General features: G+C 66.7%; 39 protein-coding genes and 2 riboswitches. Of the genes, 22 read left to right on the top strand and 17 right to left on the bottom strand.

What is annotated here, in order from left to right:
* The first annotated feature begins 284 nt into the window (after nucleotides 1-284).
* The 4 genes from ASD82_RS04740 (at nucleotide 285) to ASD82_RS04755 (ending at nucleotide 4,446) form a co-directional block, all read left to right on the top strand.
* Nucleotides 285-1,949 carry an APC family permease gene (locus tag ASD82_RS04740; RefSeq protein WP_056716192.1) on the top strand — a complete coding sequence of 555 codons (1,665 nt, stop codon included), beginning with the start codon at nucleotides 285-287 and terminating at the stop codon, nucleotides 1,947-1,949.
* 146 nt (nucleotides 1,950-2,095) lie between these two features.
* Complete coding sequence (locus tag ASD82_RS04745; RefSeq protein WP_082585242.1) at nucleotides 2,096-2,704, top strand: YceI family protein; 609 nt, start codon at nucleotides 2,096-2,098, stop codon at nucleotides 2,702-2,704.
* 126 nt (nucleotides 2,705-2,830) lie between these two features.
* Nucleotides 2,831-4,162, top strand: a complete 1,332-nt coding sequence (locus ASD82_RS04750) for a HipA domain-containing protein (protein WP_056716195.1) — start codon at nucleotides 2,831-2,833, stop codon at nucleotides 4,160-4,162.
* The gene (locus ASD82_RS04755) at nucleotides 4,159-4,446 is read left to right on the top strand and encodes a helix-turn-helix transcriptional regulator (RefSeq protein WP_200950218.1); all 288 of its coding nucleotides are present in this window, start codon (nucleotides 4,159-4,161) and stop codon (nucleotides 4,444-4,446) included. The genes ASD82_RS04750 and ASD82_RS04755 overlap by 4 nt, the downstream gene beginning before the upstream one ends.
* 9 nt (nucleotides 4,447-4,455) lie before the next feature.
* Here ASD82_RS04755 and ASD82_RS04760 read toward each other — a convergent pair whose 3' ends face one another.
* From ASD82_RS04760 to ASD82_RS04770, 3 genes are all read right to left on the bottom strand, one after another.
* Nucleotides 4,456-5,538: a homoserine dehydrogenase gene (locus tag ASD82_RS04760; protein WP_056716200.1), complete on the bottom strand. Its 1,083-nt coding sequence runs from the start codon at nucleotides 5,536-5,538 to the stop codon at nucleotides 4,456-4,458.
* The gene (gene metB, locus ASD82_RS04765) at nucleotides 5,535-6,725 is read right to left on the bottom strand and encodes a cystathionine gamma-synthase (protein ID WP_056716202.1); all 1,191 of its coding nucleotides are present in this window, start codon (nucleotides 6,723-6,725) and stop codon (nucleotides 5,535-5,537) included. The genes ASD82_RS04760 and metB overlap by 4 nt, the downstream gene beginning before the upstream one ends.
* An 85-nt stretch (nucleotides 6,726-6,810) precedes the next feature.
* Complete coding sequence (locus tag ASD82_RS04770) at nucleotides 6,811-7,851, bottom strand: homoserine O-succinyltransferase (RefSeq protein ID WP_056716289.1); 1,041 nt, start codon at nucleotides 7,849-7,851, stop codon at nucleotides 6,811-6,813.
* Nucleotides 7,852-7,938: 87 nt separating this feature from the next.
* A riboswitch (SAM riboswitch) is annotated at nucleotides 7,939-8,054 on the bottom strand.
* A 198-nt stretch (nucleotides 8,055-8,252) separates the two neighbouring features.
* Between ASD82_RS04770 and ASD82_RS04775 the strand changes: the two genes are divergently transcribed.
* From ASD82_RS04775 to fusA, 4 genes are all read left to right on the top strand, one after another.
* Nucleotides 8,253-8,987: a 2OG-Fe dioxygenase family protein gene (locus ASD82_RS04775; RefSeq protein ID WP_056716292.1), complete on the top strand. Its 735-nt coding sequence runs from the start codon at nucleotides 8,253-8,255 to the stop codon at nucleotides 8,985-8,987.
* A gap of 77 nt (nucleotides 8,988-9,064) precedes the next feature.
* Complete coding sequence (locus ASD82_RS04780) at nucleotides 9,065-9,427, top strand: DUF1304 domain-containing protein (protein WP_056716205.1); 363 nt, start codon at nucleotides 9,065-9,067, stop codon at nucleotides 9,425-9,427.
* A gap of 13 nt (nucleotides 9,428-9,440) precedes the next feature.
* Nucleotides 9,441-10,103 (top strand): M24 family metallopeptidase, encoded by a 663-nt coding sequence (locus ASD82_RS04785; protein WP_056716208.1) that lies wholly within the window; start codon nucleotides 9,441-9,443, stop codon nucleotides 10,101-10,103.
* A 103-nt stretch (nucleotides 10,104-10,206) separates the two neighbouring features.
* Nucleotides 10,207-12,336, top strand: coding sequence for an elongation factor G (fusA, locus tag ASD82_RS04790; protein WP_056716211.1), 2,130 nt, complete (start codon nucleotides 10,207-10,209; stop codon nucleotides 12,334-12,336).
* A 193-nt stretch (nucleotides 12,337-12,529) separates the two neighbouring features.
* On the opposite strand, the gene ASD82_RS04795 is transcribed toward fusA, so the two are convergent.
* The 5 genes from ASD82_RS04795 to ASD82_RS04810 all read right to left on the bottom strand — a co-directional run bounded on the left by ASD82_RS04795 (nucleotide 12,530) and on the right by ASD82_RS04810 (nucleotide 19,800).
* Nucleotides 12,530-12,988 (bottom strand): hypothetical protein, encoded by a 459-nt coding sequence (locus ASD82_RS04795; protein WP_157599186.1) that lies wholly within the window; start codon nucleotides 12,986-12,988, stop codon nucleotides 12,530-12,532.
* Nucleotides 12,989-13,506: 518 nt separating this feature from the next.
* Nucleotides 13,507-14,667 (bottom strand): two-component system response regulator, encoded by a 1,161-nt coding sequence (locus ASD82_RS04800; RefSeq protein ID WP_056716218.1) that lies wholly within the window; start codon nucleotides 14,665-14,667, stop codon nucleotides 13,507-13,509.
* A 91-nt stretch (nucleotides 14,668-14,758) separates the two neighbouring features.
* Complete coding sequence (locus ASD82_RS04805; protein ID WP_056716222.1) at nucleotides 14,759-18,940, bottom strand: response regulator; 4,182 nt, start codon at nucleotides 18,938-18,940, stop codon at nucleotides 14,759-14,761.
* Nucleotides 18,937-19,101, bottom strand: a complete 165-nt coding sequence (locus ASD82_RS17645) for a hypothetical protein (RefSeq protein WP_157599005.1) — start codon at nucleotides 19,099-19,101, stop codon at nucleotides 18,937-18,939. Before ASD82_RS17645 ends, ASD82_RS04805 begins: the two co-directional genes overlap by 4 nt.
* A gap of 132 nt (nucleotides 19,102-19,233) precedes the next feature.
* Complete coding sequence (locus ASD82_RS04810) at nucleotides 19,234-19,800, bottom strand: manganese efflux pump MntP family protein (protein WP_056716225.1); 567 nt, start codon at nucleotides 19,798-19,800, stop codon at nucleotides 19,234-19,236.
* 2 nt (nucleotides 19,801-19,802) lie between these two features.
* Nucleotides 19,803-19,979, bottom strand: a riboswitch (yybP-ykoY riboswitch).
* Nucleotides 19,980-20,084: 105 nt separating this feature from the next.
* Here ASD82_RS04810 and ASD82_RS04815 point away from each other — a divergent pair.
* The 4 genes from ASD82_RS04815 to ASD82_RS04830 all read left to right on the top strand — a co-directional run bounded on the left by ASD82_RS04815 (nucleotide 20,085) and on the right by ASD82_RS04830 (nucleotide 27,596).
* A complete protein-coding gene (locus ASD82_RS04815; RefSeq protein WP_056716228.1) occupies nucleotides 20,085-21,686 on the top strand; it encodes a peptide chain release factor 3 in 1,602 nt (533 codons plus the stop codon).
* An 84-nt stretch (nucleotides 21,687-21,770) separates the two neighbouring features.
* The gene (locus ASD82_RS04820) at nucleotides 21,771-22,667 is read left to right on the top strand and encodes a type II CAAX endopeptidase family protein (protein ID WP_056716231.1); all 897 of its coding nucleotides are present in this window, start codon (nucleotides 21,771-21,773) and stop codon (nucleotides 22,665-22,667) included.
* Nucleotides 22,668-22,804: 137 nt separating this feature from the next.
* A complete protein-coding gene (locus ASD82_RS04825; RefSeq protein ID WP_056716233.1) occupies nucleotides 22,805-26,467 on the top strand; it encodes a response regulator in 3,663 nt (1,220 codons plus the stop codon).
* Between the two features lie 118 nt (nucleotides 26,468-26,585).
* Nucleotides 26,586-27,596 (top strand): diguanylate cyclase, encoded by a 1,011-nt coding sequence (locus ASD82_RS04830; protein WP_235580638.1) that lies wholly within the window; start codon nucleotides 26,586-26,588, stop codon nucleotides 27,594-27,596.
* 44 nt (nucleotides 27,597-27,640) lie between these two features.
* Here ASD82_RS04830 and ASD82_RS04835 read toward each other — a convergent pair whose 3' ends face one another.
* Both ASD82_RS04835 and ASD82_RS04840 read right to left on the bottom strand, forming a co-directional pair.
* Complete coding sequence (locus ASD82_RS04835; protein WP_056716236.1) at nucleotides 27,641-30,100, bottom strand: acyl-CoA dehydrogenase; 2,460 nt, start codon at nucleotides 30,098-30,100, stop codon at nucleotides 27,641-27,643.
* Between the two features lie 9 nt (nucleotides 30,101-30,109).
* Entirely contained in the window at nucleotides 30,110-31,015 is a 906-nt protein-coding gene (locus tag ASD82_RS04840; protein WP_056716240.1) for an alpha/beta hydrolase, read from the bottom strand.
* Nucleotides 31,016-31,141: 126 nt separating this feature from the next.
* Here ASD82_RS04840 and ASD82_RS04845 point away from each other — a divergent pair, with 126 nt between their 5' ends.
* The 5 genes from ASD82_RS04845 to ASD82_RS04865 all read left to right on the top strand — a co-directional run bounded on the left by ASD82_RS04845 (nucleotide 31,142) and on the right by ASD82_RS04865 (nucleotide 35,657).
* Nucleotides 31,142-31,720: a TetR/AcrR family transcriptional regulator gene (locus tag ASD82_RS04845; protein ID WP_056716244.1), complete on the top strand. Its 579-nt coding sequence runs from the start codon at nucleotides 31,142-31,144 to the stop codon at nucleotides 31,718-31,720.
* Between the two features lie 103 nt (nucleotides 31,721-31,823).
* A complete protein-coding gene (locus ASD82_RS04850) occupies nucleotides 31,824-33,632 on the top strand; it encodes a phosphoenolpyruvate carboxykinase (GTP) (protein ID WP_255357989.1) in 1,809 nt (602 codons plus the stop codon).
* 116 nt (nucleotides 33,633-33,748) lie between these two features.
* Nucleotides 33,749-34,294, top strand: a complete 546-nt coding sequence (locus tag ASD82_RS04855; protein ID WP_056716249.1) for an RNA polymerase sigma factor — start codon at nucleotides 33,749-33,751, stop codon at nucleotides 34,292-34,294.
* Nucleotides 34,291-34,734, top strand: a complete 444-nt coding sequence (locus ASD82_RS04860; RefSeq protein WP_056716252.1) for a hypothetical protein — start codon at nucleotides 34,291-34,293, stop codon at nucleotides 34,732-34,734. The genes ASD82_RS04855 and ASD82_RS04860 overlap by 4 nt, the downstream gene beginning before the upstream one ends.
* A 17-nt stretch (nucleotides 34,735-34,751) precedes the next feature.
* Nucleotides 34,752-35,657, top strand: a complete 906-nt coding sequence (locus ASD82_RS04865) for a DUF4097 family beta strand repeat-containing protein (RefSeq protein WP_056716255.1) — start codon at nucleotides 34,752-34,754, stop codon at nucleotides 35,655-35,657.
* Between the two features lie 99 nt (nucleotides 35,658-35,756).
* Here the strand turns inward: ASD82_RS04865 and ASD82_RS04870 are convergent, their stop codons facing one another.
* Nucleotides 35,757-36,668 carry a hypothetical protein gene (locus tag ASD82_RS04870; RefSeq protein WP_056716258.1) on the bottom strand — a complete coding sequence of 304 codons (912 nt, stop codon included), beginning with the start codon at nucleotides 36,666-36,668 and terminating at the stop codon, nucleotides 35,757-35,759.
* Nucleotides 36,669-36,910: 242 nt separating this feature from the next.
* Between ASD82_RS04870 and ASD82_RS04875 the strand changes: the two genes are divergently transcribed.
* Complete coding sequence (locus tag ASD82_RS04875) at nucleotides 36,911-39,811, top strand: EAL domain-containing protein (RefSeq protein WP_056716261.1); 2,901 nt, start codon at nucleotides 36,911-36,913, stop codon at nucleotides 39,809-39,811.
* A 6-nt stretch (nucleotides 39,812-39,817) separates the two neighbouring features.
* On the opposite strand, the gene ASD82_RS04880 is transcribed toward ASD82_RS04875, so the two are convergent.
* The gene (locus ASD82_RS04880) at nucleotides 39,818-40,717 is read right to left on the bottom strand and encodes an Hsp33 family molecular chaperone HslO (protein WP_082585243.1); all 900 of its coding nucleotides are present in this window, start codon (nucleotides 40,715-40,717) and stop codon (nucleotides 39,818-39,820) included.
* Nucleotides 40,718-40,797: 80 nt separating this feature from the next.
* On the opposite strand from ASD82_RS04880, the gene mtgA reads away from it, so the two are divergent.
* Nucleotides 40,798-41,547: a monofunctional biosynthetic peptidoglycan transglycosylase gene (gene mtgA, locus ASD82_RS04885; protein ID WP_056716266.1), complete on the top strand. Its 750-nt coding sequence runs from the start codon at nucleotides 40,798-40,800 to the stop codon at nucleotides 41,545-41,547.
* Nucleotides 41,548-41,671: 124 nt separating this feature from the next.
* Nucleotides 41,672-42,100 (top strand): CBS domain-containing protein, encoded by a 429-nt coding sequence (locus ASD82_RS04890; protein WP_056716269.1) that lies wholly within the window; start codon nucleotides 41,672-41,674, stop codon nucleotides 42,098-42,100.
* Nucleotides 42,101-42,119: 19 nt separating this feature from the next.
* Here the strand turns inward: ASD82_RS04890 and ASD82_RS04895 are convergent, their stop codons facing one another.
* Nucleotides 42,120-43,385, bottom strand: coding sequence for an MFS transporter (locus ASD82_RS04895; protein ID WP_056716272.1), 1,266 nt, complete (start codon nucleotides 43,383-43,385; stop codon nucleotides 42,120-42,122).
* A gap of 116 nt (nucleotides 43,386-43,501) precedes the next feature.
* Between ASD82_RS04895 and ASD82_RS04900 the strand changes: the two genes are divergently transcribed.
* Nucleotides 43,502-45,097, top strand: a complete 1,596-nt coding sequence (locus ASD82_RS04900; RefSeq protein WP_056716274.1) for a choline dehydrogenase — start codon at nucleotides 43,502-43,504, stop codon at nucleotides 45,095-45,097.
* Between the two features lie 65 nt (nucleotides 45,098-45,162).
* On the opposite strand, the gene ASD82_RS04905 is transcribed toward ASD82_RS04900, so the two are convergent.
* On the bottom strand, nucleotides 45,163-47,127 hold the full coding sequence (locus ASD82_RS04905; RefSeq protein ID WP_056716277.1) for a M48 family metallopeptidase: 1,965 nt from the start codon (nucleotides 47,125-47,127) through the stop codon (nucleotides 45,163-45,165).
* Between the two features lie 48 nt (nucleotides 47,128-47,175).
* Nucleotides 47,176-47,763, bottom strand: coding sequence for a LemA family protein (locus ASD82_RS04910; protein WP_056716280.1), 588 nt, complete (start codon nucleotides 47,761-47,763; stop codon nucleotides 47,176-47,178).
* Nucleotides 47,764-47,818: 55 nt separating this feature from the next.
* On the opposite strand from ASD82_RS04910, the gene ASD82_RS04915 reads away from it, so the two are divergent.
* Nucleotides 47,819-49,135 carry a serine hydrolase domain-containing protein gene (locus ASD82_RS04915; protein WP_056716281.1) on the top strand — a complete coding sequence of 439 codons (1,317 nt, stop codon included), beginning with the start codon at nucleotides 47,819-47,821 and terminating at the stop codon, nucleotides 49,133-49,135.
* 395 nt (nucleotides 49,136-49,530) lie between these two features.
* On the opposite strand, the gene ASD82_RS04920 is transcribed toward ASD82_RS04915, so the two are convergent.
* Nucleotides 49,531-50,574 (bottom strand): energy transducer TonB, encoded by a 1,044-nt coding sequence (locus ASD82_RS04920; RefSeq protein ID WP_056716284.1) that lies wholly within the window; start codon nucleotides 50,572-50,574, stop codon nucleotides 49,531-49,533.
* Nucleotides 50,575-50,932: 358 nt separating this feature from the next.
* Nucleotides 50,933-51,484: a met regulon transcriptional regulator MetJ gene (metJ, locus tag ASD82_RS18165; protein WP_082542781.1), complete on the bottom strand. Its 552-nt coding sequence runs from the start codon at nucleotides 51,482-51,484 to the stop codon at nucleotides 50,933-50,935.
* Nucleotides 51,485-51,562 lie beyond the last annotated feature (78 nt).

Below are 51,562 nucleotides of genomic sequence, written 5' to 3' on the forward strand. Positions count from 1 at the left end.
CGGAAGCGGGGTGGCCTCTCTTTGGGCCACGTTTCTCTGGCCACTCAGAGAAAGGTGGCTCGGGCGCCGCAGGCGCACGAAAGCTTTGGCTTTTGATTGTCTTGGCATTTCCAGCGGCGGCACGCTGCGTAGCGCTAGTCAAGAAACCAGATAGAGAACCAACCCTCTACCCCAAAGGGAGGCAGAGAAACGGGCTCCATGACCACCGACAGGTGACATCCGCCGCCCGATTCTGCAACCATCGACCCCTTTACGGCGTGCTCGGCGCCGCTACGGGAACCTCCATGACACAAGAACGCGCGATTCGCCGCGACGTCGGCCCGTTCGCCCTGATGCTTACCGGCCTGGGCTCCATCATCGGTTCGGGCTGGTTGTTCGGCGCCTGGCGCGCTGCGCAGATCGCCGGCCCCGGTGCGATCTGGGCCTGGGTGCTGGGCGCGGCGATCATCATGACGATTGCGCTGACCTATGCCGAGCTGGGCGCGATGTTCCCCGAGTCCGGCGGCATGGTGCGCTACGGCCATTACTCGCACGGTTCGCTGGTCGGCTTCATCGCGGCGTGGGCGAACTGGATCGCGATCGTCTCGGTGATCTCGGTGGAGGCGGAAGCGTCGGCGCAGTACATGTCGTCGTGGAAGTGGGACTGGGCGAAGGACCTGTACCACAAGGTGCCCGGCGGCCACGGCGAGCTGAGCACCAATGGGCTGCTGATTGCGGCGGTGCTGGTGGTCGCGTATTTCCTGTTCAACTTCTGGAGCGTGAAGCTGTTCGCGCGTTCGAATACGGCGATCACGTTGTTCAAGCTGGTCATCCCCGCGCTTACCGCGGTGCTGCTGATCATGACCGGCTTCCATCCGGAGAACTTCAGCGTCGGCATCCACGGCGAGCTGCACAAGACTGACTTCCCGTCGATCCTCACCGCGGTGGCGATCGCCGGCATCGTGTTCAGCTTCAACGGTTTCCAGAGCCCGGTGAACCTGGCTGGCGAAGCGCGCAACCCGGGTCGCAGCATTCCGTTCGCGATCGTCTGCTCGATCGCGCTGGCCACCGTGGTCTACGTGCTGCTGCAGGTCTCGTTCATCGGCGCAGTGCCGCGCGAGATGCTGGCCAACGTGGGCTGGCATGGCATCGACTTCTCGTCGCCGTTCGCGGATCTGGCGATCATCCTGGGCCTGCAGTGGCTGGCGACGTTGCTTTTCATCGATGCGGTGATCAGTCCCAGCGGCACCGGCATGACCTATACCGCCACCACCGCGCGCATGCTCTACGGCATGGAGCGCAACGGCACGCTGCCGAAGATCCTGGGTCGGGTGCATCCGAAGTGGGGCGTGCCGCGTCCGGCGATGTGGGTAAACCTGGCGGTGTCGTTCCTGTTCCTGTTCTTCTTCCGCGGCTGGGGTTCGCTGGCGGCGGTGATCTCGGTGGCCACGATCATCTCCTACCTCACCGGTCCGGTCAGCGTGATGACGCTGCGGCGCACCGCACCGGAACTGCACCGTCCGTTCCGGCTGTCCGGCCTGCCGATCCTGGCCGGCATCGCCTTCATCATGTCGACCGAGCTGCTGTACTGGGCGAAGTGGCCGCTGACCGGCGAGATCATCCTGCTGATGGTGGTCGCGCTGCCGGTGTACTTCTACTACCAGGCCAAGGCCGGCTGGCACGACTTCGGCCGCCAGATGAAGGGCGCCTGGTGGCTGGTCTGCTACCTGCCCGCGCTGGCCGTGGTGTCGTGGGCCGGCAGCACCACCTTCGGCGGCAAGGGTTACCTGCCGTACGGCTGGGACCTGCTGCTGGTCGCGGTGATCGGCCTGGCGTTCTACCTGTGGGGCGTGAAGTCCGGCTGGCGCACGCCGTCGGTGGAAGCGGCGCGGATGGAAGCGCATGACGATCCGGATGCGCCGCTGGTGCCACCGGACGAGGAAACCGCCGAGCGGGTCACCGGGCACTGAAACCGGCCCCTTCGTTCCACCACAGCGCGCGGCCATCGGCCGCGCGTTTTTGTTTGCGCAGCGCCCATGTCGAAAATGCGCGTGGCCATTCGTCGCCATGGCAGACTCGCGCAAACCGCCACGCCGCCCAACCCGAGGAATCACCCATGTCACCCAAGGCCTGTCGTTCGCTCAACACGCTGTGCTTCGCCGCCCTGCTCGCCTTCGGCTCGGCGGCCAGCGCCGCCACGGTCAAGTACAACATCGATCCCGATCACACCTATCCCAGCTTCGAGGCCGACCACATGGGCGGGCTGTCGGTGTGGCGCGGCAAGTTCAACCACAGCAGCGGCACGGTGATGCTGGACAAGGCCGCCGGCACCGGCACGGTGGACGTCACCGTCGACATGAAGAGCGCCGACTTCGGCCAGGACCAGCTCAACGCCGGCACCCAGGGCGAGGAACTGTTCGACACGGCGAAGTACCCGCAGGCGCACTACACCGGCAAGCTGGTCGACTTCGTCAACGGCGCGCCGACCCGGGTCAGCGGCCAGCTGACCCTGCACGGAGTCACCCATCCGCTGGACCTGAAGATCAACAGCTTCAAATGCATGCCGCACCCGATGTTCAAGCGCGAGGTCTGCGGTGCCGATGCGCTGGCCACGTTCAAGCGCGACGCGTACGGCATGGACGCAGGCAAGGCCTACGGTTTCGACATGACGGTGACCTTGCGCATCCAGGTCGAGGCGCTCGCCGAGGCGCACACCGGACACTGACCGGGGTGATCGAATAGTCTTTATAATGCTTTTTTTGGCTCAAAGACGACCTTGAAACATATTCTATTGTTTATTTAGGCCGTAATCGGGTAGGATGAACCTGTTTTATCAGGTATCGGAAACCCCGTGGAACCACTCATCGTGCAACTTCACCTGGACGGCCAGTGGCACGACGCCATGGAACTGACCTTCCTGCGACCGGCCGATGGCCACGCCAGTCCTTGCACGCTGGGCTATCTGGACGCTTACGTGTTGGCGCAACTGGATCGGCTCGGCGCCCCCACGGCGGCGGCGGTCAGCGCGACGCTGCCGCTGGACTGGAGCATCCACACCACGCCGCAGTGGCCCGCGTTCCTGTTCGACATCGAGCCGAGCGGCGCGGCGCGGCGCTTCCTGCTGCAACGCCTGGGCCTGCCAGCACGCAACGACGACGGGGCCACCGATCTGCAACTGCTGGCGCAATGCACGCCGGCACCGGTCGGGCACCTGCGCATCAAATCGGCGTTCGAGGCACTGGCCGGTCCGTCAATCGGCTTCCCGATGGCCGACGTGGTAGCCCGCGATACGCGTTTCCTGGAGTACGCCTACGAACAGGGCGCGGCGATCGGCGGCGCCACCGGCGCCGGCGGCGAAGCACCCAAGTTGCTGCTCACCGAGGACGCCGGCGGTCTGCTGCACCCGGATGCGACTCTGGACGACGCGCAGGCTCACCGGCACTGGTTCGTGAAGTTCCCGCGTGGCAACGGCGGGCCGGTCGACCAGACGATCCTGCGGGCGGAACACGACTACTATCGAGCACTGGCGAAGCTGGACATCGCCTCGGTTGGCGGTGACGCGATGCGACTGGAGGAGGCGACTCGCCCCAGCCTGTGGCTGCCGCGCTTCGACCGCAGCATTGCTGACGGCACCACCGTGCAGCGCACCGCCGTGGAATCGGTCTACGCGCTGGCCGGGGTGACTCGCCCCGGCAGCTACATGACCCATCCGCAGGCGGTCGCCGCGCTGGTCGCGGCCTGGCACGCCGCCGGCCAGGCCGGTGACGTGCCGACGTTGCTGCGCGAATACCTGCGCCGCGACCTGCTCAACCTGGCGCTGGGCAACAGCGACAACCACGGCCGCAACACCGCGGTGCTGCGCCACGCCGACTGGCTGGAACTGGCGCCGATCTATGACCTGGCGCCGATGGTGATGGACGAGGAAGGCATCACGCGCACCACCAAGTGGCCCGCGCCGGCGGAGGTCGCCGGCGAGGTGGACTGGCGGGCCGCCTGCTCGACGCTGCAACCATGGGGTGATCCGCAGCAGCTGTTCAGCGGACTGCGCGACGATGCCGCAACGCTGCGCGCACTGCCCGACCTGCTGCGCGATCTCGGCCTGCCGAATGCCGTGTTCGATCACCCGCGCATCGCGCTGGGCGCCCTTGACGCGCGCCTGCGCCGCTGGGAGTTGCTGGCATGAGCATGTCCGTCGCCGATCGCCAAGCCCTGCTGACCCAATTGCAGGCGGAACTGCTGGACGGCCGCACCGGCATCGGCACGGCCGTACGGCGGCTGCGCACCGAACTGGCCGGCCTGCGCCAGGACCAGTTCGCCCGCATGTGCCGGATCTCGCTCAACACCTTGCAACAACTCGAACACGACCAGGGCAACCCGACCGTGCGCACGCTCAACGCGGTGTTCGCACCGTTCGGCATGCGCGTGGGCATCGTGCCGCGTACACCGCCATCCGATACCGGCGCCTGACCCTGAGTTTCAGCCCAGCGCCAGCACGTCCCCCAGCAAGGCCTGCGCGGTCACTTCCGGGCCGGCGCCCGGGCCCTGGATCACCAGCGGCTGGGTGTTGTAGCGGGTGGTGGTGAGGGCGAACTGGTTGTCGGTGCCGTACAGGCGCGCGGCGGGGTGGTTGAGCGGTACTTCGGTCAGGCCGACGCGGGCCTGGCCGCGCTGGTTCAGGCGGGCGAGGAAGCGCAGCACGCAGCCGCGCGAGCTGGCCTCGGCACAGCGCGCGGCGAGTGCGGCGTCCAGTTCGTCCAAACGCGTCATGAACGCCTCGGTGTCCAGCGCGCGCAAGGACGGCGGCACCAGGCCTTCCACCTGCACCTCGTCGGTGCCCAGGGCGTAGCCCGCGTTGCGGGCGATGATCAGCAGCTTGCGCGCCACGTCCTCGCCGGAAAGGTCCGAGCGCGGGTCGGGTTCGGTATAGCCAAGCTGGCGCGCCTCGCGCAGCAGTTCGGAGAACGGGCGGCTGCCGTCGTACTGGTTGAACAGCCACGACAGCGAACCGGAGAAGACGCCTTCCAGGGTCAGCAAGGCGTCGCCGCAATGGCGCAGCCGGCGCAGGGTCGACAGCACCGGCAGGCCGGCGCCCACGGTGGCCGAGTCGCCGTAGCGCCCCCCTTGCGCCAGTGCGGCCTGCAGCGCGCGCCAGCCGGACAGCTCGCCGCCGGCCAGCGCCTTGTTGGCGGTGACCACGTGGTAGCCCTGCGCCAGCCACTCGGCATGGCGCGCGGCCAGGGTCGCGCTGGCGGTGGCGTCGATGATCACCCTGACCGGCGCGCCGCTGGCGTCCAGCGCCGCCAGCAGGCCGGCATCATCGCGTGGCGCGCCGTGCTGGTTCAGCTGTTCGCGTAGGTTGCGCTGGGCCAGCCGGGCCGGCTCGGTCTGCTGGCGCCGCGAATTGGCCGCGCCAATCAGCCGCAGGGCACTGGCCGACGAGGTGTTCAGCAGCTTCAGCAAGGCGCCGCCGACCACACCGGTGCCCAGCAGGACGACGGCGATCGCAGGCGCGGACTCCGGCCGCGGAAGCAGGGCCGGCTCGGCCAGCACGGCGCTCATGCAGGCACCCGGCGTTTGGACGTCTTTACGGCGATGGCACGCTGCAGCCCCGCGTCCAGATCGCGCAGCAGGTCGTCGCCATCCTCGATGCCCACCGACAGCCGCAGCAGGCTGTCGGAAATGCCGGCGGTACGGCGCGCCTCCGGCGCCATCGAGGCGTGGGTCATGCTGGCCGGATGGGCGACCAGGCTCTCCACGCCGCCCAGCGATTCGGCCAGCGAGAAATACTGCAGGCCATCGACGAAGGCCTCGACCTGGGCCACGTCGCCCTCCAGCTCGAAGCTCAGCATGGCGCCGAAGCCCTGTTGCTGACGCCCCGCCAGCACGTGGCCGGCGTGGCTGGCCAGGCCCGGGTAATAGACGGTGCGCACGGCCGCGTGGGTCTCCAGCCGCTCGGCGATGCGGGCGGCGCTTTCCTGGTGCTGGCGCAGGCGCACGCCCAGGGTGCGCAGGCCGCGCAGGGTGAGGTAGCTGTCGAACGGCGCGCCGGTGAGGCCGTTGCAGTTGGCCCACCACTTCAGCTGCTCGGCCACCGCCGCGTCGCGCGCCACCACGGCGCCGCCGACCACGTCGCTGTGGCCATTGATGTACTTGGTGGTCGAATGCACCACCACGTCCGCGCCCAGCAGCAGGGGCTGCTGCAGCGCCGGCGACAGGAAGGTGTTGTCCACCACCAGCAGGGCGCCCACCGCATGCGCGGCCTGCGCCACGTGGCGGATGTCGGTGATCCGCAGCAGCGGGTTGGATGGGCTTTCCACCCACACCAGCGCCGGGCGGCGCGCCAGGCCGGCGGCCAGCGACACCGGATCGGTGAGGTCGGCGAACTCGACGCTGAAGCGGCCCTTCTTCGCCCAGGCATCGAGCAGGCGCCAGGTACCGCCGTAGCAGTCGTGCGCCGCCAGCACGGTGGCGCCGGCCGGCACCAGTTCCAGCGCCAGCGCCACCGCCGACATCCCGCTGGAAGTCACCACCGCGCCCACGCCCTGCTCCAGGTCGGCCAGTGCGTCGCCCAGCAGGTCGCGGGTGGGGTTGCCGCTGCGCGAGTAATCATAGGCGCGCTTGCGACCGAAGCCGGCGAAGCTGTAGTTGGTCGACAGATGCAGGGCCGGCACCACGGCGCCGTGCTGGGTGTCGCTTTCGATGCCGGCGCGCACGGCGCGGGTACAGGGGGCGGTGGTATCGCTCATGACAATCTCCGGATCGTGTGCGTGGTGTTCTTGTTGCAGGGCGGGCAATGCCCATCGGCGCGTTGAGGAGCGAGCAATGCCCGCGCTACAGGGCCAGCGCTTCGCGCAGCAGGGGGGCGAGTTGTTCGGGTTCTTTCAGGAAGGCGTCGTGGCCGTACGGCGACTCGACCACTTCCAGCGTGGCCGGCCCGCGCAGGCGACGCTGCAGTTCGCACAGGTCGGCCAGCGGCACCAGCCGGTCGGAGGGGAAGCCGATCAGCGTGGTCGGCGTGGGCACCTGCTCGGGCGCCACGTCGTGCAGGTCGATCGACTCGGACAGGGCGAGGAAGCGGTCGGCGTCGAAGCGCTCGACGAAGCGGCGGCCCTGGTGTTCCAGGTAGTCCTCGACCGGGAAGTGGAAGCGATCGTCGCGGAATGCCGGGGCGCCCGCGAAGCGGCGGCCGAACTCGGCGCTGCCGCGGTAGGTGGTGATCGCCAGCTGCCGCGACAGCGCCAGCGCCTCATCGACGTTGCCACTGGCCTGGCCCAGCCGCACGATGCCGCGCTGCACGCTGCGCTGGGCGGTGCTGAGCGGATGGGCGCGATGGGCGCCGGCCAGCAGCACCAGCCGTTCCAGCTGGCGCGGATGGCGGGCGGCGAAAGCCAGCCCCACCATCGCGCCATAGGACGAGCCGACGAAGGCATGCACCTGGGTCAGGCCCAGCTCGCGCAGCAGCGCGGCCAGCGCGTCGGCCTGGTCTTCGCTGGAGATGGACGCAGTGCCCAGTTGCGCCGGGGTCAGCCAGTCGATCGCCAGCACCCGGCAGCGGGTCAGGTCGATCGCCGCTCCGTCGCCGACCAGCTCCTGCCACCAGCCCGGGGCCGCCGCGCCGGCCGGGCCGCTGACGTCGCGATCGGCCGAGATGCCGCCCTGCACGATCACCGTGGGCGCGCCTGCCGCGCCATGCCACGCATAGCTCACCTCGACCGCGCGCGCGCCAGCGCCGTACTTCGGGCTGAGCTGCAGCCGGCGCGTGCCGCGCTGGGCGGTGAGGCGGGCGCGCGGCTCGATGGAAGACGGGGACGCGCTGTCGGCGGCGCCGCTACAGCGCGTCTCGATACAGCGGGCTTCGGGCAGGAAGGTCATCTCGCGCTCTCCGGTCGGCATCGCCCTGCGAGCTACCGGAAAGGTCGTCATCCATGGCACGACGGCAGCACGCCGCGAACCGGATCACGCCCATCTACCGGTGGATGCCGAAGCATCCCCGCAGGAGTTGGCACCGTGGCGGAAACGTTCCGCAGGTTGCCCCGGCTTCAAAGGGCCTGTCCCTCAGCCGGTCTCGATGAGTGAGGCGGATCTTGAGGCCTCGCCGATCACCTGTCAATAGACGTCTAAACATCTAGACGTATATATGGATACACCTAGCAAAAGACCGAAAGAGCGCCTTTCGACCCCACATCCGGCCCGCTGAACCGCCTCGCAACCGCGGCCACCCAAGACGGTTCAAGGCCGTCGCCGCGCCTTCCGCGTCCTGCTAACGTATGCCGATGACTCCCCACCCCGACACGTCCGCCCTGCATGCCCGGCTGCAGCGCGACGGTTTTGCCTTCGTCACCGCCGACAACATGCGCGACCTGCTGCCCGCCTCGGCGCTGACCGACTGGCCCGCCTTCGTCGCCAGCTGGAACGACCTGGCGCCGGACAGCTACCTGGCCGCCAGCGGTCGCCATCGCCGGCGCCGGCACGCCACCTTCTCCGCCGACGCCGGATACGGCGTGCGCGCCGAAGCGCACCAGCCGCATTACCAGAGCCTGCACTACAACCCGCTGCAGGGCGACATCCTGCGCTGGTTCGAGCCGGTGCTGCCGGCGATCGCCGACGGCGCCAGCCTGCGCCGGATCCTCGCGTTCTGCCACGAGCGCTTCGGCGCGCTGGCGCCGCAGGTGCGCCACTGGCATGTCGAGGTGCACCAGTTCCGCATCGAGGCCCGCGCGGATGAGGCCGGCGAACCCACCCCCGAAGGCGTGCACCGCGACGGCGTCGACTACGTGCTGGTGCTGCTGATCGACCGCGAGAACATCGAGCGCGGCACCACCACCATCCACGCGGCCGATCGCCGCGAAGTCGGCCAGTTCACCCTGACCCACCCGCTGGACGCCGCCCTGGTCGACGACCACCGCGTCTTCCACGGCGTGACCGCGGTGACTCCGCTCGATCCTGCGCAAGCGGCACATCGCGACGTGCTGGTGGTGACCTTCCGGCGCGACGCCGCACCGGCCTGAGGGTCGCGATTGCGGGCAACCGGCTCGACTGCAACACTGCGGGCCAGCCATTCCTCTCGCCAGCCAGGGAACCCGCCATGTCCGTTGCCGCCAACATCGTGATCGCGCTGATTGCGCTGCTGCACCTGTGGTTCCTGGTGCTGGAGATGTTCCTGTGGACGCGGCCGTCCGGGCGCCGCGCATTCGGCACCACGGCGGAGTTCGCCGAACAGTCCAAGGCGCTCGCGGCGAACCAGGGGCTCTACAACGGCTTCCTCGCTGCCGGACTGGTATGGGGATTGCTGCTGGGCAACGGCGGCGCCAGCTTCAGCGTGAAGCTTTTCTTCCTCGTCTGCGTGCTGATCGCCGGCATCTACGGCGGACTGACCGCGGCGCGGAAGATCCTGTTGTTCCAGGCGCTGCCCGCGCTGGTCGCGCTGGTGTTGATTCACCTGGTCTGATGGTCCCTCACCCATGACTTCACTCCCCCGCGAAGCGGTCGGCCAGCGCTACGACCCGGCATTGATGCAGCGCGCCCGCGAGCGCAGCTGGGACGCCCTGCACGGCATCCGCCAGCGCATGCGTCCGGGCATCAGCGAGGACGAGGCCAGGGCCGAGGCGATGGAGGTGTTCCGCGAACTGGGCTGCGAGCGGCTGTGGCATCCGGTGCTGGTACGCATCGGCGCGAATACCACCAGGGCCTACCGACAAGCCTCCGATCCGGACGTGCGGCTGGGCGAAAACGACAGCTATTTCATCGACCTGGGCCTGGTCTTCGACGGCCACGAAGGCGACGTCGGCGACACCTTCGTGATCGGGGATGCCCCGCAACAGCAGGCCTGCGCCGAGGCGGCGCGCGCGCTGTTCCACGAGGTGGCCGACGCCTGGCGTGGCCAGGGACTGAGCGGCCAGGCGCTGTATGCGTTCGCCGAGGCGCGCGCCGCCGCGATGGGCTGGCGCTTCAACCAGGCCACCAAGGGCCACCGGGTGGGCGACTTCCCGCACGCGATCCACAAGGGCGGCGACCTGGCCGACCTGGGCGCGCCGCCGTCACGCGACCTGTGGATACTGGAGATCCAGATCGCGCATCCCACCGAACCGTTCGGCGCGTTCTACGAGGACCTGCTGTCCGGCTGACGGCGTGGCCGTCGCACCGCCTGCATTGAAAATCCCCGCAACAGACGGCATCTGAGCCGTCTGTTCCCGACACGTCATCGTGCCGCCCTATGGAGTTCTGCCCGTGGCCCGCAACAAACCCCTGAATCTGTACCGCAACATCGGCATCATCGCGCACATCGACGCGGGCAAGACCACGACCACCGAGCGCGTGCTGTATTACACCGGCAAGAAGCATCAGATCGTCGACGTGCACGACACCAAGGAAGGCAAGGGTTCCACCACCACCGACTACATGGAGCAGGAGCGCAAGCGCGGCATCACGATCCAGTCGGCCGCGGTGTCGGCGGTGTGGAAGGGCCACCAGATCAACGTCATCGACACCCCGGGACACGTCGATTTCACCATCGAGGTGAACCGCTCGCTGCGCGTGCTGGACGGCGCCGTGGTGGTGTTCGACGGCGTCGCCGGCGTGGAGCCGCAGACCGAGACCAACTGGCGCCTGGCCGACCAGTACAAGGTGCCGCGGCTGTGCTACGTCAACAAGATGGATCGCATCGGCGCCAACTTCGCGCATTGCGTGAAGGGCATCCGCGAGCGCCTCGGCGCCAACGCGCTGCTGTGCCAGGTGCCGCTGGGCAGCAGCGACGAATTCGTGGGCATGGCCGACCTGGTCGCCGGCATGGGCTACATCTGGGCCTCCGACGACAAGGACAGCGTGTGGGAGAGCGTGCCGCTGGAACAGCTGAAAGACCGCCTGAAGTTCGGCTCCGACGCCGACAACGCGTGGATCGCCGACCTGCCCAGGCTGCGCGAGGACCTGCTGGAAAGCGCGCTGGCGCTGGACGACGACGCGTTCGAACACCTGATCAACACCGGCGAATTCGACCCGGCCGTGCTCAAGCGCTGCATCCGCAAGGGCACCGTCACCGGTGAACTGGTGCCGGTGCTGTGCGGCTCGTCGTACAAGAACAAGGGCGTGCAGCAGTTGCTGGACGCGGTCGTCGACTACCTGCCCTACCCCGGCGAGAACGGCGGCATCGCGATGGTCGACGAGGACGGCAACGTCGTCGGCGAACAGGCGGTGACCGACGACGCGCCGGCGCGCGCGCTGGCGTTCAAGGTGATCAACGACCAGTTCGGCACGCTGACCTTCTGCCGCATCTACTCCGGCGTGATCAGGAAGGGCGACACCCTGCTCAACGTCACCCGCGGCAAGAAGGAGCGCGTGGGCCGCATCGTCGAAGTGCAGGCCGACGACACGAAAGAGATCGATGAAGTCCGCGCGGGCGACATCTGCGCCTTCGTCTCGATGAAGGACACCGAGACCGGCGACTCGCTGAGCGATCCGGCGCATCCGGCGCTGCTCGAGCGCATGCGCTTCCCCGACCCGGTGATCAGCGTGTCGGTCGAGCCGAAGAGCCGCAACGACGTCGACAAGCTGTCCACCGCGCTCTACAAGATGGTCAAGGCCGATCCCTCGCTGCGCATGGAAGTGGATCAGGAAACCGGCCAGACCGTGCTCAAGGGCATGGGCGAGCTGCACCTGGAAATCACCATCGACCGCATGCGCACCGAACTGGGCGTGGAAGCGAGCATGGGCAAGCCGCGGGTGAGCTTCCGCGAGGCGTTCGGCCAGACCGTCGAGCACACCTATACGCACAAGAAGCAGAGCGGCGGCTCGGGCCAGTTCGCCGAGGTGAAGATGATCTTCGAGCCGGGCGAACCGGGCTCGGGCGTGGTGTTCTCCGACGAGGTGGTCGGCGGCCGCGTGCCCCGCGAATACATCCCCGCGGTCGAACACGCGATCAAGACCGAATCGCGCGAAGGCCAGGTCGCCGGCTACGAGGTGGTCGACTTCAAGGCGCGGCTGATCGACGGCAAGTTCCATGACGTCGACTCCTCCGCGCTGGCCTTCGAGATCGCCACCCGCCAGTGCTTCCGCGAGGCGCAGAAGCTCAGCAAGCCGAAGCTGCTGGAGCCGATCATGAGCCTGGAAGTGGTCACCGAGGCGACCTACCTGGGCGACGTGATCGGCGACATCAACCGCCGCCGCGGCACCATCACCGACCAGGGCCAGAAGGGCACGTCGGCCTTCGTGCAGGGCTTCGTGCCACTGTCGGAAATGTTCGGCTACATCAACTTCCTGCGCTCGGCCACCAGCGGCCGCGGCAACTTCTCGATGATCTTCGATCACTACCAGGAAGTGCCGGCCAGCATGGTCGACAAGCTGATGGAGAAGGAGGCGAAGTAAGGCTTCGTTCTCAACCGCCACCTGATCCTGCCTCAGTGTCAAATGCGGAAGCCCGGGAGTTGCTCCCGGGCTTTCGTGTTCGTGTCGAAGGATGATGGCGATCCGGTACCGGCCAACGGATCAAGACGGCACAGGTGCACACATGGCCAACGGGAACTTCAACCGGCGCCGAGCTGAGCCAGTTCAAAGCCGGTCAGGCCATTCGCGGCGATACTCGCCTCCAGACCTGCCTGGCTTCGTCATTGACATAGATTCGGATGCGCGCCGTTCGCGGATCCTTGAAGACCGTTGGCCCGACCGGCAATGCATCGGCTCTGAAGGCCTCCTTGACGATAGACCCGGAGGAGCGTCGCTCGGAGCGATCAGGATCGATGCAGTCGATCACCCGCGTGACGTTGTAGAAATACTCGACCTTGTCGTCCACCTTTGCTTCAAGCAATTGCCCGAATTGCGCCAGAAAGGGCCCCAGCGCGTCGGCGGCTTTCTGGCTGAGCACCAAAGAGCCGGCCAGCAGCAGGCTGACATCGCCGCGAGGCAGGTGATTCTTCTTCCGGCCCTCCTGGTAAACCTCGACGACTGGCCGCCGCTTCCATTGCCTGGGCGTGCCGTCAAATTCGAAGACCCCCGAATTTACCTGCGCGTCGCTGGGCACGAGCGGAGCGAATTTGTCCGGAGTGTTCTCAATTCCCAAATCGACATGTTCAAGCCCTTCTGTACGGGAGTTCCCGCGATCATGTCCGCACGCATACTCTGCAGCTCGGCCCGGCCGGCAGCCGCCCCGTCAGTGCGTCGACCAAGCAGGGACCAAGCAGGCGCGCCGCGACCGTGGCGTGATAGAGCTTGCCGTGAATGGGATCATGTGCGTTCGCCTTTTCCAGGCCTGCAATGTTGGCACCAGGCGCCCTCGGCAGGAATACGCGATTGTCCGCCACGCGGGCCTCACGCCGGCAATGTTCCGGCGCAAGCAAAGGCATGTGTGAAAACGTGCCGGGAATCTTTCCGGAAGTGACGTTCGCACTCGTCGCGTTTCGGTCTTCCGGAACCCCGAGCGGCGGCACGGGGCATGGAGCCCGGCACGGAGGGTCCTGTGTGACAGCTTGACCAACGGGGATGCGCGCAGCGCCGGAGCAGGCATCATCCGGCGTGAACCCGGACAGGGCCGCTGCTCCCCTACATCTCGATCTCTTCGCCGCCAAGGTCCGTGATCATCCGCTCGGCCTGCCGCACCAGGACCTGCGATGACTCCTTGTAGCGGTTCGCGATCTCGCGGATGCCGTCCGCGCAGCCGAGGAAGGCATCGACGATGTCCGGGTCGAAGTGCGTTCCGCGTCCTTCGCGGATGACCTGCACCGCCTCTTCATGGGATATCGCCCGTTTGTATACGCGCTTGTTGATCAGTGCGTCGTACACGTCCGCCACGGCCATCAGCCTTGCCGAAATGGGTATCTCGTCTCCCTTCAGGCCCTTCGGATAGCCACTGCCATCCCACCATTCCTGGTGGCTGTAGGCGATCTCCTTGGCATAACGCAGGAAGCCGATCTCCTCGCCGATGGCGGCTTCGGCATTGGCAATGGCGTTGCCGCCCAGCGTGGTGTGCATCTTCATGATTTCGAATTCGTCCGGCGTCAGCTTGCCCGCCTTGAGCAGAATCCGGTCGGGAATGCCGATCTTGCCGATGTCGTGCAGCGGTGCCGACTTGAACAGCAGGTCGATCGTGCCTTCGGTCAGGAAGGCGGCAAATCGCGGGTGACGGGCAAGCTTTTGCGCCAGCAGCTTCACGTAATGCTGGGTGCGCAGGATGTGGTTGCCGGTATCGTTGTCGCGGGTTTCGGCCAGCGATGCCAGGGCGCGGATCGTCACCTCCTGGATCATCGTGACTTCCCGCGTGCGCCGCTGCACCTCGCGCTCCAGAAACTCGCTCTTGTACTTCAGGAAGTCGCGCGCCGCCTTGAGCTGCAGATGGTTGCGCACGCGCGACTGCACCAGCGGCGGACTGATCGGCTTGGTGATGTAGTCGACGGCGCCCAGCTCCAGGCCGCGGCGCTCTTCCTCGACCGAGCTCATCGCGGTCAGGAAGATCACCGGGATGTCCCGTGTTCGCGGGTCTGCCCGAAGCTGCCGCAGCACTTCGTAGCCATCCATCTCCGGCATCATGATGTCGAGCAGGATCAGATCCGGTGGCGTCGACGCCTGCGCCAGTTGCAATCCGCGCGCACCACCAGGGGCGACCTTCACCTTGAACTCCCCGCGCAACACCTCGCTGATCAGGGCGAGGTTTTCCGCGGTATCGTCGATGGCCAGCACGACTTCCCGGGTTTCCGATTCGCTCATTGCCTGTCTCCGTTGCTTCGCGGCTGCATTCCCTGAGAACCTGTCTAACATACACGCATGGGTTCCGGGCAAAAAATCCGTGATCGGCGCGTTACTGCGAAAGCGCATCGAGCGCCGTCAGCGCTGCCTCAAAATCGAAAGCCGATATGGCACGCGCCACGTCATGAAAAGCGGATGCATGCGAAGTCCCTCCGGTGAGCCGGAGGATCTCCTCGATCACCGCGGCAGCCTCCGCGTCGCCATCGAGCAGCAGGATGCGCAGGCGCTGGACCAGTCCCTGCAGGTACTCCGGGTCCGCGCTGGCAGGCACGGCGAGCGCCTCCGGCTCATGCGTGGTCAGGGCGGCGAGGCCAGCCATGACCTTGTCCAGTTCGACGCAGGTACGCTGAAGCAAATCGACGATGCGGTCCGCGCCCGCACTGTTGATGCAGGCAAGTTCCAGTGCGGCGGCGCACGTCTCCAGCGCCCGTGCACCCAGGGTGCCGGCCAGGCCTTTCAGGGTATGCGCCGCACGCTGTCGATCGGCCGGATCGCCCTGCCCCGACATCTTCAGGAAGCGTGTTTCGAAATCGCGCTGACTGTCGCGGAACATCGTCAGCAGGCGCGTGTACAGCGCCACGTCGTCCATCGCCGCGGCGAGGCCGATCTTCGCGTCGATGCCCGGCAACGGCGGCAGCGAGCTGGCAGTCGGGCCGGTGATGCCGGACGACGGGATTTCCTGCGCCGGCATGGCGCTCTTCTGGACGACAGCAGATGACAAAGCGGAAGGCCTGATCCATTTCGCCAGCGTCGCGAACATGTCGGCGACGCGCAGCGGTTTGGCAATGTGGTCGACCATGCCGGCATCGATGACCTTCTCACGGTCGCCGATCATCGCGTTGGCGGTCATCGCGATGATCGGCAATCCCGCCAGCGCAGGCTGGGCGCGGATCGCCCGACTGGCTTCGTAGCCGTCCATCACCGGCATCTGGCAGTCCATCAGCACCGCGTCGAAATGGCTGTCCCGGCCGAGGATGTCGAGCGCCTCCTGGCCGTGACCGGCGACCATCACCTCCATCCCGGCCTGAGTCAGGATCTCCCTGGCCAGCTCCTGGTTGACGTCGTTGTCCTCCACCAGCAACACGCGGGCGCCACGCAGCCGACGCAAGGCCTCGCTGTTGCGTTCGGCCTTGCGATGGACGCGGGAGTCGACAACCTTGCCCTTGCCCAGCGCCTCGACCACGGCGTCGAACAACGACGAGAAGGTCACCGGCTTGGTCAGCACAGCCTGGACCCGGACGCCGCTTCTTGCCGCTGCATCGAGTGCTTCATCGCGACCATGGGCGGTCACCATGATCACCGCGGGGAAAGACGTCATGGCGGTGTATTCCTGCAGGCGGCGAATGGTTTCCACACCATCCATCGTCGGCATTTTCCAGTCCGTCAGCACCACGTCGTAGGGATGACCACCGGTCGCCGCCGCGGCCTCGGCAATCATCACCAGTGCCTGGCCACCGCCGCTGGCGGTATCGACGTCCACGCCGAACTCGGTGGCTATCGTCGCCAGGATTTCGCGTGCCACGGGGTTGTCATCGACGATCAGCAGGCGCAATCCGTTGAGATCGTCGGCATACAGCTCGGGGCGAAGCGAAGGCATGGCCTGTACGCCCAGCAGCGCATGAAAGTGGAAGGTCGAGCCCTGGCCCGGCTCGCTGTCGACCCATATCTCGCCACCCATCATGCCAACCAGCCGGCGCGAAATGGCCAGGCCCAGGCCGCTGCCGCCGTACTTGCGCGTGGTCGAACTGTCGGCCTGGGAGAACGACCGGAACAGCGCGGAGACCTGTTCGCCGGTCATGCCGATTCCCGAATCGCGCACCTGGAAATGCAGCTGGACCTGGTCGCCTTTCATGGCAACCCTCTCGACGCTGACCACCACCGCGCCCTTCTCGGTGAACTTGACGGCGTTGTTGCCCAGGTTGACCAGGACCTGCCCCAGTCGCAGCGGGTCGCCGACCAGCGCGGTGGGCACGTCCGGAGCGATTTCGAACAGCAGTTCGAGGTTGCGCTGTTCGGCCTTCAGGCCGACGAGGTTGGCAAGGTTGTCCATCACGTCTTCCAGACGGAAGTCGACCGATTCCATGGCCATCTTGCCTGCCTCGATCTTCGAGAAGTCGAGGATGTCGTTGATCACCCCCAGCAGGTTCTCGGCGGCGCGGTGGACTTTCTCGATGTAGTTGCGCTGGCGCGGGTCCAGCGCGGTCTGCAGGGCGAGGTAGGACATGCCGATGATCGCGTTCATCGGCGTGCGTATCTCGTGGCTCATGTTGGCCAGGAAGTCGCTCTTGGCGCGAGTCGCCTCCTCGGCAATGTCTCTCGCCCGCAGCACCTCGCCCTGGACACGCTTGCGCTCGGTAACGTCGACCAGCCAGCCGATGATGCCGTCCTCGCCATCGAACGACAGCGGAACGTAGGTGCCCTGCATGTCGCGAACGCTGCCATCGCGGACAAGCAGGTGGGTTTCCGCGTTCCTGGCGAATCCGTCGCGCCGGATGATCTCCATCAGGTCTTCGCGTTCGCGCAAGTCCACGTACAGACGACGCCAGTCGTCGCCCGGCCCCATTCCGAAGGTCTTCATGAACCGGGGATTGGCGAACTTGATCTTCCCGTCCACCGAGAAGTCGATATTGATCGGACTGGTATCCAGGATCATCTGGAGGCGCTCACGCTCGCCGGCCAGCTTGACGGTCTGCTCGCCGACCTTGGCCTCGAGTTCGTCGGCAAAGCGCCGCAGCGCCTCGCTGGCGCGAACCTCGGTGGTGTTGTCCACGCCGACGGTGGCCACGCCCACCGGCGCCTTCTCACCCGACACCTCGATGGGAAACCGCACCAACTGGTGGTGTCTGGTCTGGCCCTGGGCGTCGATGAAGCTGGTGTCGAATCGCGCGGGCTCGCGCGTCCGCAGCACTTCGTCACGCTGCCGCTCGCGTTGAGCCCGACCCTCCGACTCGGTGGTTTCGTAGCCCGCGGCATCGACGAAGACACCGATCAGTGGTGCTATCGAATCAAATCGGGAGTTGGTCTGCACATACCTCCCATCGGCGGCCTGGATGCACATGTAGGCGGGCGCGTTGCTGAAGAAGCTGACAAGCCGTGCCTCACTGCGCTGCATGTCGCGACGCAAACGTGCGTCGCGGTACGACAGCAGCAACAACAAGGTCACCGCGGTCGCCGCCAGGGCGTAGACCCAGAACGCGGCGAATCGGGAAGGTCGATAAGCCTCGGACTCGTCGATTTCCACGATCAGGCCAAGATTCATGCCCTGCAGCCATTGGCCCGCGCCCACCACCGGGACCCGGCGGTAGTCGAGGTAGTCATCCATGAACCAGCTTTCGCCGCCGTTCGAGGCCAGCACTGCCTGCGCCAGCCGCGTCGGCGGATCGCTGTCCAGCGGAAGCGGCAGCTTGTCCGATGTCGCCGAATGGCTCGATGGCACGCGGGCGTACAGGCGGCTGACATGATTGCCCTGCGGCGTCGACGGATTTCCTTCGAAAGCCGATTCGAAGCGGCTCGGCGTGCGCAGGCGCGCATCGCGCCCTATCAGCATCGCCTCGCCGGTTTCTCCCTGCCAGCCGGCCGCAAGCAGGGGGAACAGCAACTTGCGCGGGTTGGACCCGATGCAGAAGTAGCCCAGTACCTGCGCCCCGTCAGCCACGGTGCGGCAGGCCAATTGCACGAAGTCGCGGTCACCCTCTGCCTTCGCCCGACGTGACAGCTTGGTTGCGCGGAACGGTGCGGAAACCGCATAGCCGTCGGTGTCGAGCCTGGGCAGCATCGCGGTCAGTACTTGCGAAGTGTCGCCGACATGCACCGGATCATCCACGGCGAGGATCGTGCCCGCGGGGCTGTAGAGCACGTAGATCCTGAAGCCGTACTGGGTCTGGCGCTGGGCCGCCCACGCGGTCATCCTCGAACGCGCCCCGGCGTCTGCCGGACTCAGCGAAAACGCCCGGGTGAGGTCGATCAACTCGGGGTCTTTCACGATGGCGGCGGTAGCCTCGATCTGGTTCCTGTACAGCACCTGCAGGAGATCGGCGGCGGCATCGAGGCTGGCCTTGAGCTGGGAACGCACCGACTGCTGGTCGAGCACGCGAATCCGGTTCGCCGCGACGACGCTGAACAACACGATGACGATCGCGCTCGACGCGGCGACCAGGGGCAGCCAGTTGCGGAAGGGAGTGACGCCACCGCCACGCCCTTGAACGAACGAGATCAGGCTCGACACGAACTTCATTGGTGGCCCAGGCCGATGAGAACGGCCGCTGCCGGATTCCCGGCTGCCGTGCCGGGCATGGGCACCCACACGGGGCCGGCGCTGCCAGGGATGATCCGCGTCAGCGCGACGCCGTCCATCGACAGGATCGGGACGCTCTTTCCTTGCAGTCTCTGGCCCATATGGCCTCCCCGCAACGCGACAGAGATGGCATGCGCGATGGTGTCACTCGCGCCTCCACTCCACGTTCACATGCGCGGCGTGCATGTGCCATGAAGGTGCTGCGCGCGTGCCCCCCCCGCGCCGGCGTGACCTCAAGCCGACAGGTGCTCGTACACGATCACCGCGCCTACGCCGATCAGGATGATGCCGCCAATCACCTCGGCGCGTCGACCCACCATCGCACCAAGCACGCGACCCAGCATGATGCCCAGCGTGACCATGCTGAACGTGCACAGGCCAATCACCACGGCAACCACGGCGATCGGCGTATCGACGAAGGCCAGGCCCACGCCCACCGCCAGCGCATCGATGCTGGTGGACAGGCCGGTCAGTGCAAGGCCGATGAAGCCATGCTTCTTCGTCTCGTCGGCCGGTTCGTCCGACTCCGGCTTCACGCCGTTCCAGATCATGTGCAGGCCCAGCGCCAGCAGCAGGGCGAACGCGGCCCAGTGATCCCAGGCCTGGATATAGCGCGAAGCGCCCCTGCCCAGCAGCCAGCCGACCACCGGCGTGATCGCTTCGATGACACCGAAGATCAGCCCGGCGCGCATGGCCTGGGACAGCCGCGGGCGCGTCATGCCCGCACCCTTGCCGATCGCCGCGGCGAACGCGTCGGTGGACATGGCGAAGCCGAGCAACAGGATGGAAACAGGATTCATGCAATGCCTTGTGGTCGGGCCAGGCGCAACGGCAGCACGGCGCGCCCGACCTCCGTGGCGCCGTGAACCGCTGGTCTCGCCAACCGGAATCGGTGTCTTCGCCACGGCGGATGGACGCCGAGCATGTTGACGAAGACGCCTCGTCGCAACGAGGCAGGCTACTCCCCAAGGGGTGTGGTCGAGCCGGCCAAGCCGGCACAACCGGGGCAAGCGTAACACGGCGTCCGGGGCCATCGGCATTCCACGCTACAATTGCCGGTTCGCGTCCCCATTGACACACCTCCATGTCCAGCCATCTCCAAGAAACCCGCCGTCGCCGTACCTTCGCCATCGTCAGCCACCCTGACGCGGGCAAGACGACGCTGACCGAAAAACTGCTGCTGTTCGGCGGCGCGATCCAGCTGGCGGGCTCGGTGAAGAGCCGCAAGACGTCGCGCAGCGCCACTTCGGACTGGATGGCGCTGGAGAAGGAGCGCGGGATTTCGGTGACCTCGTCGGTGATGCAGTTCCCGTACGAAGGCAAGATCGTCAACCTGCTCGACACGCCGGGACACGCGGACTTTTCCGAGGACACCTACCGCGTGCTGACCGCGGTGGACTCGGCGCTGATGGTGATCGACTGCGCCAAGGGCGTGGAGGAACGCACGATCAAGCTGATGGAGGTGTGCCGGCTGCGCGATACGCCGATCATGACCTTCATCAACAAGCTCGACCGCGAGGGTCGCTCGCCGATCGAGCTGCTCGACGAGGTGGAGTCGGTGCTGGGCATCGCCTGCGCCCCGCTGACCTGGCCGATCGGCATGGGCAAGCGGCTGAAGGGCGTGTACCACCTGGCGCTGGACGAGGTGCACGTGTTCGAGCAGGGCAAGAATTTCACCCGGCAGGATTCCACCATCTTCAAGGGCCTGGACGCACCGGGCCTGGTCGAACGGATCGGCGAGGAGGCCATGCGCGAACTGCGCGAGGAACTCGAACTGGTGCAGGGCGCCGCGCCCTCGTTCGACCTCGACGAGTACCTGGCCGGCCGGCAGACGCCGGTGTTCTTCGGCTCGGCGGTGAACAATTTCGGCGTACAGCTGCTGCTGGACTTCTTCGTCGAGCATGCGCCGTCGCCGCAGCCGCGCGACACCACCTCGCGGGCGATCGAGCCGGAAGAAGAAAAGCTGTCCGGCTTCGTGTTCAAGATCCAGGCCAACATGGACCCCGCGCACCGCGACCGCGTGGCCTTCATGCGCGTGTGTTCGGGCACCTACAACGCCGGCATGAAGATGGTGCAGACGCGCACCGGCAAGGAAGTGCGCATCGCCAATGCGCTGACCTTCATGGCCAGCGATCGCGAGATCGTCGAGACGGCCTACCCCGGCGACGTGATCGGCCTGCACAACCACGGCACCATCACCATCGGCGACACCTTCACCGAGGGCGAGCAGGTTTCCTTCACCGGCATCCCGAACTTCGCGCCCGAACTGTTCCGCCGCGCCCGGCTGCGCGATCCTCTGAAGATGAAGGCGCTGCAGAAGGGCCTGGCGCAGCTGTCCGAGGAAGGCGCCACCCAGTTCTTCCGCCCGCTGATGTCGAACGACCTGATCCTGGGCGCGGTCGGCGTGCTGCAGTTCGAGGTGGTCGCCTATCGGCTGAAGGACGAGTACAACGTCGACGCCACCTTCGAGCCGGTCACCGTCAGCACCGCGCGCTGGGTGCACTGCGACGACGAGAAGAAGCTGGAGGAGTTCCGCGAGAAGAACGCGATGAACCTGGCCATCGACGGCGCCGGCGAGCTGGTCTACATCGCGCCGACCCGGGTCAACCTGCAGCTGGCGCAGGAGCGCTGGCCGCAGGTGCGCTTCGCCAACACGCGCGAGCATGCGGCGGCCGTCGACGTCTAGATCCCGGCGGCATGACGGTCGTCACTGGGCAACCCGGCGCCCGACCGCTAACCTGCGGCGATTCCAACCGGGGGAAACCAGCACATGCCGCAGCCAGCCATCGCCTTCGTCACGCCCGCCGATGCACCCGCGTGGAAACGCTGGCTGGTGTATTCGGCCGGGGCGCGCATCGTGATTTTCATCGCGCTCTTCATTGCGCTGAGTTTTGCCGCTGGCGCCGTGCTGCACCTGCTGGGTCTGGGCAAGGCCTCACCGCCGCTGGAACGCGCTTTCGGCCAGTTTGTCATCCGCGCCCTGATCCCGCTGCTGGTCTACCTGATCCTGGTGAAATGGATCGAGCGCCGGCGCATGCGCGAACTGGCGCCAGCCACGCTGCTGCCGCAAGGCCTGCTGGGCGCGGCGTTCGGCGTGGTGCTTTTCAGCATCATCGTCGGCGTGATGTACCTGCTGGGCAGCTACCAGGTGACCGGCACCAACCCGGATGCGGCATGGCTGCCGGCCTTGCTGGTGGTGGGGCTGGGCGCGGGCATCGGCGAGGAGATCATGTTCCGCGGCGTGCTGTTCCGCATCGTCGAGGAAGGCATGGGCACCTGGGCCGCGCTGATCATCTCGGCGCTGTTCTTCGGTGCGGTGCACCTGGGCAATCCCGGCGCCACGCTGTGGAGTTCGCTGGCGATCGCGATCGAGGCCGGCCTGTTGTTCGGCATGCTGTACCACGTGACTCGCTCGCTGCCGCTGTGCATGGGCCTGCACGCGGCGTGGAATTTCACCCAGGGCACGATCTATGGCATCCCCGTTTCGGGCACTGACGCCGACGGCTGGCTGGTGTCCACCCGCAGCGGGCCGGACTGGCTCAGCGGCGGCGTGTTCGGGGCGGAGGCTTCGGTGGTCGCGCTCGCGCTGTGCTCCCTGTGCACGTTGGGCCTGTTGGTGATGGCACTGCGTCGGGGTTCGATCGTCCCGTTGCGCTCACGCCGCTGAGCGGCAGGCGATGGAACCGGTGGCTGGCCCGGGGCTGAATTCGCCATGGCACGCGGTTGGGGTTTGGTCGGCGTAGCAGCTACCCTGAGGACGGGTCGCCGACCGGCGACCCCACCTCGCCGGTATCGGACACCGCCATGGCCACCCACAATTCGCAGCAGCCCGGTTACCGCAGGAAGATCTCGTGGCTGGCCAACCAGCCACTGACGCGCAAGATGATGCTGGCCATCGGCCTGCTGCTGGGCGTGTTCCTGATCGCCAACGTGGTTACCCTGCACTCCCTGCAGACGCAGGAAAACAACCGGCACTGGGCCAGCCATACCTATCAGGTGCTGCTGCAGATCGACACGGTGCAACGCGCCGCGCAGACCGGCCAGGTGGGCGCGCGCGGCTATCTGCTGGCGGGTTCGGCCAACGAGCTCGAATTGTTCCAGAAGTCCACGCGCGAGCTGGACCTGCGCATTCGCGGATTGCGCCAGTTGGTGGCAGACAACCCCTTGCAACAGGGCCGGCTCGATGCCGTGGCCGCCATGGCCAGCCGCTGGCAACGCGAGGTGGTCGACCTGGGCATCACCCCGTTGAAGCGGTTGGACCTGGGCGCCCCGGACGCCGCCCTGGAGCGTCAGCGCATCCAGACCGGATACATTGCCGGGCGCACCGTGCGCGTCGAGGACATGTCCGCGGCGCTGGACCAGATGGCCGGCGAAGAAAACCACCTGCTGGCCCTGCGCAACCAGCAGCTGGACCAGACCCTGCGCAACACCAAGGCGCTCAACGCGCTTTCCATCCTGCTCGGCATCCTGCTCGGCGTCACCGTCATCCGGCTGACCTCGCAACTGGTGATCCGCCCGCTGCGCCGGCTCACCGACCAGATGACCCAGCTCTCCCATCACAACCACGACTTCGAGATACGCCGGCTGGATCGCCGCGACGAAGTGGGCGAGATCGCCCGCGCCCTGCAAGTGTTCAAGCAGATGTCGCTGGATACCGATGCGCGGTCGTGGATTCGCTCCAGGGTGGCGGACATTTCCCAGGTGCTGTTGCAGGCCACCACCCACAAGGACTTCGCCCATTGGCTGACCAGCGAAGTGGTGCCGCTGTGCAACGCGGGGCTGGGCCTGTTCTACTCGTTCGACGACGCGCGTCATCGACTGGACCTGCTGGGCAGCTACGGCCTGCGCCTCAGCAACCGGTCCGCCGACCAGTACATGCCCGGCGAGGGGCTGGTCGGTCAGTGCGCGGTGGATCGCAAGGCGATCATCCTGGACCAGGTACCGGCCGATTACCTGCGCATCGATTCGGGCAGCGGCGAGGCGGTGCCCACCCATGTCGCGATCCTGCCGGTGATCTATCGCGAGACCCTGATCGGCGTGCTGGAGCTGGGCAGCTTCACCGCGCTGACCGCTCTGCAGCGGCAGCTGCTGGACGAACTGTTGCCGATCGTGGCGCTGGCGCTGGAGAACCTCAACCAGGCCGTGCATACCCAGGGCCTGCTGCAGCAGACGCAGGAACAGGCGGACGAACTGCGCCTGTCCGAACTGGTGATGCGCCAGCAGAAGGAGGTGCTGCACGAGAGCAACACCACGCTGCAGACGAAGACTGCCGAGCTGGAAGAGCAGTCGCAGCGCCTGATCGCGTCGGAGGAGGAGCAGCGCGTGCAGGCCGAGGAGCTGCGGTCCTCCAACGAAGAGCTGCGCGAAATGACCGAGAGCCTGAACCGACAGAAGGTCGTGCTGGAAGAGCTGCAGCAGGAAACCGAGGAAAAGGCCGTCGAGCTGGCGCGGGCCAGCCAGTACAAATCCGAATTCCTGGCCAACATGTCGCATGAGCTGCGCACGCCGCTGAACAGCCTGCTGATCCTGTCGCGCAGCCTCGCCGACAACGACACCGGCAATCTCGACGACGAGCAGATTGAATCGGCGCAGATCATCCATGACGCCGGCAACAGCCTGCTGCACCTGATCAACGACATTCTGGACCTGTCCAAGGTCGAGGCCGGCAAGATGGAGCTGATGGTCGAGGAGGTTTCGCTCGCCGAGCTCGGCAGGCGCTTGCAGCGCAACTTCGCCCACGTCGCCAGCGACAAGCATCTGGACTTCGAGCTGGCGATCGACACGGGGCTGCCCGACGTCATTGCCACCGATGGCGGCAAGGTCGAACAGATCGCCAACAACCTGCTCAGCAACGCGTTCAAGTTCACCGCCAGCGGAGCGGTGAACCTGCACATCGGTCGCCCGCGGACCGACCTGGAAATTCCTGCGGCGCTGTCCGGCCAGCCGCTGCTGGCGATCACCGTGAGCGACACCGGCATCGGCATTCCGCCGGACAAGCTGGAGCGCATCTTCAACGCCTTCGAGCAGGTCGACGCCAGCACCAGCCGCCAGTTTGGCGGCACCGGCCTGGGCCTGGCGATCTCGCGCCGGATGGCGCAGCTGCTGGGCGGCGACGTGGTATTGCACAGCGAAGCCGGACGCGGCAGCCAGTTCACCTTGTTGCTGCCGGAAACACCGCCGGCCACCGCCACGCCGGTCGTCGAGGCGGAAGCCGCCCACGGCACGCAGACCCGGCGCATCGCTTCGCCGGCACTGCTGCCCGCCGCCATCGAGGACGACCGTCAATCGCTGCTGCGGGGCCAGATCACCATCCTGGTGATCGAGGATGACCCCGCCTTCGTGCGCATCCTGATCGACCTGATCCACCGCCGGGGCTATCGGGCGCTGGCCGCGATGGACGGTGAATCCGGCCTGCAACTGGCGCGCGAGCATCATCCGTCGGGCATCCTGCTGGATGTGTCGTTGCCGGTAATGGACGGCTGGACGGTGCTGGACCGGCTCAAGGTGGATGAGGCCACGCGCTCGATCCCGGTCCACTTCGTGTCGGTCAGCGACGTCGGCAGGCGCGGCATGGAACGGGGCGCGGTCGGCTTCCTGACCAAGCCGGTCAGTCGCGAGGCGATTGCCGAAGCACTGGACCGCCTGCTGCGCTTCAGCGAGGGCAAGCGGCGCCGGCTGCTGGTGGTGGAAGATGACGCCGCCTCGCGCAAGGCCATCCGCACCGCGCTGCGCGCCCACCACGTGGAGGTCGACGAAGCCGAGTCGGCCGAGGATGCGCTGCCGAAGATCGCCGACGTCAGCTACGACTGCATCGTGCTGGACCTGGGCTTGCCGGGCATGTCGGGCCTGGAATTGATGGAGCACCTGTCGGCCCGGCCGAAGGCGATGCCGCCGGTGGTGGTGTACTCGGGGCGCGAACTGGACCCGGTCGAACAACTGAAACTGCGCCAGTACGCCGAAGCCGTCGTGCTCAAGGGCGCGCGTTCCAGCGAGCGCCTGCTGCAGGAAGTGGGGGCGTTCCTGCAGGACATTCCGCGACCCGCGGCGACGCCCGCAACGATGGAGGCGGCTCCCACAGCCACGCTGGCCGGTCACCGCGTGCTGCTGGTGGACGACGACATGCGCAACCTGTTCGCGCTGTCCAAGGTGCTGCGCGGCTGGAGTCTGCAGGTCGACATGGCCCAGGATGGCTACAAGGCGCTGGCCGCCTTGCAGACCGGCGAGCGGCCCGACCTGATCCTGATGGACATCATGATGCCGGGCATGGACGGCTACACGACGATACGCAACATCCGCGACATGGCTGACTTCAGCACCCTGCCGATCATCGCCGTGACGGCCAAGGCGATGACCGGCGACCGCGAGTTGTGCCTGCAGATGGGCGCCAGCGACTACCTCTCCAAGCCGATCGACATCGACAAGCTCGCCGTCATGTTGCGCCATTGGCTGCCGGACGCGCAGTCGTGAGCAATGTGCCGCAGCGGGCGCTGACCTGCAGCGTCGCGTCGGTGGAAGCGGACCGGGTTCACGCCGCACGACGGCCGCATCGGCTACGGTGGCTTCCCGGAAGCAGGGAGCAGCGGGCATGACCAGCGAATCGATGAAGCCGAAGATCCTGATCGTCGACGACACGCCGGCGAACCTGGTGGCGATGCGCCGCCTGCTCGCGCACAGCGGCGCGCAACTGTTCGAGGCGACCAGCGGCAACCAGGCGCTGGCGCTGTGCCTGGATCACGAGTTCGCGCTGATCCTGCTCGACGTCAACATGCCGGACATGGACGGTTTCGAAGTGGCCAGCCTGCTCGGCGACGCCGAGCACCTCAGCGGGACGCCGATCATCTTCGTCACCGCCGCCTACGCCGACGACATGAACCGGCTCAAGGGCTACCACTCCGGCGCGGTGGATTACATCGCCAAGCCGATCAACGACGTGATCCTGCAGTCCAAGGTGCGCGTGTTCCTGGAACTCCATTCGGCGCGCATGAAACTGCGTGAGGCGATGGCCGAGCTGGCCGAGCGCAACGAGGAACTGCAACGCGAGATCGCCGAGCGCAAGCTGATCGAAACCATGGTGCGCCACCAGGCCAGCCACGACCCGCTGACCGGCCTGCCGAACCGGATCCTGTTCCGTGACCGCCTGCAGGGAGCGATCCAGCGCGCCAACCGGCATCACAGCCGCTTCGCCCTTGCCTGCATCGACATCGACGGCTTCAAGGGCGTCAACGACCGCCACGGCCACGCCGCCGGCGATGCGCTGCTGCAGGAAATCGCCAGCCGCCTGCCCACGCACCTGCGCAGCAACGACACCGTGGCCCGCCTGGGCGGCGACGAATTCGCGCTGGTGCTGGAAGAAATCGACGACCCGCAGATGGCGCTGCAGCTGTGCGAGAAACTCTGCGCCGCGCTGGGCGAGCCGTACAGCCTGCGCGTCAACGGCGAAAGGGTCGAGGTGCGGGTGGGCGCCAGCATCGGCATCGCGCCGTATGCGCTGAACGACCGTGTCGACGCCGAGGAACAGCTGATGCACGCAGCAGACAACGCGATGTACGAAGCCAAGCGCAGCGGCAAGAACTGCTGCGTGCTGGCGAAGACGTGAAGCGGGCCGCGCCACCCGTCGGGTGGCGCGGCGATCCTTCGAACTTACTGGCCGGCCGAATTCTGCGGACGGATCTTGAATGCGCGCAGCTCGTCGGTGTCGAAGTCATCCACCGAGATGAACTCGAACACGCCTTCGCGCACGCGGCGCAGCAAGTCCGCTTCGGCCTCGGAGATCACCCCGGCCTGCTGTGCCTCGGCGAGCTGGCCCAGGTAGTCATGTGACTTGAACTGGCCCGATTTCAGCGCCTTGCCGAACTTGCGGTCGACCGGCTCGGCGGCGATCACGTCGGGCAGCAGCGCCTTCATGCGGCCGATCGTGTTGTTCGCCGTGGGCGTGGTGTAGACCCAGTCGGTGAGGCGGTCGAGCGCCTCGTTCGGCGCGGTGAGCAGCGCCGCCACGCGGCGACCCAGGCGATCGGACGGCGGCACTTCACGACGACCCAGCGGGAACACCAGCACGCGCAGCAGCCACGCCACCGGGCGCACCGGGAAGTTGCGGATCGCGCCATCCAGCGCGTTCTGGATCAGCCACATGCACTGGTGGAAACCCCAGGCCAGGAACGGGCGATCCGCTTCCGGCCGGCCGTTGTCCTCGTACTGCTTGAGCATGGCGCTGGCGATGTACAGGTAGCTGAGCACGTCGCCCAGGCGCGCGGACAGCTTCTCCTTGAACTTCAGCTTGCCGCCGAGCACGCCCATGAACACGTCGGCGCACAGCGCCAGCGCGGCGGAGTAACGGTCGAGCTTGCGGTAGTAGCGGCGCGTATAGGCGTCACCTGCGGTCTCGCCGATGCTGGCGCCACTGAGGCCCATCGCCAGGCTGCGCACCGCGTTGGAGATGCCGAATCCGATGTGGCTGAACAGCAGGCGATCGAACACTTTCAGCTGCTCGCCGCGATCGGCGATCGACAGCGCCTGCATTTCCTTCAGCACGTACGGATGGCAGCGGATCGCGCCCTGACCGAAGATCATCAGGCTGCGCGTCATGATGTTGGCGCCTTCCACCGTGATCGCGATCGGCACCGCCGACCAGCCACGCCCGGCATAGTTGCTCGGCCCCAGCTGCACCGCCTTGCCGCCGTGCACGTCCATGGTGTCGCTGGCGATCTGCCGCGCCCATTCGGTGGCGTGGTACTTGGCGATCGCCGACGGCACCGCCGGCTTCTCGCCGCGATCAACCGCGGCCGCGGTGGCGCGCGACAGCGCCGCGGTGGCATAGGTGAGGCCGCCGATGCGCGCCAGCGCCTCCTCGACGCCCTCGAAGCGGGCCACGGCCAGGCCGAACTGCTTGCGCATGCGCGCGTACGCGCCGGTGGCCAGCGCCGAGGCGCGCATGCCGCCGGTGGCGTTGGACGGCAGCGAGATCGCCCGACCCACCGACAGGCACTCGACCAGCATGCGCCAGCCGTGGCCGGCCATCTGCGGGCCGCCGATCAGCACCGACAGCGGCGCGAACACGTCCTTGCCGCGCACCGGTCCGTTCTGGAACGGGACGTTCAGCGGGAAGTGGCGACGGCCGATTTCCAGCCCCGGCGTCGAGCGCGGCAGCAGCGCCAGGGTGATGCCGAGGTCTTCCTTGTCGCCCAACAGGTGCTCCGGGTCGAACATGCGGAAGGCCAGGCCGACCACCGTGGCCACCGGCGCCAGCGTGATGTAGCGCTTGTCGAAGGTGAGCTTGATGCCCAGCGTCTCGACGCCGTCCACCATCTGCTTGCAGACGATGCCGGTGTCGGGAATCGAGGTGGCGTCGGAACCGGCGTACGGGCCGGTCAGCGCGAAGCAGGGAATCTCCTCGCCCACCGCGAGGCGCGGCAGGTAGTGGTTCTTCTGCTCGTCGCTGCCGTAGTGCAGCAGCAGTTCGGCCGGTCCCAGCGAGTTTGGCACGGCCACCGTCGAGGCGACCGTGGCCGACATGCTGTTGAGCTTCTGCAGCACCGCCGAATGTGCCAGCGCGGAGAACTGCAGGCCGCCGTACTGTTTCGGGATGATCATGCCGAAGAAGCGGTTCTTCTTGATGAACTCCCACACGTTCGGCGGCAGGTCGGCCAGTTCGTGGGTGATCTGCCAGTCGTCGATCATGGCGCACAGCTGTTCCACCGGGCCGTCCATGAAGGCCTGCTCCTCCACGCTGAGTTCCGGCTTCGGCTGCTTCAGCAGTTCGTGCCAGTCCGGCTTGCCGGAGAACAGCTCGCCCTCGAAGCCCACCGTGCCCGCTTCCAGCGCGGTCTGCTCGGTCTCGGACAGTTTCGGCGTGACCTTGGCGAACATCTTCAACAGCGGCGCGCTGACCTGCTTGCGGCGGAAGTCGACCAGCAGCAGCGGTACGGCGATCGCCAGTTCGATGATCAGCAAGATCGCCGTGGTCCACGGCGCATGCACCAGCAGGCCGACCACCAGCGTGGTGACGATGGTGGCGATCGCCCACGTGCGCAGGCTGGTGCGATGGTAGGCGCAGGCGCCGGTGGCAATCAGCGCCGCCAGCAGGGTCAGTAGCACGGACATCTCAACACCTCATTGCGATTGAACGGCGGCGGCGAGCCGGCCGACGGGTAATGAATCAAGACTCTGCACGAAGCGCACGACCTCGCGCGTGAAGGCATCGTTCGCGTCACCGGCCACCATGTGCGTGGCGTGCGGCAACTCGACGTGTTCGGCGTGCGGCACCAGTTGCAGGAACTCGTCGACCGTGGCGCGCGACACCACGTCGCTGCGGGCGCCGGACAGCAGCAGCACGGGCACGGAAATCTTCATCGCGGCGGCCTGCAGGCGCGGCTGGTAGCGCTCGCTTTCCTGCACCAGGTCGCCCGCCAGCAGGGCCGGGTCCCAGTGCCAGCGCAACCGACCGTCTGCACCTTCGCGCAACAACGGACGCAGCTGCTGTTCGCTCTTGCGCTCGCGTCGCTGCGGCAGGTACGCGGCGATCTGCTCGGCCGCGTCGGCGTAGTTGTCGAAGCCGTCCGGGTGCGCCTGCATGAAGGCCAGGATGCGTTCCACGCCGGCGGTTTCCCAGCGCGGGGTGATGTCGACCAGCACCAGGGCGCGAAACGGCGAAGGATGGATCTCGCCAGCCAGCACCATGCCGAGCAGGCCGCCCATCGACGCGCCCACCAGGATCGGCGGCTGCGGTTGTGCATGGGCCAGGCGCAGCAGGTCATCGGCGAACTGGTCCATGTGATAGCCGACACCGTGGGGAACCCGGTCGCTTTCGCCATGACCACGGCTGTCGAATGTCACGCAGCGACAGCCCGCATCGGCCAGCGCCGTCGCCGCGCCCGTCCAGGCATGGCGGGTCTGGCCGAAGCCATGGGCAAACAGCAGGCCGGGATCGCCATCGGCATGGCGTGTCTCCACCGCCAGATCCAGGTCGGCGACGGAGAAGCGCGAGCAGGCAGCGGGGTGGCGATCACTCTGAACCATACGTAAGAGTATGGATCGCCTCGACGAACCTCGTCAACCGTGCCGCCAGCGCGGGTTGGCCGCCGCGCGCCCGGGTTCGGTGTCCACACACATTACAAATGCACGGCGTCTGGCTACCATACGGACATGAATGTCAGCAGCAAGCCAGAACGTACCCGGCTGTCAGCCGAAGATTGGGAACTTGCCGCCCTGCAGCTGATCGCCGAGCAGGGCGTGGGCGCGCTGGCGGTGGAAGCTCTCGCCCGCCAGCTCGGTGTCACCAAGGGCAGTTTCTACTGGCATTTCCGCACCCGTGAAGCGCTGCTGCATGCGGCGCTGGAACGCTGGGAACAGTACGGCGAGCGCGAGGTGCTGGGCCAGATCGAACAGATCAGCGACCCGCGCAAGCGCCTGCCCGAACTGTTCCGCCGGGTTGCCCACGAATTGCAGCCGCACCGCGTGTATGCCGCGCTACTGAAGGCGCTGGATCATCCCCAGGTGGTGCCGGTGATGGCGCGCGTGTCGCAGCGGCGGATGGAGTTCCTCAACACGGCCTACCGCGAGTCCGGCCTGCCGCCGCCGCAGGCCTTGAACCGGGCCCGGCTGACTTACGCCGCCTATGTCGGTTTCCTGCAGCTCAACTTCACCCTCGGGCTGCCGCGGCTGAACCTGGAGGAGTTCGACGCCTATGTCGAACACATGATCGCGACCCTGATTCCGGCCTGAACAGGAAGCCGCGGAAAGCCCCGATCGGCGCCATCTGGCGCCGTTTTTGTTGCATGAAACCTTGCAATACCAGTGCCTGCAAACTACCGTTTCAGATCACTTTTTGAAAAAACCTCAAGAGGACACGATGGCCAGCAAGCTGGAAGCGCTCGCGCAGTGGGTCGATGAAGTTGCCGCCCTGACCCGCCCCGCGAAGATTCACTGGTGCGACGGCTCGGATGCCGAATATCAATCCCTGGTGCAGGAGATGCTGGCCGACGGCACCCTGATCGAACTGAACCAGCAGACCCATCCAGGCTGCTACCTGCACCGCTCCCACCCCACCGACGTGGCCCGCGTCGAGCACCTCACCCTGGTCTGCCACCCGAACCAGGAAGACGCCGGCCCGAACAACCACTGGATGGACCCGGCCGAAGCGCACGCGAAGATCGACGCCCTGTTCGACGGCTGCATGGCAGGCCGCACCATGTACGTGATCCCGTACTGCATGGGCCCGATCGACTCGCCGCTGTCGCGCTGCGGCGTGGAGATCACCGACAGCCCGTACGTGGTCGCCAACATGAAAATCATGACCCGCATGGGCGCCGCCGCGCAGGCGCGCATCGAGCGCGAGGGCAGCTTCGTCAAGGGCCTGCACTCGAAGGGTGAACTCGACCCCGAGCGTCGCTGGATCATGCACTTCCCGGCCGAGCTGTCGATCAAGTCCTACGGCTCGGGCTACGGCGGCAACGCCCTGCTGGGCAAGAAGTGCCACGCACTGCGCATCGCCTCGAACCAGGCCCGCACGGAAGGCTGGCTGGCCGAGCACATGCTGATCGTGGGCATCGAGAACCCGCAGGGCGAAACGCACTACGTCGCCGCTGCGTTCCCCTCCGCCTGCGGCAAGACCAACCTCGCCATGCTGATTCCGCCGGAAGGCTACCGCCAGGCCGGCTGGAAGGTGTGGACCGTGGGCGACGACATCTGCTGGATGCGTCCTGGCGCGGATGGACGGCTATATGCGATCAACCCGGAAGCGGGTTTCTTCGGCGTGGCGCCGGGCACCAGCAACGCCACCAACCCGAACGCGCTGAAGAGCATTTCGCACGACACCATCTTCACCAACGTCGCCGTCACCGCCGACAACCAGCCGTGGTGGGAAGGCCTGCCCGGCACGCCGGTCACCGACTGGCAGGGGCGTCCATATGACCCGGCCAACGGCCCGGCCGCGCATCCCAACTCCCGCTTCACGGTCAGCGCGAAACAGTGCCCGACCTGGTCGGAAATGGCCGAGGCGCCCCAGGGCGTGCCGATCAGCGCCATCGTGTTCGGCGGTCGTCGCCCCTCGCTGCTGCCGCTGGTGATGGAATCGCGCGACTGGACGCACGGCGTGCTGATGGGCGCCGCAATGGGTTCGGAAACCACCGCCGCCGCCACCGGCGCGGTCGGCGTGCTGCGCCGCGACTCGATGGCGATGAAGCCGTTTGCCGGCTATCACTACGGTGACTATTTCGCGCACTGGCTGTCGTTCGACCAGCCAGGCGCGAAGCTGCCGAAGGTGTTCCACGTCAACTGGTTCCGCAAGGGCGCCGACGGCAAGTTCCTGTGGCCAGGCTTCGGCGACAACCTGCGCGTGCTGGAATGGATGATCGATCGCGCCGAAGGTCGGGTCAGCGGTGTGGAGACGCCGATCGGCATCCTGCCGGCCGAGGGCGAGCTGAAGCTGGACGGCCTCAAGCTCGACCAGGCGCAACTGGACGAACTGCTCGACGTGGACCAGGCCGGCTGGCAGGCCGAACTGGCCGCCATCGGCGACTACCTGCAGACCTTCGCCCCGCGCCTGCCCGAGTCGTTGCACCGGGAGCAGCAGCGGGTTGCCGACGCACTGGACAGCGCCGCTGACCAGCCGCGCCGCGAAGCAGCGGCGTCCTGAACTGACCGATCGCGGGCGGGCCGCCACGGCCTGCCCGCGCGGCTTCAAACCCTTTCGCGCGGTGGCGCATCCAAGCTGGCAAGATGAACGCCGCCTGCCCCGCTCTCGGAAGCACCATGTCGCCTGCCCCAGCGGGAACCAACGACAGCGATGACGTGCGCGCCGCGGCTGCCGGCGACCGCCGCGCGTTTCAACGGCTGTACCAGTTGCACGTGGGGCGGGTGCACGGCGCGGTATACCGGCTCGCCGGCTACGACCATGCGCGCGCCGAGGATCTCACCCAGGATGCCTTCATCCGCGCGTGGCAGAAACTGCCAGGCTTCCGCCATGAAAGCGCGTTCGGCACCTGGTTGTACCGGCTGGCGGTGAACGTGGCGCTGATGGACATCCGCGCCCGCGGCGCCGATCCGGTCAGCATGATGGACGAGGAAGACCTGCCCGACGCCGGCAGCACGCCGTTCTGCGCCGCCGAGCGCGAGGAGCTGGAACATGCCGTGGGCAAGCTGCCGCCGCGGGCCCGTGCGGTGCTGGTGCTGCACGACGTCGAAGGCTGGAAGCACGAGGAAATCGGTGCCGAACTGGGCATGGCGGTGGGCACCTCGAAGGCGCAGTTGCACCGCGCCCGCGGCCTGCTGCGCAAGGTATTGGGAGAAAGCTCATGAATGAATTCGAATGGCGTCGACAGATGCGCGAACTGCGCCAGCCGGTGTCGCCATCGCGCGACCTCTGGGCGGGCATCGACTCGGCGCTCGATCAGGCCGAACACCGCGACGGGAGCGCAGGCAGCCATGCCCTCGCGCATCGGCGACGCTGGCTGTTCGGCGCGGCACTCGCCGCATCGCTGCTGCTGGCCGCCGGCATCGGCTGGCACGCCACCCGCGGCCCGGCCGACATCGTCCCCACCCGGGTCGCCACGAATACCACCTCGTGGAAGCCGTCCGACCCACGGCTCAGCGGCGCCGCCATCGAACTGGACGCGGCCCGCATGGAACTGCAACTGGCGATCCGGCAGGCGCCTGACTCGCTCGCGCTGCAACGTCTGCTCGGCCGCACCGAACAGCAACAATCCCAACTTCGCCAACTGGCCAACCAGTCCGGCTGATACATCAAGGAACAAGCATGAAAACCGCACGCTATCTTCCGTTGCTGCTGTGCTTCTGCATCGGCCAGGCCCTGGCCGACACGCCGATCAACCTGCACCACGATGCCTCGGCTAACGCCAGGGTCAGCATCAGCAACGTCGCCGGCACGGTGAACGTGATCGCCTGGGATCGCAACGAGGTGCAGGTCAGCGGCCGCCTCGGCGAGGGCGCCAAGCCATTGGCGATCACCGGCAGCAAGGACCACCTGGAAATCAAGGTGGAACCCAAGGGAAGCTCCGGCGGCTGGTTCAACTGGGGCGGCGACAACAACATGTCCGCCACCACGCTGGAACTGCACGTGCCCAGGGCCGCCTCGCTCGAGGTCGACGTGATCAGCGCACCGCTGGTGATCGACGGCATGGACGGCGGCAGCATCGAGGTCAACACCGTGAGTGGCAAGGCGCGCATCAATGCCCGCACGCCCTCGCTGACGGTGGACAGCGTCAGCGGCGGCATCGAGCAGGCCGGGCATGCGGACAAGGTCGAACTGCAGACCGTCAGCGGCGACATCCTTGCTCCCTCGCTCGGCAACCAGGTCGAGCTGCAAACCATCTCCGGCCGCATCCAGGCCAGCGGCGGCCCGTGGCAGAAACTCACGCTCAGCACCGTGTCGGGCAACGTCCAGTTGAACGGCGGGCTGACCGCCGGCGGCAGCATCAATATCGACAGCATGAGCGGCGACGTGCAACTGCAGGTCCCCGCCAGCACGGACGCCAGCCTGCACGCCACCAGCTTCAGCGGCAATCTGCGCAGCGACTTCGGCACGGCGACGCAGCCCGAACACGGCCCGGGCAGTTCGCTCGATGCCCGCCTGGGCAACGGCCAGGGCAAGATCAACGTCGAGACCTTCAGCGGCGACCTGCGCGTGCGCCGGCAGGACTGAACAGCTCGGGCGTGGCCCAGCCCGCCACGCCCAAATGAAAACGCCGTCGCGCAAGCGACGGCGTTTCTGTTCTGGTTGCGACGAGCGCTGCCGCGCCGCTCAGAGATCCTGGTGGTACTGCACGTACGGCGTACGCGACTGGTCCGGCTCGGGACCCACCGGCGTGTTGGCCGGCGTACCGGAGGACCACAGGTTCTGCGCGCCGACGCTCAGCGAGCCGCGCCACGGCAGGCGCCAGGTCACGCCCAGATCGATGCTGTTCCAGCGGCGATCGGCGTTGAGGTCGCCGGGAATGGCCACTTGCGGCTGCATCGTGCGACCCGTCAGCACACCGCTCAACGAGCCGTGGTCGACACCGAAACTCAGCACCTTCTGGTCCAGCGTATCGACGCCGAGCAGATTGCCGGGAAGCAGGTGGATGCGGCCGACGCTGGCCCCCAAGTCGATGCCGCTCTTGCTGCCCAGTGCAAGCCGGCCGCGGGCATTGAGCTGCGCGCTGTTGTCAAAACTGGAAAGGCCATCCACGCCCGGCGCCGCGCCCGGCAGGACGCGCGGCAACACATTGCCCGCGTTCGGTGCGCTGTTGGTGCCCACGCTGACGCCCACGCTGTAGCGGCCGGTCGCATAGGTGGCGCCCACTTCGCTGCCGCGCAAACGCTGCCCCGGATGGGTCCAGGAAAGCTCGCTCACCTCGGCATGCGCCTGCAAGCGGGGGCCGAGGCCGTATTCCACGCCGGTGCTGGTCACGCTGGAGCCGTCCAGCACGCGCAAGGCCAGCGGAGAATGACTGGCCATGGTCTCGGCCGTGCTGCTGCGATCGGTCCTCAGCGACAGCACGTGGCCATCGGCCGTGCGCCACAGCGGCACCAGCATGCCCGCTTCCGCCTGGGTGGCGGAGGCCGCCGGCTGCGCCAGCAGATCATCGGCCATCCTGTTGTCGGCACCCACGGACTGACCGGCCGCGGCAAGCGGCAACGCAACGGTCAGCAGGAGGGCGGAGAGGCGGCGCATGGTCGGAAACCGGTAACTCACTCGAGCGAAAGCGTGATTGGGTGCAAGTGTACCCCGTTTTACGTTTTACTAACACCCTGAAAAGCTGCCGAAACGCACATATTGGGACTCGGCGAGGACATTCGACCCCTGACCCGCGCCGGGGTTCCCCGGCTCGACGCTAGCGGCGAAGCGGGCTTACACGATATAAAGGCGTGTCGTCCCGGCTCAACCAGGTCGTCCCGGAAGCAGCCTTTAGCCTCATGAGCGCCACACCGACGATCCGCCCCTCTTCGTCACCACCGGTGTCGCGAGACCCTGCGGCCCTGCATGCAGCGGTCGAACGCCTGTTCGAGGCGGCGGATGCCGCCGGCGTGATGGAGATTTGCGAGCTGGTGCTGACCCATTTCGGTGTCCAGGGGCATCTGCGCTGGCGGCGGCGGGACGAACAGGTCGCGCACCTGGCCGGCCAGCTGGACCTCGCCGAAGATCCGCAAGGTTCGCGCACCCTGATCCTGGAATGGGCCGACCTGCCGCTGGCCGATGTCACGCGCGACCAGTTGGAGTGGCTGGGTCGGCTGGCCGACATCCGCCTGCGCCAGCTTGCCGAAACCAGCCGCCTGTACGAGGCCATTTCGCGCCTGGCCCTGGCCGAGCGCCTGCAACGCGCGCTCTACGCCATCGCCGAACAGGCCGGCGCAGGGCACGACATGCCCGAGATGATGCGCTCGCTGCATGCCATCGTCAGCAGCCTGATGTACGCGGAAAACTTCTACATCGTGCTGTACGACGCGGCGACCGACACGGTCCGCTTCCCCTATTACGTCGACATCGCCGACACCGATCCACCGCCGCCGGACCAGAGCGTGCCGATGCACGAGCTGCTGCACAGCCTGACCTGGAACCTGTTGCAGGAAGGCCGGCCGCTGATGGGTTCCATCGACGAGCTGAGGCAGCAGTTCGGCGATCGCTTCGTGCTGGTCGGCCCCAGCTGCGAGCACTGGCTCGGCGCACCGCTGCTGCGTGCCGGTCGCGTGGTCGGCGGCATCGTGATGCAGAGCTACCGGCCGGATACGCATTATTCACGGCACGACCTGGACCTGCTCAACTACGTGGCCCAGCACGTGCAGACGGCGCTGGAACGACGCGAGGCGCACATCGAACTGGGTCGCCGCGTCACCGACCGCACGGCGGCGCTGCGCGAGGCTAACCGCGTGCTGCGCCAGCAGGTGCTGCAGCGGCAGCGTGGGGAACGGCTGCAGGCGGCGCTGTTCCGCATCGCGGAACTGGCCAACACCGCCGAAAGCCTGGAGAAGTTCTACGCCGCCACCCACCAGGTGATCAGCGGCCTGCTGTACGCGCGCAATTTCTACATCGCCCTGGTCGACGAGGAAAGCGGGCAGCTCACCTTCCCGTATTCGGTGGACGACATCGACAACGTGCGCCCACCACGGGCGCATGGTCGCGGCGCGACGGAATACGTGCTGCGCCATGCGAAGCCGCTGCTGGCGACGCCGGCCGAGATCGAGCGACTCAGCGCGCTCGGCGAGATCAGCCATTTCGGCACCCGCTCGGTGTGCTGGCTTGGCGTGCCGCTGATCTGGGGCGGCAAGGCGACCGGCGTGCTGGCGCTGCAAAGCTACTCGCCCGAACACACCTACAACGAGCGCGACCAGGAACTGCTGACCTTCGTCAGCTACCACATCGCCAACGCGCTGCAACGCAAGCAGGCGGCAACGTCGCTGAAGCAGGCCTACGCCGGGCTGGAACGCCGCGTCACCGAGCGTACCCGCGCCCTTGCACTGGCCAATCGCGACCTGCGTGAACAGATCGCCGAGCGCGAGCGCGTCGAGCGCCGGCTGAAGTACGAGACGCTGCACGACTCGCTGACCGGCCTGCCGAACCGCACCCTGCTGCTGCAGCGCCTCGAACAGGCGATGCAGCGCTACATCGCCAGTCCGAACGAACAGTTCGCGGTGCTGTTCATCGACCTGGACCGCTTCAAGGTGATCAACGATTCGGTCGGGCACCTGGTCGGCGACGACCTGCTGTTCCAGGTGGGTGGCCGGATTCGCGCCTGCCTGAAAACGCGCGACGTGGTGGCGCGGCTGGGCGGCGACGAGTTCGCCGTGCTGCTGGAGGGCATCGTGGACACCGCCAAGCCGATGCTGATCGCCGATCGCATCATCAGCGAACTGCAGACGCCGTTCCGGCTTGGCACCAAGGAGATCTTCACCTCGGCATCGATCGGCATCGCGCTGTCCAGCCCGCATTACCGCCAGCCCGAGGAGCTCCTGCGCGACGCCGACGCGGCGATGTACAACGCGAAGGACGGCGGCCGCCACCGCGCGGCGATGTTCGACGACCGCCTGCGGCGCGAGGCGTTGTCGCTGCTGGACATGGAAAGCGACCTGCGCCACGCGCTCAGCCGCAACGAATTCGAGCCGTTCTATCAGCCGATCGTGGAACTCTCCGACGGGCGCGTCACCGGCTACGAGGCGCTGCTGCGCTGGCATCATCCCGAACGCGGCCTGCTGTCGCCGGGCGATTTCCTGCTGATCGCCGAGGAATGCGGCTGCGCCGAGGCAATCGACTGGCAGATCTTCGAGCAGGTGTGCACCCAGGCCGTGCGCCTGATCGGCACCGAAGGCTTCATCAGCATCAACGTGTCCGGCAGGCACTTCCGGGTGGCCGATCTCGACCAGCGCCTGCTGGCGCTGTTCAACCAGTACGCCGTGCCCACCCGCTGCATCCGCATCGAGGTCACCGAGCATGCCCTGCTAGAGAATCCGACCCAGGTCAAGCAGATGCTGCAGAACCTGCGCAGCCACGGCGTCGGCATCGCGCTGGACGACTTCGGCACCGGCTATTCCTCGCTCAGCTATCTCCACCAGTATCCGTTCGAGACGCTGAAGATCGATCGCTCCTTCATCACCGAGCTGCCGCCGGACGACACCGAGACCCAGGGCCTGGCGCTGGTGCGCGCGATCCAGGTGCTGGCCGACTCGCTGCAGATGAAGGTGATCGCCGAAGGCATCGAGGAAGAGTCGCAACGCCAGGCGCTGATGCGCGTGGGTTGCCGCTACGGCCAGGGATTCCTGTTCGCCCGGCCGCAACCGGCCAGTACGTGGCTCAGTGCGGACAAGCCCCTGCTGCTGGCCTGAAGCAGTTCACTGGGCGGTATCCGGCGCCGCCGGCGCCGCACTGTCACTGAGCAGATGCTCGGCATCGATGCGGTCGAACTGGTAGCGCTGCGCACAAAACTCGCAGATCACCTCGATCTCGTTGTCGCGGGCCAGCAGGGCCGCTTCCACTTCCTCGCGACCCAGCGAACGCAGCATCGCCGTCACCCGTTCGCGGCTGCAGCTGCATCCGAATGCCAGTGGCCGAGGTTCGAACAGGCGCACCGACTCCTCGTGATAGAGGCGGTACAGCAGCTGCTCCGGCGCAACGCCCAGCAACTCCTCCACGCCCAGGGTCGCGGTGAGCTGCAGCACGCGGTTCCACGCATCCTCGTCGTGCACGGCGTCGATGCCACCCTCGCCGGGCATCTTCTGCAGCATCAGCCCGACGGCGTGTTCGCCATCGGCAGCCAGCAGGATGCGCGCCGGCAACTGTTCGGACTTCACGAAATAGTCTTCCAGCGAATCGGCCAGACCGGCGTGCCGCAATTCGACCAGGCCCTGGTAACGCTGGCCGCGATCCACGTTGCCGATGGTGATCGCCATGATCGCGTCGGACAATGCGTCCAGTGCCAGCGGAGCAGGCAGGGGTTCGTTCCAGCGTGCCAGTCCGCGCAGGTGTCCCTGATCGTTGCACTCGGCAAACAGCAGGCGCAGCGCACCGGAGCTCTTCAGTTCCAGCGACAGCGCGCCATCGAGCTTGATGTTGCCGGTAAGCAGCGCGCTGGCCGCCAGCGCCTCGCCAAGCAGGCTGCACAGTGGCAGCGGATACTCCGCGCGCGTGGCCACTTCGCGCCAGGCCGGTCCGAGCCGGACCAGCGCCCCACGCACGCCGGCGCGTTCCAGCAGGAAGCGATGCAGCACGTCTTCGACAGGCAGGTTTTCCACAGGCGGTGATTCCGTTTCGATTCAATCGGCCGAGATGGGGTCGCCATGGCGCCCGCACAACGCCCCTTATACTGCCAGTCATGCCCGCCTTGTTCAGCCATCCCCTGCTTCGTCGCCTGCTGCGATCGCTCGCCATTCTGCTGCTCGGCTGGCTGGCACTAAGCTGGCTGCTGGTGCTGGTGCTGCGCTTCGTGCCGCCATGGACCTCGGCCGTCATGCTGGAACGGCAGCTCGGTGCCCTGATCCATGGCGAGAAGGACTTCCACCTGCGCCATCACTGGGTGCCGTGGAGGCAGGTTTCGCCCTGGGTGCCGCTGGCGATGGTGGCCGGCGAGGACCAGAAGTTTCCCTATCACCACGGCTTCGACCTCGACTCGATCCAGGACGCCCTCGATGCCGCCGATGACGGCAAGCGCCTGCGCGGCGCCAGCACGATCAGCCAGCAGACCGCCAAGAACCTGTTCCTGTGGAATGGCCGCAGCTTCGTGCGCAAGGGGCTGGAGGCGTACTTCACCATGCTGATCGAGCTGACCTGGCCCAAGCAGCGCATCCTCGAGGTGTACGTGAACATCGCCGAGCTGGGCGATGGCGTCTACGGTGTCGGCGCAGCCAGCGATGTCTATTTCCACACCACGCCGGCACGACTGGGGCCGGCCCAGGCCGCGCGTCTGGCCGCGGTCCTGCCCAGTCCGCGCCGCATGCACGCGGACCGGCCAAGCGCCTACGTGCAACGCCGGACGAACTGGATCCAGCAGCAGATGATGCAGCTGGGAGGTACCGGCTACGTCGAGGGCCAGGCCCCTGCACATCCGCCACGCCGGGGCCGCTGAATCCGGCGGCGGCCACGGGTTTCCTGCCGCGCGCCGCGATTCACAACTTCACTACACGCGCGAACGACGGCGGCGCTAGACTCGGCATCGGACAGCCCGTCCGTAGCCGAATGGGGATCCGCGCATGACCCAGGTCAAACATCTGCTGCAAGGCAAGGGCAATGCGATCTACCGCGTTGCACCGGAAACCCCCGTGCTCGAAGCGATCAAGCACATGGCCGAGCATCGCGTCGGCGCGCTGCTGGTGATGCATGGCGAGAAGCTGGTCGGCGTGATGTCCGAGCGCGACTACGCGCGCAAGGTGATCCTGCAGGGCCGCTCCTCTTCGCAGACCGCGGTGTCCGACATCATGACCGGCACCCCGCTCACCGTCGGCCCCGACACCGACGTGTTCGACTGCATGCGCCTGTGCACCGACAGCCGCATCCGCCACCTGCCGGTGGTCGAAGGCGACACGGTGGTCGGGGTGATCTCCATCGGCGACCTGGTCAAGGCGGTGATCGATGCGCAGGCCGAGCAGATCGAGCATCTGGAGCGTTACATCACCAGCTGAGATTCGGGAGAGCACCGCCTCAAAGCGGTGCTTTCGCATCTGCGTTCGCGCGCACCTTTTCTTCCGGTTCCAGGTCGGGCGACCAGCCTGCACGGCGGGACACCAGCGTCGCCAGCGCCGCCACACCCGCGCCGGCGAGGGCCAGTCCGCCGATGCCCCAGCCCAACATCCGCAGCCAGCTCACCGCGCTGGTCACCACCAGATCGCCGAAGCGCCACACCGCGGTCTCGACGAAGTTCTTGCCCTTGTAGCGCATCTCGCGGGGCACCCGCGTATACAACGCATCCACCGCGGGCTTGGTCATGCCGTAGGCAAAGCCGCGCGTGATCACCAGCATCACCGCCAGCAGCAACGGCACGCTGTAGCCGAAGAACGAAACGCTGCCGCTGCCGATCAACGCCACCGCAGCGAGCAAAACCAGATTCACCAGCGACGGCACGACCAGCCCCCAGCCGGCGCCGCGACGCACCAGCAGCCACGGCGTGATGCTCAGCTGCAACGCTGCGCCAAGCAGGTTGGTGGCTAGATCCAGGTTGTTGTAGAACGCCGTACGCGCCACGGCATCGGCGAAATTCGCCTTGGCGTAATCGGCCACCATCGCATACGCCAGCGTGCCGATGCCGTCACCGAACAGCATCAGCAAGGCCATGTAGCGCAAGAAGGGATGTGACCACAGTTGCTTGATGCCGGCCCACAACGAGCCGCCGATCACCTCGTCGCCCTGGCTGCCGGGCTGACGATCGTGATTGGCGGAAAGACGCAGCAACAGGATCATCGATGCGGTCAACGACACCGACGACACCAGCAGCAGCGGCGCGACGCCGATCAGGTGCACCAGCAGCTTGGTCACCAGCGGCCCGAAGATCGCACCGGCCATGCCACCCAGCGCGATCAGCGAGAACACGCGCCGCGCCTGGCCGCTGGAGAAGATGTCCGCCATGAAGCTCCAGAACAGCGACACCACGAACAGGTTGAACACGCTGACCCAGACGAAGAACACCACGCCCAGTTCGCGCGCACCGATCCGGTCCTGCGCCATGAAGGCCGGCACGAACCCGAGCAGGCACACGATGAAGAAGCTGTAGCTCCAGCCCAGCAGCTGGCGACGCGGGAAGCGCGCCACCAGGGCACCGAACAGCGGCGTCATCAGCAGCATCACCACGAACACCGCACCGTAGAACAACGGCAGCGACTGCGAGCCGACCGCGCCGCTCAACTGGTCACGCACCGGCCGGATGATGTAATACGAAGTCATCACGAAGAAGAACGCCAATGCGGAGAGCATCGGCGCTGCAGCTTGTTTCACCATGGTCCGACGATACAGACTCACTTCGCACATCCGGCGTGGGGCGCGGCAAGCCTAGCACGCGACCATGTCCACTCTTCGGGGGCAGCAGATTGATGAATCGCCATGACTACATCATCGTCGGCGCCGGCTCGGCCGGCTGCGTGCTGGCCAACCGGCTCAGCGCCAATCCGGCCACGCGCGTGCTGCTGCTGGAAGCGGGCCCGACCGACTGGAACCCGCTGATCCACATGCCCGCCGGCATCGCGCGGCTGGCCAACAATCGCCGCCTCAACTGGAACTACCGCACCGAAGCGGAGCCTGCGCTCAACCAGCGCCGACTGTGGTGGCCGCGCGGCAGGACGCTGGGCGGTTCCAGCTCGATCAACGCGATGTGCTACATCCGCGGGGTCGCCGCCGATTACGACGAGTGGGCCCGGGTCACTGGCGACCCGCGCTGGTCGTGGAACGAGGTGCTGCCCTGGTTCGTGCGCAGCGAAGACAACAGCCGCGGCGAAAGCCCGTTGCACGGCATGCACGGTCCGCTCGGCGTATCCGACCTTCGCCACGTCAACCCGTTGTCACGGGTGCTGATCGAGGCGACCGCCAGTGCGGGGCATCCGCGCAACGACGATTTCAATGGTGTCGGCCAGGCCGGCTTCGGCTTGTACCAGGTCACCCAGCGTGACGGCGCCCGCTGCTCGACGGCGGCGGCGTTCCTGAAACCGGTGCGCAGTCGCGCCAATCTGCAGGTACGCACGGGCGCGCTGGTCGAGCGCGTGCTGATCGAAAATGGCCGCGCCGTCGGCGTGCAGTTGCGCCGCGGCCGGCACGGAACGGAACGGATCGAGGGCGGCGAGGTGATCCTCGCCGCGGGCGCGATCAACTCGCCGCAACTGCTGATGCTGTCGGGACTGGGCCCGGCCGATCACCTGCGCGACCACGGCATCGCGGTGCAGGCGGACCTGCCCGGCGTCGGCGGCAACCTGCAGGACCATCTGGACATCTGCACGCTCGATGGCAATGCCACCCGGATCAGCTACGACCACCTCAACGAACTGTCCGCGGGCCTGCGCTGGCTGCGCCACCGCGATGGACCGGGCAGTTCCAACGTGGCCGAGGCCGGCGGTTTCGTGCGCAGCCGCTTCGCCGGCGACGAGCGTTGCGACCTGCAGTTCCATTTCGTGCCGGCACTGCTCGACGATCACGGCCGCCACCGCCTGCCCGGCTACGGCTATACGCTGCACGCCTGCTACCTGCACCCGCGCAGCCGTGGCCGGTTGCGCCTGCACTCGGCCGATCCGGCGCAACCGATCGCGATCCACGCGAACTACCTGGGCGACCCGGAAGGCCATGACCTGAAGCTGATGATCGAGGCCGCGCGGCTGTCGCGCGAGATCCTGGACCAGCCCGCGTTCGCGCCCCATCGTGGCGCCCCGGTGTTTCCCGAACGCCGCATCGACACCGACGCCGAATACACCGACTTCATCCGGCGCAAGGCGGAGACCATCTATCACCCGGTCGGCACCTGCCGCATGGGCAACGACGATCACGCGGTGGTCGACAGCGAATTGCGCGTGCGCGGGATCGACGGCCTGCGCGTGGTCGATGCCTCGGTGATGCCGGCGCTTCCCACCGGCAACACCAATGCGCCCACGATCATGATCGCTGAGCGGGCAAGTGCGCTTCTCTTGGAGACCGCAGCTCCGTAGGGCGGACACCGTCCGCCGCACGCACCTGACATGACAACAACCAGAGCCGGCGGGCAGCGCCCGGCCTACGAAGCCAGGCAAGAGCCCTCGCGCGCGCCGAGGCGCTCCTGCAGCGGCACTGCGCAGTGCAGGCCGGCGCAAATCACTCGCAACAGTTCGGCCTCTTCCACACTGACGAGGTCATCCGCGTTGATTGCAACGACGATACCCTGGATCACCAGCTCCTTGGCGACCGGCAGCAAGCCGTCCAGATCGTCCAGCGCCTGCTCGAACGGTGCCTGCCAGGCCGCTGGCGGCGGCGTCCATTCGATCGCTTCGCCGGGAAAGGCATGTTGCATCGCCATCAGCCAGACGCGCCGCGCGCCCGCTTCGTCGGAACAGCCGCCCGCGGCGACGATGGCGCAGACCAGGGCCACGCTGTCACGGCAGGCCGGAAGTTTTTTCACGCCATCGATCGGTGCGCTCCGCGGCCGCTGCGCCTCCAGCAACTGCAGGCGCAGCAGCCGCGCCAGGCAGTATTCGCCCAGATCGACCCTGCCATCGGCATTGACCACTGCATCGAGAGTGACCAGCAAGGTCTGCTGTCGTCCTGCCGGCAGGCACTTCAATGCGGGGAAGGCCAGCGAGGCCAATGGCAGGCGGGAACCCGGTGGCAGCGACGCTAGATCGGCGGCGACATCCTGCACCGCCCGCAGCACGTCGTCACCGAACGCATCGACGATGATGCGCCGCTGTGCCGGCTGTGGTTCGGCCGCGGAGGCGGCCAGCGCCAGCACCACGGCAAGCGCCGACTCGGGCTGCTGCGCGGCTTCCCGCAAGCGCGTGGGCAAGGCCCGATGCAATGCGGCGGCGCGCTGGAACTGTCCTCTGGCCGGCGTGCCAGCGCTCGCCAGCGCGCCAGTCAACAATGCCGGCACTACGAGAGGAATCGCCATCCCCGGAATCACGCCGGCATACACCGGCGACATGGCCGGTGCCGGCGCCGATGCCAGCAAGGGGCTGGCCGTGGCTTGCATGGCCACACGCAGCATCGCCGTGCGAATCCGGATCAGCTCCTCTTCCCGAAAGCCCGGTTCCAGCGCACGAATGCGCTGCAGCAGCGGTGGATGGGTGGCGAACAGCTCACTGGATCGACCGGCCGCGCAGAACAGCATGTGCGCCACTTCCTGCCTGTTCGCCATCTGCAGGCGCGAGGTCAGGCCGAGCGCCGCGATCTTCTTCAGGGCGCCGGCGATGCCGGCGGTCTGGCGGGTGAACTGTACAGCCGAGGCATCGGCCAGCATCTCGCGCGAACGCGACACCGCAGCCTGTATCAGTCGCGCGAAGAAGTAGCCGATGTAGCCGATCCCGATCAGTGCCAGCCCGATCAGCACGATCTGGCCAGCACCGTCACGTCGACTGCTGCGCTCGGCGTTGGACTCGATCACCCGGCGCCCCGCGATCCCCACCACGAGGATGCCGAACAGCAGGCCCATCAGCCTGATGTTCAATCGCATGTCACCGTTCAGCACATGGCTGAGCTCGTGCGCGATCACACCCTGCAACTCGTCGCGGGTGAGCTGGTCCAGGCAACCGCGGGTCACGCACACCGCGGCGTCCGATGCCGAATAGCCCGCGGCAAACGCATTGATGCCGAGCTCGTCCGCCAGCAGGTAGATGTCCGGCACCGGCACGCCGGCTGCAATCGCCACTTCCTCGATCACGTTGCGCAGCTGGCGCAATGCCGGGTCGCGGGCATTGGTGGGGACCACCACCGCACCCACGCGTTCGGCAACCGTCCTCCCGCCGCCGGACAGGCTCCTGATGCGGAACAACGAACTGAGGCCAATGCCGGCGACCACCGCCAGGCTACTGCCTAACAGCAGCGGCAGGTTCGATCGCGCCGACTCGCCGTTCGCCGGATGATGACCCAGCACCAACCACACCACGGCGTCGATCGCCGCCACGATGGCGGCCACCGCCAGCACGAACAGCACGACCAGGCGCCGGCTGCTGCTGCGCACGCGAGCCTGCTGCGCAAAGAAATCCATGGAGACTCCCGGATCTGCGCCGTGGCGTGCGCCACGACGCAGCAGCGATCAGCTGAAGGAAACCTTCGGCACGTCGCGCACGGCGGGGTTCTCGATCTTCAACGATTCGGCGGCAGCGAAACCGAAACTGTTGGCCACGAACGAGGCGGGAAACACTTCACGCTTGTTGTTGTAGGTCAGCACGGAATCGTTGTATGCCTGCCGCGCGAAGGCCACCCGGTTCTCGGTCGAGGTGAGCTCCTCGGACAGCTGCATCATGGTCTGGTTCGCCTTCAGGTCGGGATAGGCCTCCTGCAGCGCGAACAAATGACCCAAAGTCTGTGTCAAAGCATTTTCACTGCTGGCCAGCTGCTGCATCGCAGCCGCGTCACCCGGCTTGGCCTTGGCACCGGCCAGCCCGTTCACCGCCGCGTTGCGCGCCTGCACCACGGCCTCGAGGGTACCCCGCTCGTGGGCGAGGTAACCCTTGGCCGTCTCGACCAGGTTCGGTATCAGGTCATGTCGGCGCGTCAGTTGCACGTCAATCTGCGCGAACGCGTTCTTGTAGCCGTTGCGCGAAGTCACCAGTCCGTTGTAGATCGCCACGAAGTACAAGACAATCAGAACGACGACAATCAGAACAATGATCAGACCCATAGACAAATTCCCCACCCTGAGGCGCATCCCCACGCCGGAACCAGATCAGAATACCATGCAGTTTCATAAGCTCTTCCTGCTGGTCGCAGGCGCTCTCGGGCTGGCCTGTGCGCCGCTTTGCGCTAAGGCAGCGCCCTCTTCCGCCGCACCGGCGCCAGCGCCCACCAGCGTGGGTCAGACGCCGCAGAAGTTGCCGGCGGCACGCGTCAAGCAGACCCTTGCGGACTACCAGCGCTGGCTCAATCGCGTCGCGCAGCGCGATGCGGTAGCCGGGCTCGCCACTGCGGTGGTGATCGACGGCAAGGTGGCCTATGAGGGCACGATCGGCTACACCGATGCCACCACGAAGGACCCGATCACGCCGCAGACCGTGTTCCGCCTGGCATCGCTGTCCAAGGCCTTCGCCACCGCGATGACCGGCCTGCTGGTCGACGACGGCAAGCTCGGCTGGGACACGAAACTGCTCGACGTGCTGCCGTACTTCAAGCTGAAGGACATGCAGGCTGCCGCACGGGCCACCGTCGGCGACATCCTGGGGCAGCGACTGGGGCTGCCGCGAAACACCTACGACAACATGCTCGAAGGCGATACGTCCTACGAGGAGCTGGTGCGCAAGCTGGACGAGGTCGACATGGTCTGCGGCGTCGGTCAGTGCTACGGCTACCAGAACGTCGCCTTCAGCATGATCGGCGACGTGGTACTCGCGCGCACCGGCGACTTCTTCTATCACCAGGTCGACAAGCGCATCTTCTATCCGTTGGGCATGACCACTGCGAGCTATGGACGCGCCGCCCTGGAATCCAGCAAGAGCTGGGCACGGCCGCATCGTGGCAGCAGCCGCGGCTGGATCCCGTTCGATCCGAACGAGACCTACTACCGCGTGGCGCCCGCCGCCGGCGTCAACGCCAGCATCCGCGACATGGAGAAATGGCTGATCGCGCAGATGGGCGGACGCCAGGACGTATTGCCGACCTCGCTGCTCGACGTCCTGCATGCTCCGGGCGTATCCACGCCCAGCGAACTGCACGCCACGCCCTGGCGTCGCGCCCGGCTCACCGATGCCCACTACGCGCTGGGCTGGCGCGTGTACGAATACGGCGGTGAAACCCTGATCTATCACGCCGGCGCCGTAGCCGGTTACCGCACCATGATCGGCTTCTTCCCGAAGTACCGTGCCGGCGTGGTCACCTTGTGGAACTCCACCGGGCCCACGCCAAGCGGACTGATGCCGATGGTGCTGGACGGCCTGCTCGGCCTGCCACACGTCGACTGGGCCGAAATCGAAGGGCCGGCAAAGGCCGTCGCGCCAACCAGGGCCAGGAAACCGAAGCACAAGCCACGCGCGCGCCATCGGCCGGCACGCAAGCACTGAGAGGTTGTGATTTTTTCAACCTCGAAGCCCGGCCACGGCGAGGGCATGGATGCCCGAGTTGAGGCAACGCAGGAGCGGTTGCGCGATGGCCGGACGCGGATCGGTCACGCAAGTGAGTGATTCGCGTGAGCACGTCCGGGCGCGTACCGGACGTGCGATAGAAGAAAACCACAGGAAGTGGTTTTCTTCACGGGCTCTGAGGGCTTGCGGCTTTCGCGGAGGACGGTGCCCGCTCACGCCGTGACCGTGCCCGCTGCGCGAGCCCGCACACCGATTGACTCGCGATGGAAGAAGGCGCGCGCAGCCGCCTTCTTCAAGGACCCCGGATTTTTGCTGGTCGAAAAAAAGGCGGCGCATGCAGAACATGCGCCGCCAGTCCATCGGTCACTTCCGGATCAGAGCTTGAACTCGATCCGCTGCTGCTTGATGCTGGACACCGCCTCACCGTTCTTCATCGCCGGCGTGAAGCGGTAGCGCTCCACGGCATCGATGGCCGCACGGTCGAACACATGGCGCGGCTGCGACTCGAGCACCTTCACGTCACTGGTCTTGCCGTCGGGGTCGACGGTGAACGTGACCACGACCCAACCCTGCTGGCGTGTGCGCATGGCCGCGGTGGGATAGCGTGCCGGAGCGGCCTTCACCAGCACGGCGGCGGTGTTGGCCCCGCTCGCGCCGGACTGGTCCGCACCTGCTGCCGCAGCGCCGGTCGAGTCGGCGGCGTTGGCCGTCGTCGAGGTCGGCTGACTGGCCTGTTGCGCCGTGCGTGCCTGCTGCGCCTTCTGCTGTTCGGCGGCCAGCGCCTTCTGCTGTTCGGCCAGCTGATCGGCAGCAGCCTTGTCCGCCGCCGCCTTCTGCGCAGCGAGCTGCGCCGCCTTCTCCTGGTCGAGGGCCAACTGCTGCTGCTTGTCCAGGGTCTTGCGCTGGGCATCCAGCTTCGAGCGCAGGATGGTCAGCGTGAAGTTCGCCGGATCCGCCTTGGCCAGCAGATCGATCTGGCGCTGGGCTTCGTTGAAGTCACGCGAGTTGATCGCCTGCTCCGCCGAATTGGCAGCGAACGGGAACGTCTCGCGCAAGGCATCCGAAGCCACCTTGTTGCCCGGCTCCTTCTCCAGCACGCGCAGGTAGAACTCGAAGGCATTGTTGCCGGCCGGCGCCAGATAGCGCTGCTCGTTCATGGCCGTGCGAGCCTCGGCGAGCAACTGGTTCAAATCCATCGCCGCCACGTTGGCCGGTGGCGGCGCCGCCCGCGTTGCGGTGGAAACCGGCGTGGACGGATGGCCACCCGAGTCGGCCATCACCAGATCCTGGTGCGGCTTGATGATGAGGAACCACGCGCCTACGGCAAGCAGGACAACGATGGCGATGATGGCAATCATGGTGGGGCGAATGGCCCCGCGCGCATGCCGGCGCGTATCTAGTATGTATCGGGTATCCATGGTCTCTCACTGAGTGTCGACAGATACCCGCGCTTTTTCCCCCTGTACACCCAGGAGCGACGAATCCCCCGGATTCACCGCGGCGCGGATGTGCAGAAGGTAACTCCAATGGGACAGCACGGCAAATGGCGCGGATTCCGGACCGCCGGGGAAAGACGCCCCACCCGCCGGCGACTCGCCGGGCCCGGACTCGATGCAGGCCAGCTGGCCCCGCGCCTCCCGCCGGAAACTTTTCCGTCGCCGGAAACGAAGCGTCCCGGCCAGGCCGGGACGAATCTTTCGAAGTGCTCTCCCCGCGCTGGGCACCGCGGGGAGAGAAGTCGATTGCTTGTCTTATTGTTGGGTAACGCGGGTCGGCTTACTTCTTCGCTTTGGCTTTGGCGGTCTTGGTGGCCTTCACCACCTTGGCCGGTGCAGCTTTCTTGGCGGCAGCCTTCTTCGGCGCAGCCTTCTTCGCAACCTTCTTCACGGCAGCTTTCTTGGCAGCAGCCGGCTTCTTGGCAGCAGCCTTCTTGGCGGCCGGCTTCTTGGCGGCAACCTTCTTGGCTGCCGGCTTCTTCGCTACCGGCTTCTTGGCGGCAGCCTTCTTGGCGGCAACCTTCTTCACGGCGGGCTTCTTGGCGGCGGCCTTCTTGGCGGCCGGTTTCTTTGCAGCGGGTTTCTTGGCAGTGGCCATGGTTCGTCTCAGCTCCTCATCAGTTGGCAGTGGTTGCCCAGTAAAAGCGTGCAGGAACGCTTCGACCAACACGTCACTGTTGGTAGCGTGCCGAAGATTGTTCACTTGACGATGCGTGCGCAAATCAGAAAGCCGCCGCAATACATGCAGCGGAATCGAGACAGTGATCTTGCGTACTGCATTCGCCTTTTCACCGTGTTCGACGTACGGCTTGATGAATTTGGTTGTTGCCATAAAACGCATTCCCCGTGATCTGTTGCGAAAGCTATCCCTGAAGATTTCTGGTGTCAATTGATTTCAATCATGAAATCA

Source organism: Rhodanobacter sp. Root179, assembly GCF_001428465.1.
Classification (GTDB): domain Bacteria; phylum Pseudomonadota; class Gammaproteobacteria; order Xanthomonadales; family Rhodanobacteraceae; genus Rhodanobacter.

Excerpts from the sequence above, each read along its gene's own strand:
- ASD82_RS04740 (WP_056716192.1), top strand. The coding sequence starts at position 285 with ATGACACAAGAACGCGCGATTCGCCGCGACGTCGGCCCGTTCGCCCTG.
- ASD82_RS04745 (WP_082585242.1), top strand. The coding sequence starts at position 2,096 with ATGTCACCCAAGGCCTGTCGTTCGCTCAACACGCTGTGCTTCGCCGCC.
- ASD82_RS04755 (WP_200950218.1), top strand. The coding sequence starts at position 4,159 with ATGAGCATGTCCGTCGCCGATCGCCAAGCCCTGCTGACCCAATTGCAG.
- ASD82_RS04760 (WP_056716200.1), bottom strand. The coding sequence starts at position 5,538 with ATGAGCGCCGTGCTGGCCGAGCCGGCCCTGCTTCCGCGGCCGGAGTCC.
- metB (WP_056716202.1), bottom strand. The coding sequence starts at position 6,725 with ATGAGCGATACCACCGCCCCCTGTACCCGCGCCGTGCGCGCCGGCATC.
- ASD82_RS04770 (WP_056716289.1), bottom strand. The coding sequence starts at position 7,851 with ATGACCTTCCTGCCCGAAGCCCGCTGTATCGAGACGCGCTGTAGCGGC.
- ASD82_RS04775 (WP_056716292.1), top strand. The coding sequence starts at position 8,253 with ATGACTCCCCACCCCGACACGTCCGCCCTGCATGCCCGGCTGCAGCGC.
- ASD82_RS04780 (WP_056716205.1), top strand. The coding sequence starts at position 9,065 with ATGTCCGTTGCCGCCAACATCGTGATCGCGCTGATTGCGCTGCTGCAC.
- ASD82_RS04785 (WP_056716208.1), top strand. The coding sequence starts at position 9,441 with ATGACTTCACTCCCCCGCGAAGCGGTCGGCCAGCGCTACGACCCGGCA.
- ASD82_RS04800 (WP_056716218.1), bottom strand. The coding sequence starts at position 14,667 with ATGAGCGAATCGGAAACCCGGGAAGTCGTGCTGGCCATCGACGATACC.
- ASD82_RS04805 (WP_056716222.1), bottom strand. The coding sequence starts at position 18,940 with ATGAAGTTCGTGTCGAGCCTGATCTCGTTCGTTCAAGGGCGTGGCGGT.
- ASD82_RS17645 (WP_157599005.1), bottom strand. The coding sequence starts at position 19,101 with ATGGGCCAGAGACTGCAAGGAAAGAGCGTCCCGATCCTGTCGATGGAC.
- ASD82_RS04810 (WP_056716225.1), bottom strand. The coding sequence starts at position 19,800 with ATGAATCCTGTTTCCATCCTGTTGCTCGGCTTCGCCATGTCCACCGAC.
- ASD82_RS04815 (WP_056716228.1), top strand. The coding sequence starts at position 20,085 with ATGTCCAGCCATCTCCAAGAAACCCGCCGTCGCCGTACCTTCGCCATC.
- ASD82_RS04820 (WP_056716231.1), top strand. The coding sequence starts at position 21,771 with ATGCCGCAGCCAGCCATCGCCTTCGTCACGCCCGCCGATGCACCCGCG.
- ASD82_RS04825 (WP_056716233.1), top strand. The coding sequence starts at position 22,805 with ATGGCCACCCACAATTCGCAGCAGCCCGGTTACCGCAGGAAGATCTCG.
- ASD82_RS04830 (WP_235580638.1), top strand. The coding sequence starts at position 26,586 with ATGACCAGCGAATCGATGAAGCCGAAGATCCTGATCGTCGACGACACG.
- ASD82_RS04835 (WP_056716236.1), bottom strand. The coding sequence starts at position 30,100 with ATGTCCGTGCTACTGACCCTGCTGGCGGCGCTGATTGCCACCGGCGCC.
- ASD82_RS04840 (WP_056716240.1), bottom strand. The coding sequence starts at position 31,015 with ATGGTTCAGAGTGATCGCCACCCCGCTGCCTGCTCGCGCTTCTCCGTC.
- ASD82_RS04845 (WP_056716244.1), top strand. The coding sequence starts at position 31,142 with ATGAATGTCAGCAGCAAGCCAGAACGTACCCGGCTGTCAGCCGAAGAT.
- ASD82_RS04855 (WP_056716249.1), top strand. The coding sequence starts at position 33,749 with ATGTCGCCTGCCCCAGCGGGAACCAACGACAGCGATGACGTGCGCGCC.
- ASD82_RS04860 (WP_056716252.1), top strand. The coding sequence starts at position 34,291 with ATGAATGAATTCGAATGGCGTCGACAGATGCGCGAACTGCGCCAGCCG.
- ASD82_RS04865 (WP_056716255.1), top strand. The coding sequence starts at position 34,752 with ATGAAAACCGCACGCTATCTTCCGTTGCTGCTGTGCTTCTGCATCGGC.
- ASD82_RS04870 (WP_056716258.1), bottom strand. The coding sequence starts at position 36,668 with ATGCGCCGCCTCTCCGCCCTCCTGCTGACCGTTGCGTTGCCGCTTGCC.
- ASD82_RS04875 (WP_056716261.1), top strand. The coding sequence starts at position 36,911 with ATGAGCGCCACACCGACGATCCGCCCCTCTTCGTCACCACCGGTGTCG.
- mtgA (WP_056716266.1), top strand. The coding sequence starts at position 40,798 with ATGCCCGCCTTGTTCAGCCATCCCCTGCTTCGTCGCCTGCTGCGATCG.
- ASD82_RS04890 (WP_056716269.1), top strand. The coding sequence starts at position 41,672 with ATGACCCAGGTCAAACATCTGCTGCAAGGCAAGGGCAATGCGATCTAC.
- ASD82_RS04895 (WP_056716272.1), bottom strand. The coding sequence starts at position 43,385 with ATGCTCTCCGCATTGGCGTTCTTCTTCGTGATGACTTCGTATTACATC.
- ASD82_RS04900 (WP_056716274.1), top strand. The coding sequence starts at position 43,502 with ATGAATCGCCATGACTACATCATCGTCGGCGCCGGCTCGGCCGGCTGC.
- ASD82_RS04905 (WP_056716277.1), bottom strand. The coding sequence starts at position 47,127 with ATGGATTTCTTTGCGCAGCAGGCTCGCGTGCGCAGCAGCAGCCGGCGC.
- ASD82_RS04910 (WP_056716280.1), bottom strand. The coding sequence starts at position 47,763 with ATGGGTCTGATCATTGTTCTGATTGTCGTCGTTCTGATTGTCTTGTAC.
- ASD82_RS04915 (WP_056716281.1), top strand. The coding sequence starts at position 47,819 with ATGCAGTTTCATAAGCTCTTCCTGCTGGTCGCAGGCGCTCTCGGGCTG.
- ASD82_RS04920 (WP_056716284.1), bottom strand. The coding sequence starts at position 50,574 with ATGGATACCCGATACATACTAGATACGCGCCGGCATGCGCGCGGGGCC.
- metJ (WP_082542781.1), bottom strand. The coding sequence starts at position 51,484 with ATGGCAACAACCAAATTCATCAAGCCGTACGTCGAACACGGTGAAAAG.